This is a genomic window from Micromonospora sp. NPDC023966 (assembly GCF_040639095.1).
Lineage (GTDB): Bacteria > Actinomycetota > Actinomycetes > Mycobacteriales > Micromonosporaceae > Micromonospora.
The window spans coordinates 113,231-169,688 of record NZ_JBEZZJ010000006.1; the positions used below are offsets into that span (position 1 = coordinate 113,231).

General features: G+C 74.6%; 52 protein-coding genes and 1 other RNA gene (2 of these 53 cut by a window edge). 20 read left to right on the top strand and 33 right to left on the bottom strand.

Going from position 1 to position 56,458, the window contains the following annotated elements; all coding sequences use genetic code 11:
* The 3 genes from AB0F68_RS12065 to AB0F68_RS12075 form a co-directional block, all read left to right on the top strand.
* Window positions 1-385 carry the 3' portion of an LLM class flavin-dependent oxidoreductase gene (locus AB0F68_RS12065; RefSeq protein ID WP_357335639.1) on the top strand. Its footprint begins 533 nt before the window's first position, so only the last 385 of its 918 coding nucleotides appear in the window; its start codon lies beyond the left edge, outside the window; its stop codon occupies window positions 383-385.
* Between the two features lie 44 nt (window positions 386-429).
* Complete coding sequence (locus tag AB0F68_RS12070) at window positions 430-936, top strand: DinB family protein (RefSeq protein WP_357335642.1); 507 nt, start codon at window positions 430-432, stop codon at window positions 934-936.
* 124 nt (window positions 937-1,060) lie between these two features.
* A complete protein-coding gene (locus AB0F68_RS12075) occupies window positions 1,061-1,960 on the top strand; it encodes a TIGR01777 family oxidoreductase (RefSeq protein ID WP_357335645.1) in 900 nt (299 codons plus the stop codon).
* 26 nt (window positions 1,961-1,986) lie between these two features.
* Here the strand turns inward: AB0F68_RS12075 and AB0F68_RS12080 are convergent, their stop codons facing one another.
* Window positions 1,987-3,201 (bottom strand): PHB depolymerase family esterase, encoded by a 1,215-nt coding sequence (locus AB0F68_RS12080; RefSeq protein WP_357335647.1) that lies wholly within the window; start codon window positions 3,199-3,201, stop codon window positions 1,987-1,989.
* A gap of 187 nt (window positions 3,202-3,388) precedes the next feature.
* Between AB0F68_RS12080 and AB0F68_RS12085 the strand changes: the two genes are divergently transcribed.
* The 4 genes from AB0F68_RS12085 (at window position 3,389) to nadE (ending at window position 7,227) form a co-directional block, all read left to right on the top strand.
* Window positions 3,389-5,206 (top strand): DUF2079 domain-containing protein, encoded by a 1,818-nt coding sequence (locus tag AB0F68_RS12085; protein WP_357335650.1) that lies wholly within the window; start codon window positions 3,389-3,391, stop codon window positions 5,204-5,206.
* A gap of 134 nt (window positions 5,207-5,340) precedes the next feature.
* Complete coding sequence (gene lipB / locus AB0F68_RS12090; protein ID WP_357335652.1) at window positions 5,341-5,988, top strand: lipoyl(octanoyl) transferase LipB; 648 nt, start codon at window positions 5,341-5,343, stop codon at window positions 5,986-5,988.
* A gap of 4 nt (window positions 5,989-5,992) precedes the next feature.
* Complete coding sequence (locus tag AB0F68_RS12095) at window positions 5,993-6,385, top strand: VOC family protein (RefSeq protein ID WP_357335655.1); 393 nt, start codon at window positions 5,993-5,995, stop codon at window positions 6,383-6,385.
* A gap of 17 nt (window positions 6,386-6,402) precedes the next feature.
* On the top strand, window positions 6,403-7,227 hold the full coding sequence (nadE, locus tag AB0F68_RS12100) for an ammonia-dependent NAD(+) synthetase (protein WP_357335657.1): 825 nt from the start codon (window positions 6,403-6,405) through the stop codon (window positions 7,225-7,227).
* 49 nt (window positions 7,228-7,276) lie between these two features.
* Here nadE and aspS read toward each other — a convergent pair whose 3' ends face one another.
* On the bottom strand, window positions 7,277-8,563 hold the full coding sequence (aspS, locus tag AB0F68_RS12105; RefSeq protein WP_357335660.1) for an aspartate--tRNA(Asn) ligase: 1,287 nt from the start codon (window positions 8,561-8,563) through the stop codon (window positions 7,277-7,279).
* Between the two features lie 357 nt (window positions 8,564-8,920).
* Here aspS and lipA point away from each other — a divergent pair, with 357 nt between their 5' ends.
* Together lipA and AB0F68_RS12115 are read left to right on the top strand one after the other, a co-directional pair.
* Complete coding sequence (lipA, locus tag AB0F68_RS12110) at window positions 8,921-9,967, top strand: lipoyl synthase (RefSeq protein WP_357335662.1); 1,047 nt, start codon at window positions 8,921-8,923, stop codon at window positions 9,965-9,967.
* Window positions 9,968-10,027: 60 nt separating this feature from the next.
* Window positions 10,028-11,707, top strand: coding sequence for a DUF423 domain-containing protein (locus AB0F68_RS12115; RefSeq protein WP_357335664.1), 1,680 nt, complete (start codon window positions 10,028-10,030; stop codon window positions 11,705-11,707).
* A gap of 54 nt (window positions 11,708-11,761) precedes the next feature.
* Here AB0F68_RS12115 and AB0F68_RS12120 read toward each other — a convergent pair whose 3' ends face one another.
* Together AB0F68_RS12120 and AB0F68_RS12125 are read right to left on the bottom strand one after the other, a co-directional pair.
* On the bottom strand, window positions 11,762-14,935 hold the full coding sequence (locus tag AB0F68_RS12120; protein ID WP_357335667.1) for an AAA family ATPase: 3,174 nt from the start codon (window positions 14,933-14,935) through the stop codon (window positions 11,762-11,764).
* Window positions 14,932-15,102 (bottom strand): hypothetical protein, encoded by a 171-nt coding sequence (locus tag AB0F68_RS12125; protein WP_357335669.1) that lies wholly within the window; start codon window positions 15,100-15,102, stop codon window positions 14,932-14,934. Before AB0F68_RS12125 ends, AB0F68_RS12120 begins: the two co-directional genes overlap by 4 nt.
* A 212-nt stretch (window positions 15,103-15,314) precedes the next feature.
* Here AB0F68_RS12125 and AB0F68_RS12130 point away from each other — a divergent pair, with 212 nt between their 5' ends.
* Entirely contained in the window at window positions 15,315-16,004 is a 690-nt protein-coding gene (locus tag AB0F68_RS12130) for a DUF4191 domain-containing protein (RefSeq protein ID WP_357335671.1), read from the top strand.
* Between the two features lie 62 nt (window positions 16,005-16,066).
* On the opposite strand, the gene AB0F68_RS12135 is transcribed toward AB0F68_RS12130, so the two are convergent.
* Window positions 16,067-16,459: an RDD family protein gene (locus AB0F68_RS12135; RefSeq protein ID WP_357335925.1), complete on the bottom strand. Its 393-nt coding sequence runs from the start codon at window positions 16,457-16,459 to the stop codon at window positions 16,067-16,069.
* 318 nt (window positions 16,460-16,777) lie between these two features.
* Here AB0F68_RS12135 and glnA (AB0F68_RS12140) point away from each other — a divergent pair, with 318 nt between their 5' ends.
* Entirely contained in the window at window positions 16,778-18,202 is a 1,425-nt protein-coding gene (gene glnA, locus AB0F68_RS12140; RefSeq protein ID WP_357335673.1) for a type I glutamate--ammonia ligase, read from the top strand.
* An 86-nt stretch (window positions 18,203-18,288) separates the two neighbouring features.
* On the opposite strand, the gene mptB (AB0F68_RS12145) is transcribed toward glnA (AB0F68_RS12140), so the two are convergent.
* Window positions 18,289-19,779 carry a polyprenol phosphomannose-dependent alpha 1,6 mannosyltransferase MptB gene (mptB, locus tag AB0F68_RS12145; RefSeq protein WP_357335675.1) on the bottom strand — a complete coding sequence of 497 codons (1,491 nt, stop codon included), beginning with the start codon at window positions 19,777-19,779 and terminating at the stop codon, window positions 18,289-18,291.
* Between the two features lie 12 nt (window positions 19,780-19,791).
* Entirely contained in the window at window positions 19,792-21,207 is a 1,416-nt protein-coding gene (gene mptB, locus AB0F68_RS12150; RefSeq protein WP_357335677.1) for a polyprenol phosphomannose-dependent alpha 1,6 mannosyltransferase MptB, read from the bottom strand.
* Between the two features lie 45 nt (window positions 21,208-21,252).
* Between mptB (AB0F68_RS12150) and AB0F68_RS12155 the strand changes: the two genes are divergently transcribed.
* Window positions 21,253-22,917, top strand: a complete 1,665-nt coding sequence (locus tag AB0F68_RS12155) for a hypothetical protein (RefSeq protein WP_357335680.1) — start codon at window positions 21,253-21,255, stop codon at window positions 22,915-22,917.
* Between the two features lie 185 nt (window positions 22,918-23,102).
* Here AB0F68_RS12155 and AB0F68_RS12160 read toward each other — a convergent pair whose 3' ends face one another.
* Window positions 23,103-26,126: a bifunctional [glutamine synthetase] adenylyltransferase/[glutamine synthetase]-adenylyl-L-tyrosine phosphorylase gene (locus AB0F68_RS12160; RefSeq protein ID WP_357335683.1), complete on the bottom strand. Its 3,024-nt coding sequence runs from the start codon at window positions 26,124-26,126 to the stop codon at window positions 23,103-23,105.
* 1 nt (window position 26,127) lies between these two features.
* Entirely contained in the window at window positions 26,128-26,895 is a 768-nt protein-coding gene (locus AB0F68_RS12165; RefSeq protein WP_357335685.1) for a type 1 glutamine amidotransferase, read from the bottom strand.
* 65 nt (window positions 26,896-26,960) lie between these two features.
* On the opposite strand from AB0F68_RS12165, the gene AB0F68_RS12170 reads away from it, so the two are divergent.
* On the top strand, window positions 26,961-27,890 hold the full coding sequence (locus AB0F68_RS12170; protein WP_357335687.1) for an LD-carboxypeptidase: 930 nt from the start codon (window positions 26,961-26,963) through the stop codon (window positions 27,888-27,890).
* 82 nt (window positions 27,891-27,972) lie between these two features.
* On the opposite strand, the gene AB0F68_RS12175 is transcribed toward AB0F68_RS12170, so the two are convergent.
* Window positions 27,973-28,857 (bottom strand): virginiamycin B lyase, encoded by an 885-nt coding sequence (locus tag AB0F68_RS12175; RefSeq protein WP_357335690.1) that lies wholly within the window; start codon window positions 28,855-28,857, stop codon window positions 27,973-27,975.
* A 183-nt stretch (window positions 28,858-29,040) separates the two neighbouring features.
* Between AB0F68_RS12175 and AB0F68_RS12180 the strand changes: the two genes are divergently transcribed.
* A complete protein-coding gene (locus AB0F68_RS12180; protein WP_357335692.1) occupies window positions 29,041-29,514 on the top strand; it encodes a hypothetical protein in 474 nt (157 codons plus the stop codon).
* Between the two features lie 135 nt (window positions 29,515-29,649).
* Here the strand turns inward: AB0F68_RS12180 and AB0F68_RS12185 are convergent, their stop codons facing one another.
* From AB0F68_RS12185 to glnA (AB0F68_RS12205), 5 genes are all read right to left on the bottom strand, one after another.
* Window positions 29,650-30,021: a VOC family protein gene (locus AB0F68_RS12185; RefSeq protein ID WP_357335694.1), complete on the bottom strand. Its 372-nt coding sequence runs from the start codon at window positions 30,019-30,021 to the stop codon at window positions 29,650-29,652.
* Between the two features lie 41 nt (window positions 30,022-30,062).
* Complete coding sequence (locus AB0F68_RS12190; protein WP_357335696.1) at window positions 30,063-33,413, bottom strand: hypothetical protein; 3,351 nt, start codon at window positions 33,411-33,413, stop codon at window positions 30,063-30,065.
* A gap of 70 nt (window positions 33,414-33,483) precedes the next feature.
* On the bottom strand, window positions 33,484-34,176 hold the full coding sequence (locus AB0F68_RS12195) for a WYL domain-containing protein (protein WP_357335699.1): 693 nt from the start codon (window positions 34,174-34,176) through the stop codon (window positions 33,484-33,486).
* A 31-nt stretch (window positions 34,177-34,207) separates the two neighbouring features.
* Window positions 34,208-34,633 carry a DUF350 domain-containing protein gene (locus tag AB0F68_RS12200; protein WP_357335701.1) on the bottom strand — a complete coding sequence of 142 codons (426 nt, stop codon included), beginning with the start codon at window positions 34,631-34,633 and terminating at the stop codon, window positions 34,208-34,210.
* Window positions 34,634-34,715: 82 nt separating this feature from the next.
* On the bottom strand, window positions 34,716-36,065 hold the full coding sequence (glnA, locus tag AB0F68_RS12205) for a type I glutamate--ammonia ligase (protein ID WP_357335703.1): 1,350 nt from the start codon (window positions 36,063-36,065) through the stop codon (window positions 34,716-34,718).
* A gap of 206 nt (window positions 36,066-36,271) precedes the next feature.
* Here glnA (AB0F68_RS12205) and AB0F68_RS12210 point away from each other — a divergent pair, with 206 nt between their 5' ends.
* Both AB0F68_RS12210 and panB read left to right on the top strand, forming a co-directional pair.
* Entirely contained in the window at window positions 36,272-38,032 is a 1,761-nt protein-coding gene (locus tag AB0F68_RS12210; protein WP_357335705.1) for an NAD+ synthase, read from the top strand.
* A gap of 130 nt (window positions 38,033-38,162) precedes the next feature.
* Window positions 38,163-39,008, top strand: coding sequence for a 3-methyl-2-oxobutanoate hydroxymethyltransferase (gene panB / locus AB0F68_RS12215; protein ID WP_357335707.1), 846 nt, complete (start codon window positions 38,163-38,165; stop codon window positions 39,006-39,008).
* A gap of 81 nt (window positions 39,009-39,089) precedes the next feature.
* On the opposite strand, the gene AB0F68_RS12220 is transcribed toward panB, so the two are convergent.
* The 5 genes from AB0F68_RS12220 to AB0F68_RS12240 form a co-directional block, all read right to left on the bottom strand.
* Window positions 39,090-39,533, bottom strand: coding sequence for a VOC family protein (locus tag AB0F68_RS12220; protein ID WP_357335709.1), 444 nt, complete (start codon window positions 39,531-39,533; stop codon window positions 39,090-39,092).
* A gap of 28 nt (window positions 39,534-39,561) precedes the next feature.
* Window positions 39,562-40,260: an NADPH-dependent F420 reductase gene (gene npdG, locus AB0F68_RS12225; RefSeq protein WP_357335711.1), complete on the bottom strand. Its 699-nt coding sequence runs from the start codon at window positions 40,258-40,260 to the stop codon at window positions 39,562-39,564.
* Window positions 40,261-40,332: 72 nt separating this feature from the next.
* Window positions 40,333-41,769 carry an RNB domain-containing ribonuclease gene (locus AB0F68_RS12230; RefSeq protein ID WP_357335713.1) on the bottom strand — a complete coding sequence of 479 codons (1,437 nt, stop codon included), beginning with the start codon at window positions 41,767-41,769 and terminating at the stop codon, window positions 40,333-40,335.
* 131 nt (window positions 41,770-41,900) lie between these two features.
* Complete coding sequence (locus AB0F68_RS12235) at window positions 41,901-42,899, bottom strand: hypothetical protein (protein ID WP_357335715.1); 999 nt, start codon at window positions 42,897-42,899, stop codon at window positions 41,901-41,903.
* Between the two features lie 77 nt (window positions 42,900-42,976).
* The gene (locus AB0F68_RS12240) at window positions 42,977-43,183 is read right to left on the bottom strand and encodes a hypothetical protein (protein WP_357335717.1); all 207 of its coding nucleotides are present in this window, start codon (window positions 43,181-43,183) and stop codon (window positions 42,977-42,979) included.
* Between the two features lie 178 nt (window positions 43,184-43,361).
* On the opposite strand from AB0F68_RS12240, the gene AB0F68_RS12245 reads away from it, so the two are divergent.
* Window positions 43,362-43,769 carry a hypothetical protein gene (locus tag AB0F68_RS12245; protein WP_357335719.1) on the top strand — a complete coding sequence of 136 codons (408 nt, stop codon included), beginning with the start codon at window positions 43,362-43,364 and terminating at the stop codon, window positions 43,767-43,769.
* A 76-nt stretch (window positions 43,770-43,845) separates the two neighbouring features.
* Here AB0F68_RS12245 and AB0F68_RS12250 read toward each other — a convergent pair whose 3' ends face one another.
* The 4 genes from AB0F68_RS12250 to AB0F68_RS12265 all read right to left on the bottom strand — a co-directional run bounded on the left by AB0F68_RS12250 (window position 43,846) and on the right by AB0F68_RS12265 (window position 45,958).
* Complete coding sequence (locus tag AB0F68_RS12250) at window positions 43,846-44,820, bottom strand: hypothetical protein (protein ID WP_357335722.1); 975 nt, start codon at window positions 44,818-44,820, stop codon at window positions 43,846-43,848.
* Window positions 44,814-45,146 (bottom strand): PadR family transcriptional regulator, encoded by a 333-nt coding sequence (locus tag AB0F68_RS12255; RefSeq protein ID WP_357335724.1) that lies wholly within the window; start codon window positions 45,144-45,146, stop codon window positions 44,814-44,816. The genes AB0F68_RS12250 and AB0F68_RS12255 overlap by 7 nt, the downstream gene beginning before the upstream one ends.
* A gap of 123 nt (window positions 45,147-45,269) precedes the next feature.
* Complete coding sequence (locus tag AB0F68_RS12260) at window positions 45,270-45,449, bottom strand: hypothetical protein (protein WP_357335726.1); 180 nt, start codon at window positions 45,447-45,449, stop codon at window positions 45,270-45,272.
* A gap of 23 nt (window positions 45,450-45,472) precedes the next feature.
* Window positions 45,473-45,958 (bottom strand): FBP domain-containing protein, encoded by a 486-nt coding sequence (locus AB0F68_RS12265; RefSeq protein ID WP_357335728.1) that lies wholly within the window; start codon window positions 45,956-45,958, stop codon window positions 45,473-45,475.
* Window positions 45,959-46,018: 60 nt separating this feature from the next.
* Here AB0F68_RS12265 and AB0F68_RS12270 point away from each other — a divergent pair, with 60 nt between their 5' ends.
* Window positions 46,019-46,588: a WHG domain-containing protein gene (locus AB0F68_RS12270; protein WP_357335730.1), complete on the top strand. Its 570-nt coding sequence runs from the start codon at window positions 46,019-46,021 to the stop codon at window positions 46,586-46,588.
* A gap of 6 nt (window positions 46,589-46,594) precedes the next feature.
* On the opposite strand, the gene AB0F68_RS12275 is transcribed toward AB0F68_RS12270, so the two are convergent.
* Together AB0F68_RS12275 and rnpB are read right to left on the bottom strand one after the other, a co-directional pair.
* Window positions 46,595-47,809 carry a GAF domain-containing SpoIIE family protein phosphatase gene (locus AB0F68_RS12275; protein WP_357335732.1) on the bottom strand — a complete coding sequence of 405 codons (1,215 nt, stop codon included), beginning with the start codon at window positions 47,807-47,809 and terminating at the stop codon, window positions 46,595-46,597.
* 100 nt (window positions 47,810-47,909) lie between these two features.
* An RNA gene (gene rnpB, locus AB0F68_RS12280) (RNase P RNA component class A) lies at window positions 47,910-48,320 on the bottom strand.
* Window positions 48,321-48,443: 123 nt separating this feature from the next.
* Between rnpB and AB0F68_RS12285 the strand changes: the two genes are divergently transcribed.
* Complete coding sequence (locus AB0F68_RS12285; protein ID WP_357335735.1) at window positions 48,444-49,205, top strand: sulfite exporter TauE/SafE family protein; 762 nt, start codon at window positions 48,444-48,446, stop codon at window positions 49,203-49,205.
* Window positions 49,206-49,265: 60 nt separating this feature from the next.
* Here the strand turns inward: AB0F68_RS12285 and AB0F68_RS12290 are convergent, their stop codons facing one another.
* Complete coding sequence (locus AB0F68_RS12290; protein WP_357335737.1) at window positions 49,266-50,498, bottom strand: MFS transporter; 1,233 nt, start codon at window positions 50,496-50,498, stop codon at window positions 49,266-49,268.
* A gap of 58 nt (window positions 50,499-50,556) precedes the next feature.
* On the opposite strand from AB0F68_RS12290, the gene AB0F68_RS12295 reads away from it, so the two are divergent.
* The gene (locus tag AB0F68_RS12295) at window positions 50,557-51,036 is read left to right on the top strand and encodes a MarR family transcriptional regulator (RefSeq protein ID WP_357335740.1); all 480 of its coding nucleotides are present in this window, start codon (window positions 50,557-50,559) and stop codon (window positions 51,034-51,036) included.
* A gap of 52 nt (window positions 51,037-51,088) precedes the next feature.
* On the opposite strand, the gene mctP is transcribed toward AB0F68_RS12295, so the two are convergent.
* The 6 genes from mctP to AB0F68_RS12325 form a co-directional block, all read right to left on the bottom strand.
* Entirely contained in the window at window positions 51,089-52,744 is a 1,656-nt protein-coding gene (gene mctP / locus AB0F68_RS12300) for a monocarboxylate uptake permease MctP (protein ID WP_357335743.1), read from the bottom strand.
* Window positions 52,744-52,986 (bottom strand): DUF3311 domain-containing protein, encoded by a 243-nt coding sequence (locus tag AB0F68_RS12305; RefSeq protein ID WP_357335746.1) that lies wholly within the window; start codon window positions 52,984-52,986, stop codon window positions 52,744-52,746. Before AB0F68_RS12305 ends, mctP begins: the two co-directional genes overlap by 1 nt.
* A 138-nt stretch (window positions 52,987-53,124) precedes the next feature.
* Window positions 53,125-54,345, bottom strand: coding sequence for a bifunctional RNase H/acid phosphatase (locus AB0F68_RS12310; protein ID WP_357335748.1), 1,221 nt, complete (start codon window positions 54,343-54,345; stop codon window positions 53,125-53,127).
* A gap of 5 nt (window positions 54,346-54,350) precedes the next feature.
* On the bottom strand, window positions 54,351-55,088 hold the full coding sequence (locus AB0F68_RS12315; RefSeq protein ID WP_357335751.1) for a C4-type zinc ribbon domain-containing protein: 738 nt from the start codon (window positions 55,086-55,088) through the stop codon (window positions 54,351-54,353).
* The gene (locus tag AB0F68_RS12320; RefSeq protein WP_357335927.1) at window positions 55,085-55,915 is read right to left on the bottom strand and encodes a Nif3-like dinuclear metal center hexameric protein; all 831 of its coding nucleotides are present in this window, start codon (window positions 55,913-55,915) and stop codon (window positions 55,085-55,087) included. Before AB0F68_RS12320 ends, AB0F68_RS12315 begins: the two co-directional genes overlap by 4 nt.
* Window positions 55,916-56,043: 128 nt before the next feature.
* A protein-coding gene (locus tag AB0F68_RS12325) for a flavoprotein (protein ID WP_357335753.1) crosses the window boundary here: on the bottom strand, window positions 56,044-56,458 show its 3' portion. It continues 167 nt past the right edge of the window; only the last 415 of its 582 coding nucleotides appear in the window; the start codon falls outside the window, past its right edge; its stop codon occupies window positions 56,044-56,046.

A 56,458-nucleotide genomic window follows, 5' to 3' on the forward strand; every position in this document is an offset into this window, starting at 1 on the left:
CGACGTGGTCGGGCTGACCGGCTTCGGGCGTACCCTCGCCGACGGCCACGCCCACGACGTGCGCTGGCGGGCCGACCAGATCGAGGCGCAGCTCGCGCACGTGGCGGCCGGGGCAGCCGGGCGGGACGAGCCGCCCGCGCTGGAGGCCCTGGTCCAGCAGGTGACCGTGACCGACAACGCGGAGGCGGCCGCCGCTGAGATCGCCGCCGACACCGGGCTGACCGTCGCCGAACTGCTCGCCACTCCGTTCGTGCTGATCGGCACGGCCGACGAGATCGTCGCGGCGGTCGCGGAGCACCGGCGCCGCTGGGGGGTTACCCGCTTCGTGGTACGCACCGACGCCGTCGACCAGCTGGCCCCGCTCCTCCCCCGCCTAAGCGCCTGACGGCGGGGCACCGCGGAGCATCGAACGCGCGTACGATCCGGGCGGTGATCGATGAACGGTTCGCGTTGCCGGCCACCGTGGACGAGCGGACGCTGCTCGAGACCTTCCTGGACTTCCAGCGGGACGCCCTGGTCCGCAAGTGCGCGGAGCTCACCGACGCCCAGCTTCGCCTGCGGCCGGTGCCGTCGTCCGGCCTGTCCCTGGTCGGCCTGGTCCGGCACCTGGCCACGGTGGAGCGGTGGTACTTCCAGGCGGTGCTCGCCGACGCCTTCCCCGGCGACCTCTTCGACCTCACCGACGACCCGGACGCCCCGTTCACCGACGTCGCCGAGGCCACCGGCGCGGAGACCTTCGCGCTCTGGCGGGCCGAGGTGACCGCCTCACGGCGGATCGCCGCCGAGCGCCCGCTGGACGCGGTCGGCCGCCACCCCGGAACCGGGTCCTCGCACTCGCTGCGCTGGATCCTCGCGCACATGGTCGACGAATACGCCCGCCACCTCGGGCACGCCGACATCCTGCGGGAGGCGATCGACGGCCGGACCGGGGAGTGAACCCCTCCTCACGCCACCACCCGGCGCGTAGCGCCGGGAAGGTCGACGGGCAGGAGCCGCGAACGACGAGTGAGTGATTTCGCTCAACGCAGCCGGCCCCGCGTCCGTACCCGAAGATATGGGCATGCGGATCCTCATGGCCGGTGTGTCCGGCTTCCTCGGCACCCGACTGGTCGACCGGCTCACCGCGGACGGGCACCAGGTCACCCGCCTGGTCCGCCGCGCGCCACGCACCCCCGACGAGCGGCAGTGGAACCCGTCGGCCGCGCAGCTCGACCCGCAGGTCGTCGCCGACGCCGACGCGGTGGTCAACCTGGCCGGCGCCGGGGTGGGCGACAAGCGCTGGAACGACGCCTACAAGGGCCTGATCCGGTCCAGCCGGGTTGACAGCACCACCACCCTGGCCATCACCATCGCCGGCCTGCCCGCCGCCGACCGGCCCGCGGCGCTGCTCAACGCCTCCGCCGTCGGCTGGTACGGCAACACCGGTGACCGGACGGTCGAGGAGGACTCGCCGGCCGGCGAGGGCTTCCTGGCCGACGTCTGCCGGGTCTGGGAGGCCGCCACCCGCCCGGCCGAGGACGCCGGCGCCCGGGTGGTACGGCTGCGCACCGGGCTGCCGCTGCACCGCGACGGCGGCATGCTCAAGCCGCAGCTGCTGCCGTTCCGGGTGGGCGTCGGCGGCAAGCTGGGCAACGGCCGGCAGTGGCTGCCGTGGATCTCGATGCGGGACTGGCTGGACGCGATGACCTTCCTGCTGGCCCGCGACGACCTCGCCGGTCCGGTCAACGTGGTGGGTCCGGCCCCGGCCACCAACGCCGAGTTCACCCGGGAGCTCGCCCGCCAACTGCACCGGCCGGCGATCATGCCGATCCCGACGCTTGCCCTGAAGGTTGCCCTCGGCGGCTTCGCCCACGAGGCGCTCACCAGCACCCGGGTCCTCCCCGGCGTGCTCGGCAAGGCCGGCTTCACCTGGACCCACCCGGAGCTGCCGGGCGCCCTGCACGCCGCCCTCACCGACTGAGCCGGCGAGGGCGACGTGCAGTGCGGTCAGCAGCCGATGACCCAGTAGGCGGGGCCGGTCTGCTTGAGGGTGCTCGTGTAGAAGGTGTTGTAGAGGCCCATCCGCTGGTTGCTGCCCAGCGCGTAGGCGTAGCCGCCGGACTGGTAGGCCCGGCCGGCCGTGACGTGCGCGTAGTTGCTGGCGGTGACGCAGACCGGCGCGGTCGTCGGGGTCGGCGAGGGCGTGGGCGACGCGGTCGCCGTCGGGGTCGGGTTCGGCGTGCCGCCCCCGTCGAGCCCGAAGAAGAGCGCGTCGCGGTAGGTCGAGCAGATGGTGTCCAGGAAGTACGCCCCGGCGGTGCCGCACTGGTCGGTGGCCGAGCCCGGGTCGACCGGGGTGCCGTGGCCCATGCCGGAGACGCGGTAGAGCCGCACCTGGTCGCTGCCGTAGACCTCCAGGCTGGTGCCGGCCGGCAGCGCGGCGGTGCTGGTCGGGGTCTGCGACACGCCCAGCACGTTGGTCCACTGGTCCCGCGACTCGACCGCGTTCATGGGCGCGACGGTGGTGTCCGAGGTGCCGTGCCAGATGGCCACCCGGGGACGCTTGCCGGTGTAGCCGGCGTAGGCGTTGCGGACCAGGTCGCCCCACTGCGCCGGGGTCTTGTCCACTCCGGGGTTCATGCAGGTGAAGGCGTTGGTCATGCTGGTGGCGCAGCGGTAGGGAAGGCCGGCGATCACCGACCCGGCGGCGAACACGTCCGGGTAGGTGGCGAGCATGACGGCGCTCATCGCCCCGCCGCCGGACAGGCCGCTGACGTAGACGCGGCTGCCGTCGACGGAGTAGTTGGTCCTGGCGTAGTCCACCATCTGCTTCACCGACAGCGCCTCGCCCTGGCCGCGGGCGGTGTCCCCGGTCTCGAACCAGTTGAAGCAGGAGTTGGCGTTGTTGGCCGACGGCTGCTGCGGCACGATCAGCGCGAACTTCCACTGGTCGGCGTACTTCTGCCAGCCCGAGTTGGTGAAGTAGGTCGAGGCGTTCTGGGTGCAGCCGTGCAGCAGCACCACCGCCGGGGCGTTGGCCGGCAGGCCGTCCGGGCGGTAGGCGTACATGGCCAGGTTGCCGGGGTTCGAGCCGAAGCCGGTGACCTGGGTGAGCGTGGCGGCCTGGGCGGGCAGGGCGGCGGCGAGGACGGCGGCGGCGGCCAGGACGACCCCGGCCGCCGCCCCGGCGAGGCGGGTGAGAAGGGATGAGGAGCGGCGCACGGCGGCCTCCTGACGGCGAATTGTGAACTGGGTCACCCCGAGTTGCCGCGACGTTACGTCCGTGTTTCACGCCCCGGGAATGGTCCCCGCTCACACATTCACGAACGCCGAAGTGTGCGGGTGGCGGTTCTGGGTCAAGGTCCGTGTCTGACCGGCGTGTCCAGGTCCGGTTGGTAACGTCCGCTGCGTGCCGTCCTCCCCGTCCGTGGCCACCGGCCCCTCGACCGCGCCCGCCACCCGGAACCGGCGCGCCGACCTGCTGCTCGTACTGGCCGCGGTGGCCCTGGCCTTCTGGGTGACCAGCGGGATGTGGCGGGACCCGAACACCCGCACGATCACCGTCAACTCCAGCGACCAGGCCCTCTTCGAGTGGCTGCTGGCCTTCGGCGGGCACGCGGTGACCCACGGGGAGAATCCGCTCTTCACCCACCTGATCAACGTCCCGGACGGGGTGAACCTCGCGGTCAACACCTCGATCACCGCGTACGCGGTGGTCTTCGCGCCGCTGACCTACCTGATCGGGCCGCCGGCGACGTTCCTGGTGATCCTCACCCTCAACCTCGCCGCCACCGCGGTCGCCTGGTACTGGCTGCTGAGCCGCCACCTGGTCACCAGCCGGCTGGCCGCCGGGGTGGGCGCGCTCTTCATCGCCTACTGCCCGGCCATGGTGTCGCACGCCAACGCCCACCTGAACTGGACCGCGGGCTGGCTGGTGCCGCTGCTCATCTGGGGCGTGCTGCGGCTGCGCCGCCCCGGGCGCGCGCTCGTCGGCGGGGTCGTGCTCGGCGTGCTGGTGGCGGTCGCCTTCTCGATCGCCGCCGAGGGGCTCTTCTTCACCGCCCTGGCGCTCGCCCTGTTCCTGCTGCTGTGGGCGCTGCACCCGGCCCGCCGGGCCGAGGCGCGGGCCGCCCTGCCGAACTTCCTGCGCGGGCTCGGGGTGACCGCGCTGGTGGCCGGGGTGCTGCTGGCGTACCCGCTGTGGCTGCACTTCGCCGGGCCGCAGCGGTACCACGGCACCGGCTTCGACCCGCTCATCCACTCCGAGGACATCGCCGCGTACGGGTCGTACCCGCGCCGGTCCCTGGCCGGGTGGGCCGGGCTGGGCACCTCGCTGGCGCCCAACCCCACCGAGGAGAACTCCTTCTTCGGCATCCCACTGCTGCTGCTCGCCGTCGCCTGCTTCGTCCTGCTATGGCGGCGCGCCGACCGGGCGTTCCGGGCCACGCTCACCGCGCTCGCCGTGACCGCCATCGTCTTCGCGGTGCTCTCCTGGGGCCCCACGGCCAAGTGGAACGGTCGGCTCACCGACCAGCTGCTGCCGTTCGGGGTACTGGACAACCTGCCGGTGATCAACGCGGCGCTGCCCGCCCGGCTCGCCCTGGTGGTGGCACCGGTGATCGGGCTGCTGCTGGCGTACGCGCTCGACGCGCTGCGCGCCCGGCCACCCCGGCACCGCTCCACCGAACTGGTCTGGGCGCTCGGCTTCGTCGCGGCGCTGCTGCCGCTGCTGCCCACCCCACTGCTGACCAGCGTCCGCGAGCCGGTCCCGGCGTTCATCACCAGCGGCGCCTGGCAGCGCTACGTCACCCCCGGCGGGGTGCTCACCCCGCTGCCGCTGACCGTGGACCTCTACCCGGACGGCCAGCGCTGGCAGGCGTACGCCCTGGCGCACCGGCAGGGCGAGTTCCGCATCCCGGCCGGCTTCTTCCTCGGCCCGGGCGGGCCGGACGGCCGGGGCCGGATCGGGCCGGTCCCGCGCAGCTTCAGCGCGCTGATGGACCAGGCCGGGCGGACCGGGCTGGCGCCGATCGTCACCGAGGGCAGCATCCGGGAGTGCCGGGCCGACCTGCGCTACTGGGGGGTGGAGACGGTGGTGCTGCCCGACCGGGTGCACGGCGCGAAGTTCGACGTCGACGAGGAGGCGGTGCGCCGCACCGCCACCGCCCTGCTCGGCCCCCCCGAGCGCGTCGAGGACGTCTGGCTCTGGCGGGTCCCGCCGTCCTGACGCGCGATCTTGCACGTGCCGCCCCGGCATCGGGTGCGAATGCCGCGAACCGGCGGCCGAGAGTGCAAGATCGGCGGGGAATGGCGACGAGGCTCACGCGGGCCGGGCGGGGGCGGCGGGATTAGGGTGGACGGGTGAGCGTGACGACTTCCGGGCTGACCGCCGTCCGTGCCGGCCTGCTCGACTACCAGGCCGCCTGGGACGAGCAGCGCCGGCTGCACGAGGCCGTGGTGGCGGGCGAGCAGGGCGACACCGTGCTGCTGCTGGAGCACCCCAGCGTCTACACCGCCGGCAAGCGGACCGAGCCGTGGGACCGGCCGATGGACGGCACCCCGGTGATCGACGTGGACCGCGGCGGCAAGATCACCTGGCACGGGCCGGGGCAGCTGGTCGGCTACCCGATCGTCAGGCTGCCCGACCCGGTCGACGTGGTGGCGTACGTCCGGCGCACCGAGCAGCTGCTGATCGACGTTTGCGCCGAGTTCGGGCTGGCCGCGGGCCGCGTCGAGGGGCGCAGCGGGGTCTGGGTGCCGGAGGACGACCGGGGGCCGGCCCGCAAGGTGGCCGCCATCGGCATCCGGGTGGCCCGGGGCGTGACCCTGCACGGCTTCGCGATCAACTGCGACTGCGACCTCGGCCACTACGACCGGATCGTGCCGTGCGGCATCCGCGACGCCGGCGTCACCTCGCTCACCGCCGAGCTGGGCCGCCCGATCACCATCGCCGACGTGCTGCCGGTGGTCGAGCGACACCTGCCCACCCTGGTCACGGTCCAGGGCTGAGCGGGTGCGGATCGATCTCGTCACCCTCGTCGTCGCCGACTACGACCCGGCGATCGCCTTCTTCACCGAGGTGCTCGGCTTCGAACTGGTGGAGGACAAGCCGTCGCTCACCAACGACGGGCGACCCAAGCGCTGGGTGGTGGTCCGCCCGCCGGGCGGCGGGACCGGGCTGCTGCTGGCCCGCGCCGACGGGGAGCGGCAGGCGGCGGCGGTGGGCGACCAGACCCACGGCCGGGTCGGCTTCTTCCTCCAGGTCGACGACTTCGACGCCACCTACCGGCGGATGGTCGAGGCGAAGGTCGAGTTCGTGAATCCCCCGCGCACCGAGCCGTACGGCCGGGTCGCCGTCTTCCGCGACCTCGCCGGCAACCCCTGGGACCTGCTCGGTCCCGCCTGACGAGGAGAAAACCCCCGATGACCGACGTGATGTCGACCCAGCAGCGGATCGCCGAGGAGCTCCAGGTGTCGGCGACCTTCGACGCCGCTGAGGAGATCGAGCGCCGGGTCGTCTTCCTCGCCGACCGCCTGGTCGACACCGGCCTGACCACGCTGATCCTGGGCATCAGCGGCGGGGTCGACTCGACCACCGCCGGCCGGCTCTGCCAGCTCGCCGTGGAACGGGCCCGCGCCGCCGGCCACCCGGCCGCCTTCGTCGCCATGCGCCTGCCGTACGGGGTGCAGGCCGACGAGCACCACGCCCAGGCGGCGCTGGAGTTCATCCGGCCGGACCGGGTGCTCACGGTCGACGTCAAGCCGGCCGCCGACGCCGCCCTGGACGCGCTGGTCGCCGCCGGGCTGACGTTCCGCGACGCGGCCCAGCAGGACTTCGTGCTCGGCAACGTCAAGGCCCGGCAGCGGATGATCGCCCAGTACGCGGTGGCCGGCGCGACGGACGGGCTGGTGGTCGGCACCGACCACGCCGCCGAGGCGGTCACCGGCTTCTTCACCAAGCACGGCGACGGGGCCGCGGACCTGGTGCCGCTGACCGGGCTGACCAAGCGGCGGGTGCGGGCGCTGGCCGAGGCGCTCGGCGCCCCCGCCGAGCTGGTCGGCAAGGCGCCCACCGCCGACCTGGAGAGCCTGGCCCCGGGCAAGCTCGACGAGGACGCGCTCGGCCTGGCCTACGAGCACATCGACGACTACCTGGAGGGGCGGCCGGTGCCGGCGGAGGTGGAGGCGGCGCTGGTGGCCCGTTACCGGGTCACCGACCACAAGCGCCAGCTCCCGATCGCACCCTGACGCGACGCCCGGTGGGAAGGGGCCCCGGTCGGCCGGGGCCCCTCCCTCCTCAGGGCGTGAGCCGGTGCAGGTCCCGGGGGAAGGCGGTCACCTCCCGGACGTTGGCCGCCCCGGTGAGCCGGGCGACGAAGCGTTCCAGCCCGATGGCGAAGCCCCCGTGCGGCGGCATGCCGTGCCGGAACGCGTCCACGTACCCGGCGTACGGCTCGACCGGCTCACCGCGGGCCGCTAGGGCGGCGACGTAGTCCTCGTACCGGTGCAGCCGCTGGCCGCCGGTGACCAGCTCCACCCCGCGGAACAGCAGGTCGAAGCCGTTGGAGTGGGCCGGCCGGGCCGGGTCCGGGTGGGTGTAGAACGGCCGCTTCGCCATCGGGTACCCGGTGACGAAGAGGAAGTCCGAGCCGTGCTCGCGGCTCGCCCACTCCCCCAGCGCGCGCTCGTGCGCCGGGGCGAGGTCCGGCTCGTCGGCCGGCGCCCCGGCGATCTTCAGCGCCTCGGTGAAGTGCACGGCCGGGATCTCGGCGGGCACCGTGGGCAGGGTCAGGCCGAGGGTGGCGAGCGACCCGCCGGCCCGCGCCGCGACCTCGGCCAGCATCCCGGCCAGGGTCTCCCGCAGCACCGCCATCACGTCCCGGTGGTCGGCCACGAAACCCAGCTCGACGTCGAGCGAGGTGTACTGGGCCAGGTGCCGGACGGTGTCGTGCGGCTCGGCGCGGAACACCGGCCCGACCTCGTAGACCCGCTCGAAGACGCCGACCATGAGCTGCTTGTAGAACTGCGGCGACTGGGCCAGGTACGCGGGCCGGCCGAACCAGTCCAGCGCGAAGACGTTCGCCCCGCTCTCGGTGGACGAGGCCACCACCTTCGGGGTGTGGATCTCCACGAACCCGCGGGCGTCCAGGGCCGCCCGGAAGCCGGCCACCGCCGCCGCCGAGATCCGCAGCGCGGCGGCGCGGGTCGGATGGCGCAGCGCGGTCGGCGCGTGGTCGAGCTGGGTGGGCAGGGTGGCGGCGAGCGCCGGCCGGTACAGGTCGAACGGCGGCGGGACGGCGGGCGGGCCGAGCGGGCGTACCGTCGGCTCGGCCAGCTCGACCCCGGCGGGCGCCGTGGCGTTCGCGACCACCGTGCCGGTGACCTCGACGACCGTCTCCTCGGGGAGCGACTCGACGGCCGCGCGCACGGCGGGGTCGGTGACCACCACCTGGGTCAGGCCGGCGGCGTCCCGCACGATCAGGAAGGCCACCGACTTGAGCAGCCGGCGGCGGTGCACCCAGCCGGCGACCCGCACGGTCGCGCCGACATGGTGGCTGAGCTGGGAGGACAGGATGCGTTGCACGGCGGTTACCTCCTCGATCAATCGCAACGCGATCCCCGGGAGGTGTGGGCGAGCGGGAGCCTCGCGGTGCCACCACACCTTCGCCCTCCGCCTCGGCGGAGGGCCTCGTTCGTCGCCTTTTCACCGGGGCCAGCCGGGCGGGTTCTACTAGGCGTGGGCGCCGTTCTTCCCGCAGCTCGGGAGGGTCTTCGCGGGGCCGGCGCCAGACCGCCTTGCAGCAAATGGCGGCTCTCTGGGCTGGCGGATCGGCCCGCTACTCGGCTCCGTCGCAGCTTTGGCGGAGAGGCTAGCACCCCGCGCCGGGCCGTGTGACGGCGTTTTTTCGCCGTTGGTGTCCGGTGTCACAACGATTGAGGCGTGACGGCCGTCGCCCGACGTTCATCGACGGCGGCCGACCGGCGTAGGCTCGGTTTTGTGACGATCGAGCACTCCGCGCCGAGGACCGAGCCGGCAGCGCGCACCGCGACGGTCGCCCCCGAGGGGCGGCGCATGCTGCGGATCGAGGCGCGCAACGCCGAGACGCCGATCGAGCGCAAGCCGCCGTGGATCAAGGTCAAGGCCAAGATGGGGCCGGAGTACACCCAGCTGCGCGGGCTCGTCTCGCGCGAGGGGCTGCACACCGTCTGCCAGGAGGCCGGCTGCCCCAACATCTACGAGTGCTGGGAGGACCGGGAGGCCACCTTCCTCATCGGTGGCGACCAGTGCACCCGGCGCTGCGACTTCTGCCAGATCGACACCGGCAAGCCCGCCGAGTTCGACGCCGACGAGCCCCGCCGGGTCGCCGAGTCCGTCGCCGCGATGGGCCTGCGCTACGCCACCATCACCGGCGTGGCCCGCGACGACCTGCCCGACGGCGGCGCCTGGCTCTACGCCGAGACGGTCCGGCAGATCCACGCCCTGCAGTCCGGCTGCGGCGTCGAGCTGCTGATCCCCGACTTCAACGCGGTGCCCGAGCAGCTCGCCGAGGTCTTCGGCGCCCGGCCCGAGGTGCTGGCGCACAACGTGGAGACCGTGCCGCGCATCTTCAAGCGGATCCGGCCGGCGTTCCGCTACGAGCGCTCCCTCGACGTGATCCGCCAGGCGCGCGCCGCCGGGCTGGTCACCAAGAGCAACCTGATCCTCGGCATGGGCGAGGAGCGGGCCGAGGTGTCCCAGGCGCTGCGCGACCTGCACGACGCCGGCTGCGAACTGATCACCATCACCCAGTACCTGCGCCCCTCCCCCCGGCACCACCCGGTCACCCGCTGGGTCAAGCCGGAGGAGTTCGTCGAGCTGCGCGAGGAGGCCGAGGAGATCGGCTTCGCCGGCGTCATGAGCGGCCCGCTGGTCCGCTCGTCGTACCGGGCCGGGCGGCTCTACCAGCAGGCGCTCGCCGCCCGCGACGAGGTCGTCGCCGCCGGCTGAGGCCGGCCGTCCACCGCGTCACCCACCGCCGGCCACCCGCCGGATGCCATGATCCCAGGGATGACAGCCCGGGTACGCCAGGAGCCACGCGGGGCCACGCACCCGCGTACGCCCCGGCGTACCCGGCTGCCGGCACTGCTCGCCCTGCTGGTCGGGCTGGCCGGGGTCGGCTACCGGCTGGTGCTGCTGCTCTCCGACGCGCCGCCCGCCAACAGCGACGAGGCGACCATGGGGCTGGCCGCCCTGCACATCGCCCACGGGGAGGGCTTCCCGGTCTGGTTCTACGGGCAGGCGTACATGGGCACGCTGGAGGCGTACCTGGCCGCGCCCCTGATCGCCCTGGCCGGGCCGTCGGTGCTCGCCCTGCGGCTGCCCACCCTGGCCCTGTACGCGCTCTTCCTCGCCCTGTCCTGGCGGCTCACCCGCAGGCTCGGCGGCGACGCCTGGTTCGCCCTGCTCGTGGTCGGCTTCCTCGCGCTCGGCTCCGACCGGGTGGTGAAGAACCAGCTCATCGCCGGGGGCGGCTACCCCGAGCTGAACCCGGCCGGGGTCGGCCTCGCCCTGCTCACGGTGGGGCTGTGCGCCGGCACGTCGGGCGCGCGGTTGCCCCGCTGGGCGGGCTGGGGACTCGTCTCCGGGTTGCTGCTCTGGGTGGACCCGCTGGTGCTGCCGTACGTCCTCGGGACCGGCGCGGTCCTGCTGGCCCGGCGACGCCGGGAGCTGGCCGGGCGGGCCGGGCTGGTCGTGGCGGCCACGCTGCTGCTGGGCGCCGCGCCGATGCTGCTGGACAGCCTCCGGCACGGCCGCAACCCGCTCGCCGCCGTGCTGGCCGCCAGCGGCGGGGAGGCGGCGGCGAGCTGGGGCGAGCGGCTGCACGGTGGCCTGGTGCTCGGCCCGCCCCTGGCCATGGGCTTCTGCTCCCCCGGCCACTGCGCCTGGTGGCAACTCTGGTGGGCCCCGGTCTTCCTCCTCCTGCTCGCCCTCGCCGCCGCCACCGCCTGGCGCACCCTCCGCCACCCACTGTCGTCTGCGGATCTTGGACAGTTGTCGTTCGCTGTGAACGGCGACTGTCCAAGATCCGGCGACGATCCCGGCGGCGCGGAGCGACGGCGGGTGTCCGCATCGGTGCGGCTGGCGCTGCTGGCCGGGGCGGCGGTGGTGCTGGCGGCGTACACGGCGAGCAGCGCGGCCGGGCGGACCCCGATCGAGAGCGCCCGCTACCTGTCCTGCGTCGCCGTCGCCACCCCGGCGCTGCTCTGGCCCCTCTGGGCCGCCGCCCGGCGGGCCGTCCTCGGAGGCGCCGCCCGCCGCGGCCGGATGACCGGGGTGGCGACGGTCGCCGTGCTGGCGGGGATCCTCGGCACGGGGGCCGTCGCGACCGCCGGCGCGGTCGGCGCCGTGCCGGCCGCCCACGCCGAGGCCGACCGGCACCGGGCGCTCGTCGACACGCTCGGCGCGCTGGGCGTGCGGCACGTGCGCGCCGGCTACTGGACCTGCAACCGGCTCGCGTTCGCCACCGGCGAGGACGTGCGCTGCGCGGTGGTCGACGACGACCTGCGCCCCGGGTTCGACCGGCTGCCGGCGTACCGGCGGGCGGTGGACGCGGACCCGGGCGCGGCCTGGGTGGCGCCGGCCGGGTCGCCGCTGGCCGCCCGCCTGGACGGGCGGCTCGAGCCCGGCCCGGGCGCGCTCGACCTGGTCACCGTCGCCGGCTGGCGGATCTACCTGCCCCGCCGCTGACCGCGGCCACACCGGCGTCGCCGTGAACAGAGCCGGACGGGCGAGCGACCCCGGCTATCTGCCCTGGCGCTGAGCGGGCGGTGTCGGGTCGAGCAGGCCGAGGCGGTGGGCCAGCGCGGCGGCCTCCACCCGGTTGGTCACGTCCAGCTTGGCGATGATCCGGGACACGTGCACGCTCGCCGTCTTCGGCGAGATGAAGAGCTGCTCGGCGATCCGGCTGTTGCTGTGCCCCTCGGCGACCAGCCGGAGCACCTCCTGCTCCCGGCTGGTGAGCAGGTCCGGGCCGGGCCGGCCGGTGCCGCGCAGCCCGACCCGGCGGGCCAGGGTGGCGGCCTGCTCGCCCAGCGGGGCGGCGCCGAGTCGGGTGGCGATGTCAGCGGCCTCGCGGACGGCGGCGGCGACCTCGTCCCGTGCGCCGGCCGCCGCGGCGGCCTCGGCCAGGGCGAGCAGCGCCCGACCCAGCGGGTACGGCTGCCCGACCGTCCGCCACCGCGCCACCGCCAACCGCCAGGCGGGCAGCGCCTCACCCGACCGCTCGGCCGAAGCGAGGGGCGCGTCGGCACCGTCGGCGGCGGGGGCGACGCCGGTGAGGACCGCGGTGACCTGGGCGGCGTGTGCCTGTTCCGCCGGATAGCGGGCGGGCAGCGCGGCGGCCACGGCGGACGCCTCGGCGGCCAGCTCGGCGTCGCCGACCAGCGCGGCGGCGCGGGCCACCGCGCTGAGCACCGGCCAGGCCTCCCGGGGCAGGCCGACCAGGCGCTCGTCGGCGAGGGCGGCCCGGCTCGCCGCGAGCGCGGCCACCTTGTCGTCCGCCGCCAGAGCGGCCTCGATGGCCAGCTCGCGCAGCGGCAGCCGGTGGTTCGGCCAGAGGTAGGGCCGGGCCAGGAAGGCCAGCGCCCGGCCGACCAGCTCGTCGGCGGCGGGGTGCGCCCGGGCCAGCCGCAGCCCGGCCCGGAGCTGGAGCCAGTGCAGCCCGGAGACGCCCGGCGGGTCGATCCGGGCCGCCTCGGCGCAGGCCGCGTCGGCCTCGTCCCAGCGGCCCAGCGCGATCAGCGCCTCGGCCCGGTTCGACAGCAGGTACGCGCCGGTGGAGCGGCTGATCCCGACCCGGCGCGCCTCGCTCACCCCGGCCGCGGCGGCCTCCTCGGACTCGGCGTAGCGGCCCAGCTCGTAGAGCACGTCGGAGAGGTGCACCAGGGCACTGACCAGCGCCGGCGCGTTGTCGGTGGCCCGGGCCAGCGCCTCGGCCCGGCGCAGCTCGGCCAGCCCCAGGTCGGGGGCCTTGTCGGTGCGGCAGAGTAGGGCGATGCGGGTGGGCAGCAGCGCGGCGTCCTCGCCGGTCGCCTCGGCCGCGGCCATCGCCTCGGCGGCCACCGAGGCGGCCTGCTCGGGGTCGATCTTGACGAGGTGCGCCGCGATGTCGGCGAGCAGCCGCACCCGCTCGGGCGCGTCCGCCACCCCGCCGGCCAGCCGGTACGCCTCGCGTACCTCGGGGATGCCGTCGCTCTTGCCGAGCAGGGCGAGCAGCCGGCCGCGCCAGTAGAGCAGGCGGCCGGCCCGCAGCGGCTCGGCGGCGGTGTCCACCTCGGCCAGCCCGGCCCGGGCCAGGGTGAGCGCCCGGCTGTAGTCGCCGGCCGTGGTGGCCGCGGCCAGGGTCTCCTCCAGCACCCGCAGGTGGTCCATGCCGAGCCGGTCGGCCGCGTCGGGCACCAGCTCCCACAGTTCGAGGACCCGTTCCAGCAGCCGGCTCTGCTCGGCGTACGCGTAACGGTCGGCGGCGGCGCAGGCGGCCACCCGGGCGGCGATCAGGGCGCGCGGGTGGTCGTGCGCCGCGTACCAGTGGTGGGCGATCTCGGCGGGGGCGCGACCGGCGGCCACCAGGTAGGGCTGCGCCTCGATCGCGGCGGCGTACCGGGCGTGCAGCCGGGCGTGCTCGCCGGGGAGCAGGTCGTCGTGGACGGCCTCGCGGACCAGTGCGTGCCGGAACTCGTAGTCGCCGTCCGGGTCGGCCACCACGAGCTGGGCGGCCACGGCGGCGCGCAGCGCGTCCTCCAGCTCGGCCTCGGGCAGGCCGGCCACCTCGGCGAGGAGCTGGTGGGCGAAGCGGGTGCCGCCGGCGGCGGCGATCCGCAGCACCCGTTGGGCCGGCTCGGGCAGCCGGTCCACCCGGGCCAGCAGCAGGTCGCGCAGCGTCTCCGGCAGCACGGCGCAGCCCACCGGGTCGCCGGCCGCGGCCAGCTCCTCGATGAAGAACGGGTTGCCCTGGGTGCGCCCGTGCACGTCGTCCACGGCGCGGGCGGCCGGCTCGACGCCGAGCAGGTCGGCCAGGATGGCGGCGGTGCCGTCGCGGTCCAGCCGGCCCAGCTCGACCCGGTCGACGCCCCGGGCCCGGTCCAGCTCGGCGAGGAAGGGGCGCAGCGGGTGGCCGCGGTGCAGCTCGTCGGTGCGGTAGGTGCAGACCAGCAGCAGGCGGGTGGCGCGGGCGGCCCGGACCAGGAAGCCGATCAGGTCGCGGGTGGACCGGTCGGCCCAGTGCAGGTCCTCGATCAGCAGGACCAGCGGGCGCTCCTCGGCGATCCGCCGGAACAGGTCGGCGACCAGGTCGAACAGGTAGCCGCGCGGGGTGTCGGAGACGGGCAGCCCGGTGGGCGCGGCGGCTCCGGCCGGCACCCGGGCCAGCTCGGGCAGCAGCCGGGCGAACTCCGCCTCGTAGCCGGCGAAGGCGGCCGGGCCGTCGTGGCGCAGCACGTCGCGCAGCGCGGCGGCGAACGGCGCGAAGGGCAGGCCGGCCTCGCCGAGTTCCAGGCACTGGCCGATCAGCAGCCGCGCGCCGGTCGCGGTGGCGTGCGCGCCGAACTCCTCCAGCAGCCGGGTCTTGCCGACCCCGGCCTCGCCGCCCACCAGGACGGTGGCCGGGTTCCCGGCCCGGGCCCGGGCCAGCGCCTCGCGCAGTCCCACCAGCTCGCGCTGGCGGCCGACGAGGACGGTGCTGGCGGCGCGTGCGGTCACGCCGTCGAGCATGCCACGGCGTACGCCCGCGCCGTCCCGGCCGACCGGCCGGTTCCCCGCCGGTCCGGCCGCCCCCGTGACGGCCGGACCGGCGAGGACGGCGGGACCGGCGGCCGTGACGGCCGGGCCGGCGTCCGCGCTGCCCGCCCCGGACGGACCGGTCCGGTCCGGGGCGGGCGCCACGGCGCTCGGGTGCGCCGGCAGCGCCGGGGCGGTCACCGGCGGGCGTCGGAGACGCGGGCGGTGTGCTGCCGGCGGCCCAGCCAGCTCCGCGGGTGGCGGCGGGGCAGGGACCGGGCGAGCCGGTCGCGGGCCGCGTCGGCCTGAAGCTCGGAGGCGTGGCTGCGGTGGATGCTGAGGAGCAGGTCTGCGTCGTTGCCGAACATCTCGGTTCTCCCGTCGTGGGGTGTTTCGCTGTCGACACCGACTTTCCGCGCGAAGGTGCCCCCCGGGCATGGGTGCGCCGCCTGATCTTCGACCGCTCCCCCTCCTTACCCGGGGGCCTCAGCGGCCCGACGGCGACGTAAGGTACTCAGCCCGGCGGCGGAGGGGCGGCCACGGATCAACGGGCCGCGCGGCGACCACTAGACTCTGCGGCATGGCAAAGCCCCAGGAGAAGGTCTCGTTCGGCCAGCGGCTGAAGCAGATCGGGATGGTGTTCCAGTTCACCGCCAAGCAGGACCGGTGGTTCGCGCCGCTGACCGCGGCGGCGGTGCTGATCCCGCTCGCGCTCACCGTGGTCGCGGTGCTCCTCTGGGGCTGGATCTGGCTGCCGATCGGCATCCTGCTCGCCCTGCTCGCCGTCCTGGTCGTGCTCAACCTGCGGTCCAACAAGGCGATGATGAACGCCGCCGAGGGGCAACCCGGCGCGGCGGCCCAGATCATGGAGAGCATGCGCGGCGACTGGCGGGTCACCCCGGCGGTCAGCTCCACCACCCAGATGGACATGGTGCACCTGGTGATCGGCCGGCCGGGCGTGATCCTGCTGGCCGAGGGCAACCCGCAGCGGGTACGCGGCCTGCTCGGCCAGGAGAAGCGCCGGCTGGCCAAGGTGATCGGCTCCGCCCCGCTGCACGACTACGTGATCGGTCAGGGCGAGGGTGAGCTGCCGATCCGCAAGCTGCGGGTGACGCTGATGCGGCTGCCCCGCAGCCTCGCCCCCAAGGACGTCAACGCCCTCGACAAGCGGCTCAAGGCGCTCACCGCCCGCCCGCAGATGCCCAAGGGCGCGATCCCGAAGAACATGCGGCCGCCGCGGGGCGCGTTCCGCCAGACCCGGGGTCGCTGACCCCCGTCGTACGCGAGAAGGAGCCGGACCCGCGCGGGGCCGGCTCCTTCGTCGTGGGGAGGTCAGCGGCGGGCGGGGCGGGGAGCGTCGGCGACCACCGACCCGGTGAGCCGGTCGTGCAGGCCGCGCCGGTGCCCGTCCATGATCAGGGCGGGCACCACGAGGGCCAGCAGCACGCCGCGCAGCAGCGCCCGGACCAGCCCGATCCGCCCGCCGTCGGCCCACGACAGGCAGCGGATCCGGGTGACGTACATGCCGGGGGTCTGGGCGAAGAGGCCCAGGAAGAAGCCGTACTCCAGGATCAGCACCAGGACCGGGGCCCAGCCGTCGCGGACCGGGTCGGCGAAGATGTTCGCGATCAGCAGGCAGAGCACCCAGTCGATGAGCAGGGCGCCGAAGCGGCGGCCGAGGCTCGGGGGCGTGAAGGCCGGGTCCGCGGCGGGCGGCACCGGCACGGCGGCGGTATCGGTCACAGCGGTCAGGGTAGCCAGCGACCGGTCCGGGGCCGGCGGCGCCGCGGCGGGCAGGGGCGCCGGTCACTGCCCGGGTACGCCGGTTGAGCGCCAGGCGGGGAACAGGACCAAAGCCATCAATCAGCGCCAGACCGGCGCAACGGGTATCGTCCCACTGGAGAGCCGGAGGCGGCTGAGCGGCCGGGATGACGCTCCGCGAGGGACGTAACACGGCGGAAACAGAGGAGACACGGCCGGGCAACCCCACGGCCATAGCGTCGCCAGGTAGCCAGCCCCGGAGTGGACCTGCCAGGAGGACGTGTGTTCGCCAATCCCGAGGAACTCCTGCGATACCTCAAGAACGAGGACGTGAAGTTCGTCGACGTACGTTTCTGTGACCTGCCCGGCGTGATGCAGCACTTCAACCTGCCGGTCGAGTCCTTCGACGACAGCGTCTTCACCGACGGCCTCGCGTTCGACGGTTCGTCGATCCGTGGCTTCCAGGCGATCCACGAGTCGGACATGCTCCTGCTCCCGGACGTCGCGACCGCCTTCATCGACCCGTTCCGCACGCAGAAGACCCTGGCGCTGAACTTCTTCATCCACGACCCGTTCACCCGCGAGGCCTACTCGCGTGACCCGCGGAACGTGGCGAAGAAGGCCGAGGCGTTCCTGGCCGCGAGCGGCATCGCCGACACCGCGTACTTCGGCGCCGAGGCGGAGTTCTACATCTTCGACTCGATCCGCCACGAGACCTCCGCCCACCAGTCGTACTACTACATCGACTCGATCGAGGGCGCCTGGAACTCCGGCCGTGAGGAGGAGGGCGGCAACCGCGGCTACAAGACCGCCTACAAGGGCGGCTACTTCCCGGTGCCGCCGGTGGACCACTACGCCGACCTGCGCGACAGCATGGTCCGCCGCCTGATCGACGCCGGCTTCACGGTCGAGCGCTCGCACCACGAGGTCGGCACCGCCGGGCAGTCGGAGATCAACTACAGGTTCTCCACCCTGCTGCAGTCCGCCGACCAGCTCCAGCTCTTCAAGTACCTGATCAAGAACGAGGCCTGGGCCGCCGGCAAGACCGCCACCTTCATGCCGAAACCGCTCTTCGGCGACAACGGCTCCGGCATGCACACCCACCAGAGCCTCTGGCTGAACGGCGAGCCGCTGTTCTACGACGAGACCGGCTACGCCGGCCTCTCCGACACCGCCCGCTGGTACATCGGCGGCCTGCTGCACCACGCGCCGTCGCTGCTGGCCTTCACCAACCCGACGATCAACTCCTACCGCCGGCTGGTGCCGGGCTTCGAGGCGCCGGTCAACCTGGTCTACTCGCAGCGCAACCGCTCCGCCTGCACCCGGATCCCGGTCACCGGCAGCAACCCGAAGGCCAAGCGCGTCGAGTTCCGGGTGCCGGACCCGTCCAGCAACCCGTACCTGGCCTTCTCCGCCATGATGATGGCCGGCCTGGACGGCATCAAGAACAAGATCGAGCCGCCGGCGCCGATCGACAAGGACCTGTACGACCTGCCCCCGGAGGAGTGGGGCGACGTCAAGCAGGTCCCGGGCTCCCTGCCCGCCGTGCTCGACGCCCTCGAGGCCGACCACGACTACCTGCTCGACGGCGGCGTCTTCACGCCGGACCTGATCTCCACCTGGGTGTCGTGGAAGCGGGCCAACGAGGTCGACCCGGTGCGCCTGCGCCCGACCCCGCACGAGTTCGCCATGTACTTCGACTGCTGAGCGCCTCGGCGCGACACACTCCACAGCACCGGCCGGGCCGGCTCTGCGACAGCGGGGCCGGCCCGGCCGGTTTCGCGCGCACGCCGTCAGCGGGCGCGGCGGGCCCGGATCGCGGCCACCCCGACCGCCACCACCAGCGCGGTCATCAGGATCGCCCCCGGCGCCTTGGTGAAGCGGGCCAGGTTGCTGCCGTCCGGCAGGGTGAGCACCGCGGCCACCGCGCAGGGCGCCACGAACCACACCGTCCGCGCCACCGCGACGGACGCCACCGCGAGCAGGGCCAGCGGCCAGGTCGCGTACCAGGAGTGGAAGACCGGGGCGAGCAGCACGGTGGCGGCCAGCGCCAGACCCGCCCCGGCCAGGGCCACCCGGGGCCCGGCGGCGGCCGGCCCGGCCGCGCGCTGCCGGACGTCGCCCAGCCGGCGCAGCGCCGCCCAGGCCCGCCACCAGAGCACCACCAGCAGCACCGCGAGCACGGCCAGCGCGACCGCCCGGACCACCGGCACGGCATCCGGCTCCCGGCCGGCCAGGGCGCCCGCGTAGTCGACCACCAGACCCACCGCGGTCGGCGGCGACGTCCACTGCTCCGAGTCGCCGCTGTGGGCCAGGCCACGCACCCAGCCCGGGCCCAGCCCGGTGGCCAGGCTGGCGACCACCAGCGTGGCCAGCACTCCCCCGGCCAGCCAACCGCCGTCGCGCAGCAGCGCACGCCAGGTGTGGCGGCCCGGCACCGCGACCAGGGCCGCGAACGGGAGCACCACCACGGCGACCGCCTTCACCGCCACCGCCAGCCCGAGCAGCACCCCGGCGAGGACCAGCGCCCGCGGCCGGCCGGGCCGGCGGACCAGCACCAGCAGGCCGGACAGCAGCAGCCCGAGGCCGACCGCGTCGTTGTGCGCGCCGGCCACCAGGTGCACCCCGACCAGCGGGCAGGCCAGCGCCAGCCAGGCCGCCCGCCGGGTCGGCACCCCGACGGCCCGGGCCAGCCCGGGCAGGCAGACCGCGGCCAGCAGCACCCCGGCCACGGCCACCACCCGCAGCAGCGCGATCACGCCGGCCAGGCCGCCGCCGAGCAGCACGGCCAGGCCGGCCAGCAGCACGAAGAACGGCCCGTACGGCGCCGGGGTGTCCCGCCAGATCGGCGGCACGCTCTCCGCCCACGGGCAGCCGGCCGCCACCACCCCGACCCGGTACGGATCGACCCCGTGCGACCAGGACCAGCCCTGGCAGGCGTACGAGTAGACGTCCCGGCTACCCAGCGGCGGCGCGGCCAGCAGCGGCAGCAGCCAGAGCCCGGCGGTCAGGTACGCCCACCGACCCGACGGGGCGCCCCAGCGCAGCGACCACCAGGCCCCGACCAGCAGCACCGTGCCGACCAGCCAGCAGCCGAGCACCACCGGCCCGTGCGGGGCCCGCCAGGCGTCGGCGAGGCTGGTCACGGCGGGGGTGTCGGGCAGCGCGCCACCGAGCCAGCCGGCGACGGTCAGCAGCACCGCGCCGGCGAGTCCGGCGTACCGGGCGAGCGCGGGGGCCACCGGGCGGACCGGTCCGTCGGGCACCGCGCCGGGCTCGCTCACCGGCACCTCTCCTCAGTCGGCTCCTCGCTCGGCGGGGACCGGCCGGCGGGCCGCCCGAGCCGAACGTACCAACCGGACCACCACCACGATCACCAACAGCGTCATGAGCGGCGCGCCCGGCATCTTGCTCCACCGGGGCAGGCCGGTGCCGTCGGCCAGGACCAGGAACGCCGACACCAGCGCCACCAGCGCGAACCACCCGGTCCGGCGGGCGGTGGCGGCGAGCACGGTGAGGGGCCACATCCAGTACCAGGGGTGGAACAGCGGCGAGAGCGCGACCGTCGCGGTCAGCGCCAGGCCGGCATGCCAGAAGGGCTCCCCGCGGCGCAGCGCCCGGAACCAGAGCCAGACCAGCAGCGCCACCAGCACCAGCACGGCGATCCCCCGGGTGACCGGCAGCGCGTCGACATGCGCCCCGAAGATCGCCGCGACGTACCCGGCGGTCTGCCCGACCGCGGTGGGCGGTGAGGTCCAGGCCACGACCAGTCCGCCCTGTTCGAGGCCGCTGATGAAGCCGAAGTTGAGGCCCGCGGCGAGGGTCACGGCGACCACGGTGGCCACCGCCGCGCCGACCACCCACGCGCCGTCGCGGACCAGCGACCGGATCCGGTACGGCCCGACGATCGCGGCCAGCGCGGCGAACGGCACCACGACCAGCGCGGTGACCTTGACGGCGGCGGCCAGGCCGAGCAGCAGCCCACCGGCGAGCAGCGGCAGCGGCCGGCCCGGCCGGGCCGCCACCACGGCCAGCCCGGCGACGAGCAGGCCCACCATGAGCGCGTCGTTGTGCGCCCCGGAGACCAGGTGCACGGGCACCAGCGGGCAGGCCAGCGCCAGCCAGAGCGCCCGCTGCGGCGGCACCCCGCAGCGGCGGGCCAGCACCGGCAGGGCCCAGGCGGTCAGCGCCAGACCGGCCACCGCGAGCAGCCGGAACAGCGCCACGCTGCCGGCCAGCGACCCGGCGACCGAGACGATCGCCCCGGAGAGCACCACGAAGAGCGGCCCGTACGGGGCCGGGGTGTCCCGCCAGATGTAGGAGATGGTGTCCAGCCAGGGGCAGGGCAGCGCGGACACGCCCTGCTCGTAGGGGTTGATCCCGGCCGACCAGCTGGCACCCTGGCAGGCGTAGGCGTAGGCGTCCCGGCTGCCCAGCGGCGGGGTGAACAGCATCGGCAGCAGCCAGAGCGCGACCGTGACGAGCACCCAGCGGGTCGACGGCGCCCGGTCGCGCAGCGACCACCAGGCCCCGGCCAGCAGGGCGGTGCCGACCAGCCAGAGACCGATGGTCAGGGGCCCGTTCGGGCCCTGCCAGATGCTGACCGGGGTGGGGCGCAGGTCTGCGTGCGGCAGCGCGCCGCCGACATAGGCGGCCACGGCGAGCAGCACCGAGCCCGCCAGGCCGATCCAGCGCGAGAGGTGGTGAGGCACGCCGGACATGCTGCCAGTACGGTGGGTCGCGATCAGGAGGTGGGCATGCGGGGCGGTCGGGTGGTGGCGGTGTCCGCCGCGTCCGCGCTGGTCCTCGCCGTGCTGTATCTCACCCTGCCGGCCACCGGCTCGGACCTGTCCGCCCAGGTGGCCCGGGCCGGCTTCTTCGCCGAACACGGGCCCGCCCTGGTCGACCTGCGCTGGTACGGCGGTGTCCACCCGTGGGGCTACAGCCTGGTGTCGCCGCCGCTGATGGCGCTGCTCGGGGTCCGTCCCACCGGCGCGCTCACGCTGCTCGCCTCGGCCACCGCGTTCGCCGCCCTGCTGGTCCGGACCCGGATGCCCCGGCCCCTGCTGGGCAGCCTGGTCGGGGTGCTGACGATCGCCGGCAACCTGGTCTCCGGCCGGGTGACATACGCCCTCGGGGTCGCCTTCGGCCTGGCCGCGCTGCTCGCCCTGGCCTGGCCGGGGGCGGCCGGCCGCGCCCGGTGGTCGCGCGCCGTGCTCGCCGGCCTGGCGGCCCTGCTCGCCTCGGCGGCCAGCCCGGTGGCCGGGCTCTTCGTCGGCCTGGCCGGCGTCGCCCTGCTGCTCACCCGCCGGTACGCCGACGGCCTGCTGCTCGCCGTGCCCGCCGCCGCGCCCCTCGCGGTGACCGGGTTGCTCTTCGGCGAGGGCGGCTGGATGAACATCAGCCACGCCGACGCCCTGCACGCGGTGGTGACCAGCCTGCTGGTGGCCGCGCTGGTCGCCTACCGGCCGGTGCGGGCCGGGGCGCTGCTGTCGGCGGCCGGGGTGCTCGCTGCGGCGCTGCTGCACACCCCGGTCGGCCTGAACGCCACCCGACTGGTGGTGATGTTCGCGCTGCCCGTGCTGGCCGCCGCCGCGACGCTCCCCCGCCGGCTGACCGACCGCCTGCCGAACCGCACGCCCGCCCGACCCCCCGCGGGCGAGCCCGCTCCGCCGTCCCTGACCGGCCCGGAGCCGCCGTCGGCGGGGAAGCCGGCTCGGCCGAGGGCGGTGCGGCGGCGGGTGGCCGGGGCGGTGGCCCTGGCGGCGGTCTGCTGGTGGCAGCCGCCGGTGGTCGTCGCCGACCTGGCCAGCGCGGACGATCCGACGGCCGAGGCGGCGTACTTCGCGCCGCTGGGCGCCGAACTGGACCGGCGCGGGCTCACCGGACGGGTGGAGGTGCCGCCGACCCGCAACTACTGGGAGGCCGCCCACCTCGGCGAGGTGCCGCTGGCCCGGGGCTGGCTGCGCCAGGCCGACATCGCCCGCAATCCGCTCTTCTTCGCCACCGTCCCGGGCGCGTCCGGCACCCGCGTCCCACTGACCGCGGACAGCTACCGCACCTGGCTGACCGAGAACGCGGTGCAGTACGTCGCCGTGCCCGACGTCGAGCTGTCCTGGGTGGGACGGCCGGAGGGCGACCTGGTCCGGGCCGGCCTGCCGTACCTCACCGAGGTCTGGTCGGACCGGCACTGGCGGCTCTACGCGGTCGCCGACCCGACCCCGCTGGTCGGCTCCCCCGGGGAGCTGGTCCGCCAGGACGCCGCCACGGTGACCTTCCGGGCCCCCGGCCCCGGCCCGGTGCCGCTGCGGGTCCGCCACGACCGCTGGCTGACCGTCACCGGCGGCGCCACCCTCGCCCCGGCCGGCGACTGGACGACGGTGACCGTCCCGCGCGCCGGCACCTACACCCTCGGCGGCTGACCCGGGCTGCCCCCCGTGAGCCGCTACGAACTTGATGACGTGGACGACTCGTCCGACCTTGATGGTGTGGACGACTCATCCGATCCGCGGCCCAAGGGTCGTGGATGAATCACCTGCGTCATCAAGTTCCTAGCCGTCGACGAGGAGGCGGGCGACCCGGCCGGCACCGGAAAATGCCTTCCGCACTAGGCCGGGGCGTCGAGGACTCGCTCCATGGCGGCCCGGGAGCGGCGGCCGGCGCGCAGGTACTCGTCGAGGAACTCGCCCGGATCGTCCCCGCCGAGCAGCCGCACCACGCCGGCCAGCTCCACCCCGTGTCGTGGCAGCTGGTCGCCGGCCCGGCCGCGGACCAGCATCAGCGCGTTGCGTACCTGCGCGGCGAGCGTCCAACCGGCCGCCATCTCGGCCGCGTCGTCGGGATCCACCAGCCCGGCGTCCCGGGCCGCCGCCAGGGCGGCGAGGGTGCCCGTGCCGCGCAGCGCGGCCAGCCGGCCGGCGTGCCGGAGCTGGAGCAGCTGCACCGCCCACTCCACGTCGGCGAGCCCGCCGCGCCCCAGCTTGGTGTGGGTGGCCGGGTCGGCGCCCCGGGGCAGCCGCTCGGTCTCCACCCGGGCCTTGATCCGGCGGATCTCCACCACCTGCTCGCGGGTCAGCCCGTCGGCCGGGTACCGCACCGGGTCGACCATCGCCTCGAACTCGGCGCCCAGATCGGCGTCGCCGCAGACGAACCGGGCCCGCAGCAGCGCCTGCGCCTCCCACACCTTCGACCAGCGGGCGTAGTACTGGGCGTACGCGGCGAGGCTGCGCACCAGGGGGCCCTGCCGGCCCTCGGGGCGCAGGTCGGCGTCGACCCCGAGCGGCGGGTCGGGGGCCGGCGCGGAGAGCAGCCGGCGCAGCTCCTCGGCGATGGCGTGCGCGGCGGCAGCGGTGGCCCCCTCGTCCGCGCCGGACGGCGGGTCGTAGACGAAGAGCACGTCGGCGTCGGAGAGGTAGTTGGACTCGCACCCGCCCAGCCGGCCCATGCCGATCACGGCGAAGCGCAGGCCAGGCGGGCCGGGCTGGGCGGCCCGGGCGGTACGCAACGCGGCGGCCAGGGTGGCGTCGGCGACGTCGGAGAGGGCGCGGCCGACCGCGCCCACGTCCGCCAGGGTGGGCACCCGCCCACCGCCGTCCGCCGTCCGCGGAGTGAGCGGGGCGAGCGCCCCGGCCCGGCTGAGCACGTCGGCGCAGGCGAGCCGGACCAGCTCGCGGCGGCGCAGCGCGCGGACCGCGCGGGTGGCCTCGACCGGGTCGTCGTGCCGGGCCGCGGCGGCGGTGAAGCCCTCGCCGAGCACCTCGCGCGGGCGCGGGGTCAGCTCAGTGTCCTCGGCCAGCAGCCGCAGCGCCTCCGGCTCGCGGGCCAGCAGGTCGGCGGCGTACCGGGAGGAGGAGAGCACCCGGGCCAGCCGGCGGGCCACCGGGCCGGAGTCGCGCAGCAGCCGCAGGTACCAGGGCGTGCTGCCGAGCTTCTCGGAGACCTGCCGATAGTTGAGCAGCCCCCGGTCCGGCTCGGGCGCGTCGGCGAACTCGCTGAGCAGCACCGGCAGCAGGGTGCGCTGGATGGCGGCGGTGCGGCTCACCCCGCCGGTGAGCGCCTGGAGGTGACGCAGCGCCCCGGCCGGGTCGGCGAAGCCGAGAATCTCCAGCCGGTGGCGGGCCGCCTCCGGGGTCAGCCGCAGCCCCTCGGCCGGCACCCGGGCCACCGACTCCAGCAGCGGCCGGTAGAGCAGCTTGGCGTGCAGCCGGCGTACCTCGGTGGCGTGGGTGACCCACTCGGCGCGGAACTCCTCGACGGCGCTGCGGCCCGGGGTGGCCGCGTAGCCGAGCGCGGCGGCCAGCCAGCGCAGCGCGGCCGGCTCGGTCGGCACGGTGTGGGTGCGGCGCAGGCCCTGGAGCTGGAGCCGGTGCTCGACGCCGCGCAGGAAGCGGTAGCCGCGCAGCAGCGCCTCCCCGTCGGCACGGCCGACGTAGCCGCCGGTGACCAGGGCGCGCAGCGCCGGGATGGTGCCCGGCGCCCGCAACGACTCGTCGCCCCGGCCGTGCACGAGCTGGAGCAGCTGGACGGCGAACTCGATGTCGCGCAGCCCGCCCGGGCCGCGCTTGATCTCGCGTTCCAGCTCCTTCGGCGGGATGTTGTCGATGATCTTCCGGCGCATCGCCCGGACGTCCTCGACCGCCTCCGGCCGCTCCGCGGCGGTCCAGACCAGCGGAGCCAGCTCGTCGATCCACTCCCCGGCGAGCGCCAGGTCGCCGGCCGCCGGCCGGGCCTTGAGCAGCGCCTGGAACTCCCAGGTGCGGGCCCAGCGGCGGTAGTAGGCCAGGTGGCTGGCGAGGGTGCGGACCAGCGGCCCCCGGTTGCCCTCCGGACGCAGCGCGGCGTCGACCGGCCAGGCGACCAGCCCGCAGACGTGGATCAGCCGGGTGGCGACCAGCGTGGCGGCGCCCAGGTCCTCGTCGCCGGCGGCGACGAAGATGACGTCCACGTCGGAGACGTAGTTGAGCTCGTCGCCACCGCACTTGCCCATCGCCACCACGGCCAGGCGCGGCCGGGGCGTGCCCTCCGGCAGCTCCTCGACAGCGATGTCGTAGGCGGCGGCCAGGGTGGCGTCGGCTAGCCCGGAGAGCGCCGCCATGGTCTGCTCCAGGCCGCGCCCGCCGGTCAGGTCGGCCGCCGCGATCCGCAGCAGCGCCAACCGGTACGCCTGCCGCAGCACCGGGACCGGGCCGGTGGCGGCGGTCAGCCGGGCGGCGGCGGCCAGGTCGAGCCGGCCGTCGGCGCGGGGCGCCAGCCCGTCCGCCTCGGTGGCCAGCACGGCCCACTGGTGGGGGTTGGCCACCAGGTGGTCGCCGAGCGCCGAGGAGGCGCCGAGGACGGCGACCAGGCGGCGGAGCAGCCCCGGGTCGGCGGCGAGCGCGTCCAGCACCACCGGCTTCTCCGCGGTCCGCCGTTCCGCCTCGACGAGGCGGTGCAGCTGGCGCAGCGCCAGGTCCGGGTTGGCGGCCCGGGACAGCGCGGCGAGCAGCTCGCCGGCCGCCTCGTCTGTGGGCTCCTGCTCGTCGAGACGCCACAACCCGAGCCCGTCCGGACCGAGCAGGTCGGCGGCGCGCGCCCCGCCGTCGGCCTCGGCGAAGCCGTAGCGGGCCAGGCGCCCCCGGGTCGGTCGGGTCATCTCAGTGCCCGAGCAGCGGCAGGCTGGGGCGGACGGTGGCGTCGTCCAGCTCGCCGAGGGCGAGGGCGGCGAACCGGATGGCGAACGGCTGCCAGACCTCCTCCACGTCCGCCATCACCCGGTCGCAGGCCGCCACCACCAGCTCCGGGTCGTAGCCCAGCTCGGCCAGCAGCTCGGAGTCGCGGGCCCAGTCGGCGATCATCGCGGTGTCGCACTCGATGTGGAACTGCAGCCCCCAGGCCCGGTCGCCGAGGCGGAACGCCTGGTTCGGGTAGCGGGTCGAGGCGGCCAGCAGGGTGGCGCCGTGCGGCAGCTCGGTGATCTCGTCGGAGTGCCACTGGAGCACGTCCGGCATCAGCGGCACGTAGCGGAAGAGCGGGTCGGTGTCGGCGGCGTCCCGCTTGCCCACCACGGCCGGCCCGACCTCCGGCCCGGACGGGCTGCGCTCGACCTGCCCGGCGTGGGCCGAGGCCAGCAGCTGCCCGCCGAGGCACACCCCGAGGGTGGGGATCCGCTGCCGGACCGCCTTGCGCAGCAGCCCCTCCAGCGCCGGGAACCAGGGCGCGCCGGGGCTCCCGTCGGCCAGCGGGTAGGCCTGCTGCTCGCCGCCGAGCACCACCAGGGCGACGTACCCGTCGAGGTCGGCGGGAAGCTCGTCCCCGGCGTGCGGGCGCAGGACCCACAGGTCCAGGCCGCCCTCGGTGAGCCACTCACCCAGGCGGCGGAGGTCGTCGGTCGGGTCGTTCTCGATCACCAGCGCGGTCGCCACGACGTCGAGGCTATCCGGTACGCCCGGCGGCACCCGGTCCGGCTCGGCCGCACTAGGCTCCCGTCGTGCTCACCGACGACTGCCTGCGCCCGCCGGTCCTGCGCCCCGGCGACCAGGTGATGCTGGTCTCCCCCTCCGGCCCGACCCGCCCGGAGCGGGTGGCCCGCGGCATCGAACTGCTCACCGGCTGGGGGCTGCGCCCGGTGCCCGCGCCCAACGCGTACGCCCGCCAGGGCTACCTGGCCGGCGCCGACGAGCTGCGGGCCGCCGACCTGAACGCCGCGTTCGCCGACCCGGAGATCCGCGGGGTGATCTGCACCCGGGGCGGCTACGGCGCGCAGCGGGTGGTGGACCTGATCGACATGGCGGCGGTCCGCCGCGACCCGAAGGTGGTGGCCGGCTTCTCCGACATCACCGCGTTGCAGTTCGCGCTCTGGCGGGGCGCCCGGCTGGCCGGCGTGCACGGCCCCGGCGCGGCATGGCGGGACGAGCGCACCCCGCTCCGCTCCGCGGAGTCGCTGCACGCCGCGCTGATGACCACCGAGCCGGTGACCGTCGAGGCGGTGAAGGAGGAGGAGACGTACCCGGTCCGGGTGCCCGGGCGGGCGGAGGGGCGGCTGCTCGGCGGCAACCTGTGCCTGATCACCGCGTCGATCGGCACCCCGGACATGCCCGACCTGACCGGGGCGGTGCTGCTGGTCGAGGAGGTACAGGAACCGCCGTACAAGATCGACCGGATGCTCACCCACCTGCGCCGCTGCGGCGCTCTGGACGGGATCGCCGGGGTGGCGGTGGGCCAGTTCACGGAGTGCGCCGACGGCTGGGACACCACCGTCACCGACGTGCTCACCGAGCGCCTCGGCGACCTGGGCGTCCCCGTCCTGGGCGGCCTCCCCATCGGCCACGGCCCGGACCAACTGACCATCCCGGTCGGTACCCCCGCCGTCCTCGACGCCACCACCGGCACCCTCACGGTCTCCCCCGCCGTCCGCTGACCCCTGCCGGACCCCCGTCGATCATGAGGTTGGCGGCAGTTTGAAGATCCACCACTGCCGCCAACCTCATGATCACCGAGGGCTATGGGGTGAGGTGGGCTACGGCGCCGGTCTCCAGCGCGATCCAGACGGTGCCGTCGGGGGTCACCGTGAGGCCGTGGGGTTCGGAGCCGGGGGTGGGCAGGTCGTGTCCCGTGATGCGGCCCGCCTTGTCGATGTGGCCGATCCGGTTGGCGCCCCATTCGGTGAACCAGCAGCCGCCCGCCGGATCGGCGACGATCGCGTGCGGGCGGGCCGCCCGGTCCGGCAGCGGGAACTCGTCGATCCGGCCGTCCGGGGTGATCCGGCCGAGCTGACCGGCGGCGATCTCGACGAACCAGAGCGCCCCGTCGCCGCCCAGGGTGATGCCCACCGGTCCGGCCTCCTCGGTCGGCAGGGCGTGCAGGGTCACCCGGCCGTCCAGGGCGACCCGGGCGATCGCGTTCGCCTGGTTGAGGGTGAGCCAGAGCGCGCCGTCCGGCCCGGCGGCCAGCATCGACGGGAAGCCCTTGTCGACCGGCAGCGGGAAGGTGGTGACCGCCCCGTCGACGGTGACCCGGCCGACCGTGTCGTCGCCCATGCCGGCGTACCAGAGGGCGCCGTCCGGGCCGACGGCGAGCCCGCACGGCCCGGTCCCCGGCGGGAGCGCGACGGAACCGGTCTGCCCGTCCACGGTGATCCGGCCCAGCCGGTGGTCGCCGGAGCGGGTGTACCAGAGCGCGCCGTCCGGGCCGGCGGTGATGATCAGCGGCCGGCTCTCCGCCGGATCCGCGAGAAAGGTGCGCACCTCGCCGTCCGGCCCGACCCGGGCGACGCCACCCGTCCCGGCCAGCGTCAGCCAGAGCGCGCCGTCCGGGCCGGCGGTGATGCCGTACGGCCCCGAGCGTGGTTCCGGCAGCTCGATCTCGCGAATGGAGGGGTTCGTCATGCGGCTTCGCCTTCCGTCGGGTGACCGTCCCACCCTCCCGGCCACCGCGAGCCCTTCGCAACTGGTTTGTCCCGGTTCATGGATGCGATTGCCAGCGCGCTGACAGGTTCGCCACGGGTTGCACCCAGCTTTGCCGGTCACTGTCGGTGACGTCAACGCACCACCACCGAACAGGAGAACAGCATGATCCGCAGGATGTCGAGGAAGCACCTGCTGGCCGGCCTGGCCGCCGCCGGAGTGCTCGGCGTCGGGATCGCCGCCCCGACGGTGGCGCTCGCCGACGACAAGAGCCCGAGCCCGGCCCCGAGCGCCAGCACGAGCACAGACCAGGGCACCGACCGGCAGCAGCAGCGGGCCGACCGGCAGGCCGAGTTCGCCGAGGCGCTCGCCAAGGAACTGGGCGTCCCGACCGACAAGGTCACCGCGGCGCTGGAGAAGCTGCGCGAGCAGCGCCAGGCCGACCGGCCCGACCGGCCCGAGCGGCCGTCGACCGAGGACCGGCAGGCCGCGCTGAAGGAGCGGCTGGACCAGGCCGTCAAGGACGGCAAGCTCACCCAGGAGCAGGCCGACGCGGTGCTGAAGGCCGCCGAGGCCGGTGTCTTCCCGGGCCCGGGCGGTCACGGCCACCGCGGCGGCGGCGACCGGCCCGGCAACTGACCCGGGTGGCCCCGCCGACTCCTCACCGGCCGCACCTCCCTCCCGGCCGCGATCCGCTCCCCGGCGGGGCCACCCACTGACGCGCGTTCGGGTGCGTTTGTTGTCGTCCGGGCGACAACAAACGCACCCGAACGCTCATCCGGCGGCCGGTGGGGTGAAGACGCCGAGGTGATTGCCCGACGGGTCGAGCAGGCGGGCGAAGGTCAGCCCGCTCGGCGCGCTGCGGGGCGGGACCAGCACCTTGCCCCCGGCCGCCTCGGCCCGCCGGCAGGTCTCCGCCACGTCGGCGACCTCGGCGTAGAAGATCGCGTAGTTCGGGGAGTCGCCGTTGGTGGCGCGGATCGCGCCGCCGATCCCCCGCTCCCCGCCGGCCGCCGTCTGCCGGTACGACGCCCCCGGGCCGCCCTGCTCCTCGAAGGTCCAGCCGAACAGGTCGGCGTAGAAGCGCTCGACCTCCTCGGGGCGGTCGGAGCCGATCTCGAACCAGGTGACGGGCGTGCTGGACATGCTTCCTCCTGTGGCTCGCGCCGGCCGGTCGGCCGGCGTCGTCAGGAGTCAGCCTCGACGCCCTCCGCGACACCGTCCTGTCGGAGTTTCTCGGGCAGGTCGGCTGGATTCCTCACCAGCGGGCGCAGCCGCCGGGCGAGGTCCGGACGCCGGTCGCCGTAGCGCTCGTCGAACCCGGCGAACGCGGAGGCCCAGACCTGTGGCGCCAACATCCGCTGCTCGCGCAGGCGCAGCAGCACCTCCGCGGAGGCGTCGTCCAACCAGTCCGGGGCCAGCATCTGTGCGTCGTGGAGGTAATCGAGCACCTCGGCCAGGCGCAGGTCGGCCGCGTCCCCCGCGCCCAGCACCGCTCGCACGCACCGGAACAGGGCGGCGGACACCTCACGGTCCTCCAGCAGGTCGGTGTCGGCCGCCGACATCACCTCGGTGACCACGTCGGCGGACACCTCGCGGTCCCCTGCGATCCGGTCGAGCAGGAGCCGCAGGTACGCGGCCCGATCCCAGTCCGGTATCGGTCCCGCCAGGTCGTTCAGCAGGTGCACGCAGCGCAGGTACACGGCCATCCGCTCCTGCTGCGTCGCCGGGCGCAACGGCAGGAGCCAGGCCTCGACGAGCGCATGGGCCGCGGAGGGAAGGACGGCGTTTCCGACGTCGTGGAACGCGGCCAGCGCGGTCGGAAGCCGGTCGAACATCGGCTCCAGGGCATGCACGACCACGGCTGCGTCGGCGTCGCAGGTCAGGTGGGCGTTGCGCCGCAGTCTGGCGAGCATCTCCCGGGGCAGGCCGTAGGGTGTCCCCCGCAGCGACGACAGCCCCATGGACCAGAGCACGTCCAGGTCAGGTGGCGCGGCGAACTGGTCGTCCGTCCAGATCCGGACGTCCCGTCCCGCGCCCTCCCCGATGCGCTCGAGCGCCAGCAGGTCGGTCAGGCCCTGCCATTCCTCGGGGTCCAACTGGGCACGCCAGAGCCCGACCTGCGCCCGCCATTCGTCGACCACATCGGTCGCCTCCGGAAAGAGCATCCGCCCGGTCAACGGACCGCCGGCCACCAGGTTGAGCAGCAGCAGGTTGGCGCTGTAGACGGCGTAGCGGGCGGGAACCCGGAGGCGTCGGGGCGCGTAGCCGCCGAACCGGCGGGCAGCGGTGGCGTACGGAGCGGCCCGGAACAGCCGCAGCAGCAGCCGCGCCCAGCCGCTCCGGTAGGCATGGGCCCGGCCGGCCAGGCGCTCGTCGAGGAAGGCCAGCACGGTGGTCCGGGTGCTGAGCACGGTGTACGACAGCAGGGCGTGCAGCAGGTCGTCGTCGACCGGCTCGCCACCCCAGGACAGGCTGGCCGCGGAGTCCCGGGCCACCAGATCGTCCACCACCTCGGCGGTGAGCCGCGCGACCAGGTACTCGCCGAAGGTGGCGTGCAGGAACTCGTACGTCTCGCGACGCCGCTCCTCGTCGGCGGCGCGGGAGCGGTGGATGAAGAAGAACCGGCCTAGCACCACCTCGGCCGCCGCCAGCGGGGCGCGCAGCCCGTCCCGCTGACGCGTCGCCGATCCGCCGAGGGGCAGCGCGGCCAGGTCGGCGTCCAGCTCGGAGGCGCTGACCCACTGGGTGCCCCGGTTGAACATCGCGAACGCCACCACGGCGAGCCGGCGCAGCTCATCCTGGACCGCCCGGTCCAGCTCCGGCTCGGGCAGGCCGGCGCCCTGCTTGACCACCTCCCGCCACGCGAAGCGGCGCAGCAGCCGCTCGTACAGCTCGCCGCGGCGCAGCTCCCCGGCCTGGCGCAGGTCGTGCCCCTCGGCGTCGTAGAGGGCCAGCATCAACAGCAGCAGCGGCTGCTCCGCCAGCTCCCGATGGGACAGCACGGTGGCCGGGTCGAGCGGCCGGGCGCCCGGCGCCCGGAAGGCGGACGCGTTGACCCGGTTCCACGTCCGCACCCAGGCATCGACCCGCGCCTCGTCGAACGGTTCCAGCCGCACGGCCACCGTGCCGGGCGGCGGCTGCGCCCGGTCGGCCACGCTGGTCCGGCTGGTCACCACCACGGCCACCGGCCGGCCCTGGTCGGCCTCGCGGCGCTGGAAGCCGGCCACCCGGCGCAGGTAGTCGGTCTGGCTGACCCCGCTCGCCTGGAGCAGCTCGTCGAAGCCGTCCAGCAGCACCACCGGCAAGGCGTCGCCGGCCGATCGGGCCAGCGCCGGCCATTCGACGCGCTCGCCCGTGTCGTTGCGGACCGCCTGCTCGATCTGGTCCTGGAGGTCACCGGCCGCGTACACGTCGCGCAGCACCACTCGGACCACCAGGAAGTCGGCCGCCGGCAGCCGGGCGGCGACGATCCGGGTCAACACCGACTTGCCGGAGCCCGGCTGCCCCAGCACCAGCAGCGGCGCGCGGGTCGCGCCGGGCGTGGTGAGGTGCACGACGAGGGACTGCCAGAGGTCGTCCCGGACCGGCTGGTCGTCCCACCAGCTCTCGTCGGCCGGCCGGGCGTCCCGGTCCAGCTCGGCGATCCGGCAGAGCGGCGGCACGTACGCCTCGCCGAGCGTCGGGACGGTCAGCCCGGCCGGCACGTCGCCGGAGGTGATGATCGGCCGGCGCAGCTCGGCGGCGTACGCGGCGGCGAGACCGGCCCGCCGCCGGTCGGGCGCGCGCCCGGTGGAGAGGTCGGCCAGGGCCCGGTGCAGGTCGGCCAGGCCCAGCGACAGCCGGCGGACCTCCGCCCGGGTGGCCTCGTGCTCGTGCAGGCCGGCCCAGAAGGACACCTCGGGGAAGTCCACGGCGAGCCGGCCCAGCAGGTCCCGGTGCCGGTCGGCGGCGGCGGCCGGGAGGTCGGCCAGTGCCCGCTCGGTCGCCCGCCACCGCGCGTCGAAGAGCGTGTCGCCGACCGCCAGCCCACGGACGAAGGTGAGGAAGGCGGTGACCAGCCCCGCGTACCAGGCGACGAGAGCCGACCGCAGCGCGGGATAGGGCAGGTGCGGACCGGGCACCGGCGCCGCCGTGGCGAACAGGGCGGCGGTCAGGTCGTCGGCGGCGTGCCGGGCGCCGGCCAGGCCCAGCTGGTCGGACCGGCCGATGCGCAGATCGCCGACGGCGAACGGCAGCTCCAGCTCGCCCAGCGCCTCGAAGAAGGCGGTCACCGCGAGGACCCCGTGCGCCGCCTCCAGCCGCTGCGTACGCCCGTAGCGCGACAGCCCGGAGTGCTTCTCCGACAGGCCGCGCACCAGATCGTGGCCGAGCCGGACGAACTCCGCCCGCGCGTCGAAGATGCTCAGCAGCGCCGGCACCGGCACGGAGGCGGCCAGCAGCACGCCCCCGGTGAGCTTGTCGAACCAGTCGACGAACCGGCTCTTCTCCCCGCCGAGCAGGCGGACCGCGTCGGCGTAGCTGAGCGTGTCGGACACCCGCGCTCCTCCCCCAGGCACGGCCGGACCCGTCAGCATCCCGCATCCGCCCGGTGAACGCTGTCGGGTATCAGACCAGACTCAGTGGACGGACCCGCCCGGCCGGAATGTCCAGGTCCTCGGGGCGCAGCTCCCGGGTCACCGGCTCGGCCAGCGGACACACCGCGACGATCCGGTCGGTGCGAAAGCAGCGGAGCCCGTCGCGCAGCCGGCACCAGGCGACCAGGTACCAGTGCGTCGCGTTGCCCAGGTAGGCCAGCGGCTCCACATCCCGGGCCGAGGCGGCGCCGCCCCGGTCCGCGTAGCGCAGGCGGAGCACCCGGCGGGCGGCCACCGCGTCGGCGACGGCGGCCGGGACGGGGGTGTCCGGCCCGCCGCCGATCAGGTGCACCCGGCCGGCCAGCCGGTGCGCCTCGGCGGCGTCGGCGGGCGGCATCACCGCGACCAGCTTGCGCAGCGCCGCGCCGGCGGCCGGGGCGAACGGCGTGCCGCCCAGCCGGTGCAGCGCGACGGCCATCGCCACCGCCTCGCCCGGGGTCAGGTTGACCGGGGGCAGGGTGCGCGCCCGGTCGACCACGTAGCCACCGGTGCGGCCCGGCTCGGCCCAGATCGGCACCCCGGCGTCCTGCAACGCGGTGATGTCCCGCTCGATGGTGCGGGTGCTGACCTCGAAGCGCCCGGCCAGCCAGCGGGCGCTGCGCGGCCGCGGCGACACCGCCCGCAGCTCCTCCACCAGCGCGTAGAGACGGTCGGTGCGGTTCACGCCCGGAGGCTATGCCCCGGGTACGACAGGCTCAGGCGATGCAGGCGCAGACGATCAGCGCGGCGCCGAAGTGAGTGGCGGCGCTGACCCGGGCCGCCGGGTGCGGCTCGTCGGAGCAGATGATCTCGCCGAGTCTGCCCGGGGTGAGCAGGTCCAGCACGAGGAAGGCCAGCGCCATCACGAGCAGGCCGACCAGACCGAAGACCACCGTCGAGGCCAGCCCCTTGCCGAAGGAGCTGTAGCTGGTGAGGATCGCGGTGAAGACGATGCCGGCGATGCCGAGCTGGTTGGCGGCGAGCAGCAGCGCGGCGTTGCCGTTGCGGCGCACCCAGATCAGCTCCCGCAGCCGGCCCGGGGTGAGCAGGTCGACCAGCAGGAAGCCGGCGGCCATCAGCGCCACCCCGACGACCCCGAACACGATGCTCTGCCAGGCCCCGCTGAGCAGCTCCTCCAGCACCGAACGCCTCCCCGGGCTCCGCGCCGCCCGACGCGATGCCGGGGCGGTGCCGCAGACGATAGCGGCACCGCACCACCGTGATCTAGAGCGACAGGTAACGCTGCCGCTCGTAGGGGGTGACCTCGCGGCGGTACTGCTCCCACTCGGCCCGCTTGTTGCGCAGGAAGAAGTCGAAGACGTGCTCGCCGAGCACCTCGGCGACCAGCTCGGAGCCGGCCATCACGTCGATCGCCTCGGCCAGGTTCTCCGGGAGCGCCTCGTAGCCCATGGCGCGGCGCTCGGCGCTGCTCAGCGACCACACGTCGTCCTCGGCGCCCGGCGGCAGCTCGTAGCCCTCCTCGATGCCCTTGAGGCCGGCGCCGAGCATGACCGCGAAGGCCAGGTAGGGGTTGGTCGCCGAGTCCAGCGAGCGCACCTCGACCCGGGCCGAGTTGGGCTTGCCGTAGGCGGGCACCCGGACCAGCGCCGACCGGTTCAGGTGACCCCAGCAGACGTACGCCGGGCTCTCGGTGATCCGGTCCGGCAGCGCCAGCGGGAAGAGCCGCTTGTAGGAGTTGACCCACTGGTTGGTGACGGCCGTGTACTCGCGGGCGTGGGTGAGCAGCCCGGCGATGAACGACTTGGCCACCTTGGAGAGCTTCATCGGGTCGCCGGCGTCGTGGAACGCGTTGCGCTCCCCCTCGAACAGGGACAGGTGGGTGTGCATGCCGCTGCCCGGCTGGTCGGTGAAGGGCTTCGGCATGAAGCTGGCCTGCACCCCGGTGGAGAGGGCGACCTCCTTCACCACGTGCCGGAAGGTCATGATGTTGTCGGCGGTGGTCAGCGCGTCGGCGTAGCGCAGGTCGATCTCCTGCTGGCCGGGGGCCACCTCGTGGTGGCTGAACTCCACCGAGATGCCGATCCGCTCCAGCGCCAGCACCGCCTGCCGGCGGAAGTCGCGGGCCACCGCGTGGGTGGTGTGCTCGAAGTAGCCGCCGGTGTCCACCGGGGTGGGCAGCGAGCCGTCCTGCGGGCCATTCTCCAGCAGGAAGAACTCGATCTCCGGGTGGGTGTAGAAGGTGAAGCCCTTCTCGGCCGCCCGGGAGAGCGCCCGGCGCAGCACGTGCCGCGGGTCGGCCCAGGACGGGCTGCCGTCGGGAAGCAGGATGTCGCAGAACATCCGGGCGCTCTCGCCGCTGACCCCGCCCTCGAAGGGGAAGACCTGGAAGGTGGTCGGATCGGGCATGGCCACCATGTCCGACTCGAAGACGCGGGCGAAGCCCTCGATGGCGGAGCCGTCGAAGCCGATGCCCTCCTCGAAGGCCGCCTCCAGCTCTGCGGGAGCGACCGACACGCTCTTGAGCGTGCCGAGCACGTCGGTGAACCACAGCCGGACGAACCGGATGTCCCGCTCTTCCAGCGTACGGAGGACGAACTCCTGCTGACGGTCCACTTCCACCCCTCGTGACACGTACTCTCCGCACCGGTCGGGCCGGCCCGGCCTGACCGCCCAGTCTCCACCGGTCTCGTTACGCCGACGTTACGCCCCCACCCACCGGGTGTCCTGCCGTGTCCCGCCCGGGGAGACGGCCGGAACGAGGTCCGGTGTCTCCCGCGTCCGGTCCGATTCGGCCCCTCCGGCTGGGGCAAGATGAGGGCATGCCCACCCTGCGTCTCGCCCTGTGCCAGGTCGACCCGACGGTCGGCGACATCGCCGGCAACGCCGACCTGGTCCGCACCTGGGCCCGCAAGGCCGCCGACGCCGGCGCCCAGCTCGCCCTCTTCCCGGAGCTGATGCTGACCGGTTACCCGGTCGAGGACCTGGTCTTCCGCCGGTCCTTCGTCGCCGCCTCGCGGGCCGCCCTGCACCGGCTCGCCGCCGACCTGGCCGCCGACGGCCTCGGTGACCTGCCGATCCTGGTGGGCTACCTGGACGCGGACGGCCCGCCGCAGGTCAGCGCCGACGCCGAGCCGGGCAAGGGGGCCCGCAACGCGGCCGCGCTGCTGCACGGCGGGGCGGTGGTGGCCACCTACTTCAAGCACCACCTGCCCAACTACGGCGTCTTCGACGAGGATCGCTACTTCGTCTCCGGTGACACGCTGACCGTGGTCCGGATCGGCGGGGTGGACGTCGCGCTGACCATCTGCGAGGACCTCTGGCAGGCCGGCGGCCCGTTCGCGGTGGCCCGCCACGCGGGCGTCGGGCTGGTGCTCAACATCAACGGCTCGCCGTACGAGCTGAACAAGGACGACATCCGCCTGCCGCTGGTCCGCCGCCGGGCGGCCGAGGCCGACGCCGCCATCGCGTACGTGAACATGGTCGGTGGCCAGGACGAGCTGGTCTACGACGGCGACTCGATGATCGTCGACGCGAACGGCACGCTGCTCGCCCGGGCGCCCCAGTTCGTCGAGCACCTGCTGGTGCACGACCTGGACCTGCCGCCGGCCAAGGAGCCGGTCGACGTCGAGGAGCGGGCCGACGACATGCGGATCGTCCGGGCCAAGGTCAGCGACATCCTGCCGCCGGCTCCCGTGGGCGAGGTCGCGGTCGGCGGGATCATCGAGCCGGTCGCCGACGAGGCGGAGGTCTGGCAGGCGCTGGTGCTGGGCCTGCGCGACTACGTCAACAAGAACCGGTTCCCCTCGGTGGTGCTCGGCCTCTCCGGCGGCATCGACTCGGCGGTGGTGGCGGCGCTGGCCGTCGACGCGCTCGGCCCGGACCGGGTGGTCGGGGTGTCGCTGCCCAGCCAGCACTCCTCCGAGCACTCCCGGGCCGACGCCGAGGAGCTGGCCAAGCGCACCCGCCTCGACTTCCGGATCGAACCGATCCAGCCCATGGTGGACACCTTCCTGGCCAACATGTCGCTCGCCGGGGTGACCGTGGAGAACCTCCAGGCCCGGGTGCGCGGCGTGATCCTCATGGCGCTGTCGAACCAGGAGGGCCACCTGGTCCTCACCACCGGCAACAAGAGCGAGCTGGCGGTCGGCTACTCCACCCTGTACGGCGACTCGGTGGGCGGCTACAACCCGGTCAAGGACGTCTGGAAGACGCTGATCTGGCGGCTGGCCAAGTGGCGCAACGCCGAAGCGGAGCAGCGCGGCGAGACGCCGCCGATCCCGGAGAGCTCGATCGGCAAGCCGCCGTCGGCCGAGCTGAGCCCGGGCCAGCTCGACAGCGACAGCCTCCCGGAGTACGACGTGCTCGACCCGATCCTGATCGGCTACGTCGACGGCGACCTGGGCCGGGACGGCCTGGTCGAGTCGGGTCACGACCCGGCGATCGTGGACCGGGTGCTGCGGATGGTGGATACCGCCGAGTACAAGCGCCGGCAGTCCGCCCCCGGCACCAAGATCTCCATCAAGGCGTTCGGCCGGGACCGGCGGCTGCCGATCACCAACCGCTGGCGCGAGGACGGCTGACCCGCTCCCCGGCGGCCCGGCTGCCGGGAGTGAAATCCTCCACTCCGCCCTGCCCCCGGCCGCTGTCCCGGTGCGACGATCGCGGCGGAACCCGGGGACCGCGAACGCGGCCTCGAGGAAGGAGAGAGTCATGGTGGAGTCCACCCCGACCGAGGTGACCGCCCTCTACGGCGGGCCGGCCACCCGCCGGGTCCGCACCCGCGACCTGATCGCCGCCAAGGAGCGCGGCGAGCGCTGGGCGATGCTCACCTCGTACGACCAGTACACCGCCTCGATCTTCGACCGGGCGGGGATCCCGGTGCTGCTGGTCGGCGACTCGGCGGCGAACAACGTGTTCGGCTACGAGACCACCCTGCCGGTGACCGCCGAGGAGCTGCTTCCCTTGGTCCGCGCGGTGGTCCGGGCGACCCGGCAGGCGCTGATCGTCGGTGACCTGCCCTTCGGCTCCTACGAGGAGGGGCCGACGCAGGCGCTGCGGACCGCGGTGCGGTTCATGAAGGAGGGCGGCTGCCACGCGGTGAAGCTGGAGGGCGGCCGGCGCTGTGCCGCCCAGATCGAGGCGATCGTCGGGGCGGGCATCCCGGTGATGGCGCACATCGGCTTCACCCCGCAGAGCGAGCACACCCTGGGCGGCTACCGGGTGCAGGGCCGGGGCGACGCCGCCGAGGAGGTCATCGCCGACGCCCGGGCGGTGGCCGAGGCGGGCGCCTTCGCGGTGGTGCTGGAGATGGTGCCCGGTGAGGTGGCCAAGCGGATCACCGGCGAGCTGCGTATCCCCACGGTGGGCATCGGCGCCGGCCCGGACACCGACGGGCAGGTGCTGGTCTGGCAGGACATGGCCGGGCTGCGCACCGGCAAGGCCCCGCGCTTCGTCAAGCGCTACGCCGACCTGGCGGGCGCGCTGACCGACGCCACCCGCCGCTTCGCCGACGAGGTCCGTGGCGGCGACTTCCCCAGCGCCGAGCACACCTTCTGACGCACGCCGGGCGGCGGTGCGGCCGGCTGCCGGCCGCACCGCCGCGACGGGAGACCACACCCAGGTGGCCGGTGACCGGTGTCAGACCACGCAGAACTCGTTGCCCTCGGGGTCGGCCAGCTGGACCGAGTAGTAGCCGTCCGCCGGATCGTCCATCGACCCTAGGACCGTCGCGCCGAGCGCGGTCAGCCGGGCGACCTCGGCGTCCACCGTGACCCGGCGCTGCGCCACCGGCACCGCCCGGCCGCCACCGACCTTGAGGTCGAGGTGCAGCCGGTTCTTGAGGGACTTCGGCTCGGGCACCGGCTGGAACCAGATTTTCGGTCCCGCCCCGGTCGGATCCTCCAGCCGGTCCGCACCGTCGCCCTCGCCCAACTCCTCGGCCGGCACGCCGACGGAGAGATACCAGTCGCGCCAGGTCGAGAAACCCTCCGGCGGCGGCTGCGGCCGGTAGCGCAGCGCCTCGGCCCAGAACGCGACGAGCCGGGACGGCTCCCGACAGTCGATCACCAGTTGCCACTCCATGCGGCGATCCTGCGGCACGGGTACGACATCACAGGTCGGTGACGCGGATGCCGGCGTGCGCCTTGTAGCGCTTGTTGATCGCGATCAGGTTGGCGGTGAACGCCTCGATCTGGTGGGCGTTGCGCAGCCGGCCGGCGTAGATGCCCCGCATGCCGGGGATCCGCGCGGCGAGGGCGGCGACCACCCCGACCAGCTCCCGGTCCTCGGTGCAGATCAGCACGTCCAGGTCGATCCGATCGACCTCAGGGTCGGCCAGCAGCGGGGCGCTGACGTGGTTGAACGCGGCGCAGACCCGGGAGTCGGGCAGCAGACCGGCGGCCTGCTGCACGGCGCTGCCCTCGGGGACGGTCAGAGCGTACGGGCCCTGCTTGTCGAACCCGAGCGGGTTGACACAGTCGATGACGATCTTGCCGGCGAGCGGGCCCGCCAGCGCCGCGACGATGGCGGCGTGCCCGTCCCACGGCACCGCGATGATCACCACGTCGCTGCGGCGGGCGACCTCGTCGTTGTCCGCGCCGGAGACGGTGGCGCCCGCCGGCACGCCGGGCAGGGCGGCGATCTCGGCGGCGGCCTGGGCGGCGCGGTCGGCGGCGCGGGAGCCGATCAGCACGGTCTGCCCGGCGCGGGCGAACCGGTAGGCGAGACCCCGCCCCTGGTCGCCGGTGCCACCGATGATGCCGACGGTCAGCCGGGAGACGTCGGGCAGGGTGGTCGCGTCGTAAGCCATGCGGTCATCCTCGCAAAGGTCGCCGCACGGCAGCGCGGCCGGGCGCTGTGAGAATCACCGCGCCCGCCCGCCTCACGCCTGTTCGAAGGCGACCTTGCGCTGGACCGGGTCGGCGACGGTCAGGCGGACCCGGACGCGCTCGCCGAGCGGAAGCTCACCGGTGCAGCGGGCGCGGACCGGCGGCTCGTCCAGGGCGACGGTGCCGCCCGGCGGGCGCCCCGCGCGGCCGTTGCCCGCCGGCCGCGGCTCGTCCACGTCCAGCACCGCCGCCTCGAAGGTCTCCCCCACCCGGTGCGCCAGCAGCACCGCCTCGGCCAGTTCCACCGCGCCCCGGGCGGCCGCGGACGCGGTCCGGTCGGTCGTCGCCATCACCTCGGGCAGCTTCGGCAGCGCGGCCCGGACGTGCTCGGGCACCTCCCGGCCCTCGTGCAGGGCCAGGCAGACCTCGGTGGCGTACCGGTCGGCGAGCCGGCGCAGCGGCGCGGTCACGTGGGCGTACGCGGCGGCCACCCCGCCGTGCTCCGGCTGCTCGGGCCGGTCGCCGTCGAACGCCGTGTACGCGGCCCCGCGCATCAACTCGGCGGCCTGGTCGACGAAGGCCGCCGCCCGGGGCTGCGAGGCGTCCAGCCCGGCGAGCACCTCGCCGACCGGGGCGCCGGCCGGCCACGGCACGCCCAGCGGCCCGGCGGCCAGCCGCAACCGGTCGACCGCCTCCCGCCGGGGCGGCGGCATCGTGCGCAGCAGGCCCACCCGGCCGGCCAGCATGAGGTCGGCGGCGGCCATCCCGGTGAGCAGGGAGATCTGCGCGTTGTGCTCCTCCATGGGGCCGGGCCCGCGCAGCACCAGCCGCCAGCCGTCGCCGTCCGGCTCGACGTCCTGCTCCGGCAGCGGCAGGTTGATCGCGCCCCGGCGCAGGCCGCGAGCGGTGAGCAGGGCACCGATCTCGGGTAGCAGGGCGATCGGCTCGGGCAGCCGGCCGGCGTCGGCGTCGCGCTGCACCCCGGAGTAGTCGAGCTTGGCCCGGCTGCGCACCCGGGCCCGCTCCAGCGTGACGGCGACCGTGTCGCCGTCACTGTCGAGGGCGATGGTCCAGAGCACCGCCGCCCGGTCGGCGTCGGGCAGCAGACTGGCCGCCCCCTCGCTGAGCGTGTGCGGGTGCAGCGGCACGTTGCCGTCCGGGAGGTAGACGGTCTGTCCCCGCCGCCAGGTCTCCGCCTCGAGCGCACCGCCGGGACGGACGTGGGTGAAGACGTCGGCGATGGCGTACCGGATGCGGAAGCCGCCACCGGGACGGCGGGTGAGGTGCATGGCCTGGTCGAGGTCGCGCGAGGTCGCCGGGTCGACGGTGACGAACGGGATGTCGGTCCGGTCGGCGACGGCCGGCAGCGGGGCGGCGGCGGCCGCGTCGGCCTCGCGCTGCGCCGCGGCCGGGAAGTCTTCGGGGAGTCCCAGCTCGCGGCGCAGCGCGCCGAAGTCGATGCGGGGCGCCAGTACGCGTCGGATCACCACGGGGTCAATCCTGACAGCGCCCCGCGTGATCCGCTCACCGGCACCGACGACGCCGCGTCGCCGCGCAATCTCAGACGCGCCGAGCCGGTGTTGTCGCCGGCGGGACGCCGGTCAACGGTGGACGCCCGACGTCAGCCGGCGGTCCGCCGGGTGCTCCCCGGCTTGGCCGTGGACCGGCCGGCCACGACCCGCGTGCCGGCCGGCTTCCGGGCCGCGGTGAGCCGCTTGTGGGTTCCCGTCGAAGTGCTCGTCCGTGCTTCGACCGGGCCGACCGACGACGCCGCGGAGGTGGCCTTGCGGCCCACCGACTTGCGGGCGGTGGCGGACGAGGTGCCGGTGGCCTTCCGGGCCGGCGCCTTCTGCGCCGCCGCCTTGCGGGCGCCGCCGCTCGGTCGGGTCGCGGTGGCCTTGGCGGCGGTGGTCTTCTTCGCCGGGGCCTTCTTCGCCGCCGGCGCCTTCTTCGCGGTGGTCTTCTTGGCCGCCGCGCCGGTCTTCTTCACCGCGGCGGTCGCCTTCTGCCCGGTGGAGGTGACCTTGCGGGCGGCGGTGGTCTTCTTCGCCGGGGCCTTCTTCGCCGCGGGCGCCTTCTTGGCTGGGGCCTTCTTCGCTGGGGCCTTCTTCGCGGCCGTGGTCTTCTTCGCCGGCGCCGTGGTGGTCTTGCGCGCCGGGGCCTTCTTCGCAGCCGGGGCCTTCTTCGCGGCCGCAGTGGTCTTCCTGGCCGGGGCCTTCGTCGCGGCGGTGGTGGTCTTCCTGGCCGGCGCCTTCTTCGCCGCCGTCGTCTTCTTGGCGGCGGTGGTCTTCTTGGCGACGGTGGTCTTCTTGGCGACGGTGGTCTTCGTGGCGGCCGTGGTCTTCTTCGCCGCGGCGGTCTTCCTGGTGGTGGCCTTCGTGGCGGGCGCCTTCTTGGCCGTGGTCTTCGTGGCCGGGGCCTTCGCCGGCGCCTTCCGGGCGGCCGACACGACCTTCTTGGCGGCGGCCTTCCGGGCGACCCCCGTCTTCGCCGGCGCCCGGCCGGCGCCGGCGCCCGAGGCGTTCGGGGACGCCTTGGTGACCGTCGCCGTCCGGCCGGCGGTGGTCTTCTTCGCGGTCGGTTTCGCGGCCGGGCGGGTGGCCTGCTGTGCTTCGGCCATCTCGGTTCCCTTTCCTGGGGACGTGCTCTCGCCCTCGCGGAGCACGGATCACCTCGACGCGGGCTCTCCCGCGCCGTCTACCTGCCCTCCCCGGCCCAACGGGCGTCCTCGGCGTCCCACGCTTCGTTGCGCTCCCGCACGTGCTGCAGGGCGTTCTCCGCGTCGGCGGCTGAGGCGTACGGTCCGAGAACGTGCTTCGCAGGGCACACGTCGGCATCGGTCTCGACCCGGTGGTGTCGGGTGCACCAGTAGTAGTGCCCACCACCACTTCCGTCGTCGCTCATGCGATCACTGTGCACCGCGAGCCGCCCGGCCGCCACCGGAACGCCGTAAATAGTCGCCAATGTCCTCCACATTAGACCTGGTCAGGGCGGTCCCGGGCCGGAACGGCGGAAGACGGGGCAGCCGGCTGCCGGGTCGGTGGCGCACAATCCCGGGGTGCGTTTCGGGGCAGGACGGTCGGTGCGCCGGCGACGCGGGCTGCTGGCCGGGATGGCGCTGGCGGCCCTCGTGGCGGTCGGGTTGGCGCTGGGGGTGCCGCTGCTGCGGGACCGGTCGCAGCACCGGTTGGAACGCCGGGCCGACCGGGAGGTGACGGCCACCGCCCAACGCACCCGGGCCGTCCTGCTGGCCGAACCGTCGGCGCGGGAGGCGGACCTGCGGCAGGCCGCCGACAGCGTGGACGACGTCGAGGTCCTCACGGTGGCGGCGGGCGCCGCCGAGGTCCGGCTGGTCTTCCGGGTACGCGTGGCGAAGACCGCCGCGTCGGTGTTCGGCTGGCAGCGGGCCGAGGCCGCCGCCTGCTTCGCCCAGGTGGTGCGCCGGGTGGCCACGCCCGCCCCACTGGAACGGCTGCCCTGCCCCCGCTGACCGGCACCTCCTTCGAACGGCCGCGGCACCCGTGGTGGTGCCCATTCGCGCCGAACCGTTCCCGCAGGACGGCGGGTCAGGCGGGCGACGGGAGGGGTTCCGGCACGGGCTCGGCGGCCGGCGCCGGCCGGGCCGCCGCGACGGCGTAGGCCACCGCGTACGGGGTGCAGGCCAGGTAGAAGACGGGCTCGACGAGCACCCGGTCGGTGATGAGGAACCGTTCCCAGGCGGTGGGCCGGGGTAGCCCGAGGGACGAGTCGGTCCAGCAGGTGAGCAGCCAGAGCGGGGCGGAGATCCGGTCCACGGTGTCCGGGGGCAGGCCGTCGCCGACCGGCCCGACGGGGGTCGCCGGGATGGCGGAGACCACCGCCAGGACGACCGCGGCGTCGGCCGCGACCAGCGCGCCGAGCAGTCCGACGGCCCAGGCCAGCCGGGTCCGTCCCCGGCGGGCCAGGAGCCCCGCACCCCAGAGGGCCGGCACCAGCAGGGCGAGCCAGAGCAGCAGCCCGGGAACGGTGCCCGGCAGGCCCCGCTCGCCCCGGCCGGCGAGCGCGGCGAGCACTACCGTGACGGTCAGCCCGATCGGCAGCACGACGCCGAGCGCGGTGGCCAACGGTCCGGTGCGTACGGTCCGCCGCGCGGCCCGGGTGACGAGGAGGGCGAGCAGCGCGGCCATCCCGGCGGTGAGCCCGGACCAGATCGGTAACTGCACCGCGGCCGCCCAGTCGAGGCGGACGTCGAGCGCCCCGAACGCCACCCGTAGCACTGCGGCGGCGAGCACGACGACCACGACGCAGGCCGGCGGGGCGAGCAGCAGCACCCCGGCGGTGTGCCGCAGGCGCCGGTGCAGCACGGCCCGGTCGACCACCGGCGTTCCGGCCCGGCTGGTGGCCAGGCTGGCTGCGAAGCGCAGCATCCGCCACCGCTCCCCGCGCCCGGCCAGGACGTGCAGCTCGGCGTCCCACTCCCGGACCAGGTCGTCGCGCAGCTCCGCGGGCCAGCGCCGCGCCGCCGCCCGCAGCAGGGAACCGGCCAGCCGCCGGGTCACCACGCCGGCGCTCCCGTCGGCTCGGTCCCGCCCCGGGACGTCCCGCCCTCCGGGGCGAGGGCGCGCAGCTCGGCCAGCGCCAGCCGGGCGGCGCGCACCCCGTCGCCGGTGAGCCGGTAGTAGCGGCGGGCGGGCCGGCCGGCGGTGACCGGGTCGACCTCCTCCCACTCGGCGGCGAGCCAACCGGCCGCCTGGAGCCGGTGCAGGACCGGATAGAGGGTGCCGCTGGGCAGGCCGGTGAGCTTCATCAGGTCGAGCCCGTAGCGCGGGGCCTCGGGGTCGGCGAGGAGCGCGGAGAGCACCTTCGCCACCGGGATCGTCAGCCGCATGGCCGTACTGTATCGGAAATCTACATAGAGGTGCGCCGGCGTCCGGGCCGGTGCTGTCCGTCGAGAGTGCAGGGTCAGCGGTCGGGGCCGAGCTGCTGCTCGATCCGCTCGGCCAGGCGGCTGTCACTTGTCTCCAGTAGCCAGTGCTTGGGCCATCAGCTGAGCACAGAGCCCGGCCAGGGCCGCGCCGAGCAGGGCGGCGACGGTCCGGGCCGGGCGGGTGCTGTCGGGCCCGAGGGCGATGGTGAGGAGGAACGCCTGCGCCGAGCCGGTCGGACGGTGGGCTCGACGCCATGCGGCCATCGTTTAGCCGTCCGCACGGTGGCCTAGCCGACGACCTGATGGAGGAAGGCGGCCAGGTTCGCCGTGGTCCGGTCGATCTTCTCGCCCAGCGTGATGGACTCGTCGAGGCGCCGTCCGGCGTTCTTCCTGCCCCGCAGGTAGAGCGAACAGGCGAGGTCGGTGCAGAGGTAGGTGCCGACCGAGTTGCCCGCCCGCCCGTCCCGCCCGGCCTTGCGGGCGGTCATCAGCGAGACGCCGTCCCCGGTGTGCGTGGTCAGGCAGAACGAGCACATGCTGCGCCGGACCCGCCCGGTCTGCGGCGCCACCCGCAGCGCCACCCCGAGCAGCCCGGTGCCGGACTCGGCGACCAGGTAGGCCCGCTCCGCCGCGGCGGGGTCGCGCCAGCCGAGGAAGTCGAGGTCCGCCCAGGGCCGCTCGGCCAGATCCCGGGGCAGGGCCAGGCGCTTCGCCTCGCCCTTGGTGCAATTGACGAAGGAGGCCCGGATGGCAGCCTCAGTCAGGGGTGTCATAGGCACTAGTCTAGAGCCCCTAGGTAAAGAACTAGAGCGACTAGATGTGGGGTGGGACACATGGCCCGTGCGGGGCTGACGGTCGAACGCCTGACCCTGGCGGCGGCCGAGATGGCCGACGAGGTCGGCTTCGAGAACGTGACCGTCACGGCGCTCGCCCGCCGCTTCGGGGTGAAGGACGCGAGCCTCTACTTCCACCTGAGGAACGCCCAGGAGCTGCGGGTCCGGGTGGCGATGCTGGCCCTGGCGGAGATGGCCGACCGGGCCGCCGACGCGCTCGCCGGCCGGGCCGGCAAGGACGCGCTGGTGGCCTTCGCCAACGCCTACCGGGACTACGCCACCCGGCATCCCGGCCGGTACGCCGCGGCGCAACTGCAACTGGACCGGGAGACGGCGGAGGCGAGCGCGGCGCGGCGGCACGCCGAGATGACCCGGGCGATCCTGCGCGGCTACCGGCTCGCCGAGCCCGACCAGACGGACGCGGTACGCCTGCTGCACAGCACCTTCCACGGCTACGTGTCGCTGGAGCGGGCGGGCGGCTTCCGGCACACGCCGCGTACGACGGACGCCACCTGGTCGCGCACCCTCGACGCGCTGGACGCGCTGCTGCGGAACTGGCCGCCGGGGTGACGCGGGTCAGCGGGGCGGCCGGCGGATGGCCAGCAGGGCGATGTCGTCGGCCGGGTGCTCGGTGTCCAGAGCCGCCATGACGGTGGCGGCCACGGTGTCGACGGAAGCCAGCGGGACGGCCGCGGTCAGCCGGGCCACGCCCGCGTCGAACAGCTCCCCGCGACGCTCGACGAGGCCGTCGGTGTAGGCGACCAGGACCGAGCCGGGCGGGAAGTCCACCGTCGTGGTGCGCCGCGCCTGATCCCGGCGGCCGGCGCCGAGCGGCGGATCGATGTGCGCGCCGAGCACGGTGTTCGGCCGGCCGAGCGCGGCCAGCACGGGGCGCGGATGGCCGGCCACGGAGATGCGCAGCGTCTCGCGGTCGGGGGAGATCATCGCGTACAGCGCGGTGGTCAGGCTGCCCGCCTCGAAGTGGACCACCTTCCGGTCGAGCAGGGTGAGCGCCTCCGCCGGGTCGTCGCAGACCAGCGCGTAGGCGCGCAGCGCACTGCGGACCCGGCCCATCACGACCGCGGACTGGAGCCCGTGCCCGGCGACGTCGCCGACCACCACGCCCAGCCAGCCGGACGGCAGGGTGAAGACGTCGTACCAGTCGCCGCCGACGCCGGAGGCGTGGCCCGGCACGTACCGGCCGGCCAGCTCCAGGCCGGGCAGGCGGGGCAGTTCGGCGGGGATCAGGCTGCGTTGCAGGGCCAGGGCGGCGGACTGGTCCAGGGTGTTCGCCCGGGCCCGGCTGGCCAGGCTGAGCCGGTCGGCGACCAGCTCGAGCAGCTGGACGTCGTCGAGGGTGAACCGCCGGGGCCTCAGGGTCCCCACGTGCAGGACGCCGACGAGTTCGCCCCGGGCCATGATCGGCACGCCCAGGAGGGACTGCACCCCGGTCTGGATCAGCACCGGGTTGACCACGTTGTCGGACGTGACGGTCTGGATGATCACCGGCTGCCGGGTGAGCGCGACCTGGCCGGCGAACCCGCGGCCGACGGAGACCCGGAAACCCTGCCGAACCTCCTCCTCCAGCCCCCGGGCGGCGGTGGCCACGAGTTGCTGGGCGCGGACGTCGAGCAGGAGGATCGCCGCCGTGTCGACCTGGAGCAGCTCACGCACCCGGTCGAGCATCTCGTCGAAGAGGTCGGCGACGTCGAGTCGGGACAGCGTGGCGTCGGTTACCGCCTCGATGCGGCGCAACCGCTGCTCGTCCTGTACGACCTCCGCCCGAACCACCCCACGATCCTAGTTGTGTCCCGGCAAGTTGTGCTCCTGGCGACTCGTGGGGCCGGTGTCTCACGAGTTCAGCGGACCGGACATTTGCGCCGTAGGGCGACGGACGAGTCGACCTGTACGCCGGATTCTGTGACCGGCACGCCCCGAAAGGCGCGCCGGCGGCGGCCATCCATCTCGGCCTACCGTCGCCGGCAGGCTCCAGCGGCCTACCCGCAGACATCGGGCGGGCCGCCCTCAAGCGTCTGCGCGGGTCGTCATCTTGCGGTGACGGCCCTTTCTTGGCCTTGCTCCGGGTGGGGTTTACCGAGCCATCCCGGTCACCCGGGATGCTGGTGGGCTCTTACCCCACCGTTTCACCCTTACCGTCCCGTGTCGGGCCGGCGGTCTGTTTTCTGTGGCACTGTCCCGCGGGTCACCCCGGGTTGCCGTTAGCAACCACCCTGCCCTGTGGAGTCCGGACGTTCCTCGGCGACGGGCCGCAGCCCGTCGACGCGACCGCCCGGTCGACTCGTCCGTCGCGCCCTCATCCTAACGACGGCGCCGCCCCAGCCATTTCCACCCCGCGACCCGCGCCCCCGGTCTGCGGTGAGGCCGGTCCTGCGCGGGCGTGGCGGTCGGGCTAGCCTGCGGGATCATGGACCTCTCCGACGCCGCGCTGCTGGTGGCCGCCGGGCTCGCCGCGGGCACGGTGAACGCGGTGGCCGGGGGTGGCTCCCTGATCACCTTCCCGGCCCTGATCGCGACCGGCCTGCTTCCGGTCCCCGCCAACGTCACCAACTCGGTGTCGGTCTTCCCCGGCTACGTGGCGAGCGTGGCGGGCAGCCGGACCGACCTGCCCCGCGGGCGGGTGCTCTGGCCGCTGCTGCCCACCGCCGTGGCGGGCACCGTGGTCGGCTGCGTGCTGCTGCTGGCCACCCCGGCGCGCGCGTTCGAACTGGTGGTGCCGTTCCTGGTGCTGGGCGCGACCGCCGTGCTGGCCTTCCAGGATCCGCTGCGCCGGCTGGTCGGCCATCCGGCCGACCTGAGCCCGCGCCGCCGTACCGTCACCGTGCAGGCCATGGTCGCGCTCGGCACCGTGTACGGCGGTTACTTCGGCGCGGCGCTCGGAGTGATGCTGGTGGCCGGCCTGGCCCTGGTGCTGGACACCACGCTGGCCCGGGTGTCGGCCATCAAGAACCTGCTCTCGGCCATGGTGGGGCTGACCACGCTCGTGGTGTTCGCGCTCTTCGGTCCGGTCGACTGGGCCGCGGTCGCGGTGGTCGCGCCGGCCACCCTGGTCGGCGGGTACGCGGGCGCCCGGCTGGTCCGCCGGCTCCCGCCGGTGGTGCTGCGGGCCCTCATCGTGGTCTTCGGCACGGTGATCGGCCTCTACCTGCTCTACCGCGCGCTGGGCTGACCGCCCCGGACACCGGACCGCCCCGACGGGACATCGGGGCGGTCCGGCCAGGACGGCAGCTCAGTACGCCTCGCCGACCGGCTCCTCCGGGCCGTGCTCGTTGCGCCGGGCGGCGGAGTTCCACCGGGACCAGAGCACCCGCTCGCCGTAGCCGGCGGCCATCACGTGCGCGAAGGCGAGGTAGACCAGCACGCCGACCGCGAGCACCCCGAAGCCGACCCAGAACGGCAGGGCCAGCCCGTGCTCGGCGAGCTTGCCGGCGATGATCGGGGCCGGCGCGGCGGCGCCCCAGCGGACCAGGTTGAACGCGCCGGTGGCGACCCGGCGGTCGCTGGAGCCGAGGCCGAGGGCAAGGTCGGTGAGGTTGGCGTTGGCCAGGCCCATGAACAGGCCGGCGAGGACCAGCACCACCAGCGACATGGCGGTGCCGGTGGAGGTGGCGAATCCGACCATGCAGACCAGCAGGCCGGCGATGGCGACGCCGACGGTCTGCACGGCGCCGATCCGGTGCGCCAGCCGGTGGCCGATCAACAGGATGCCGGCGGCCAGGCCGAGGCCCCAGCCGGTGAAGGCCAGGCCCAGCGGGATGACGTCGAGGCGCAGGTAGAGCGGCGTGTAGCCGAGCACCACGAAGAAGACGAAGTTGTAGGCGGCGGTGACCACGCAGAGGGTGACGAACGCCGGCTTGCGGTAGGTGGAGAAGATCGCGCCGAGGCGTACCGGGGGCTGCTTGTGGGCCGGTTCGCGGAGCTTGCGCGACGCGACGGCCAGCGCCAGCACCATGAACACACCGCAGACGAAGAAGGGCAGTCGCCAGCTCACCTCGCCGAGCAGGCCGCCGATCAGCGGGCCGACGGCGAAGCCGAGGCCGAGCGCGGTCTCGAAAAGGCCGACCACCCACTCCCGGTCGTTGGCGAGGTTGACCAGCACCACCATGGCGGTGGCGAAGAACATCGCGTTGCCCAGGCCCCAGACGCCACGCAGCACGGAGAGCTGGACGATGTCGTTGCTGAACGAGGCGAGGATGGCGGCCAGGCCGACCACCGAGACGCCGGTGATCAGCACCGGTTTGAAGCCGAACCGCCCGCTGGCCAGGGTCGCCGGGATCATGCCGAGCGCCATCACCGCGATGTACGCGGTGAAGAGCAGCTCGACCTGCCAGGCGGTGACCCCGATGGCCTCGCCGATGGCGGGCAGGATCGGGTCCACCACGGCGATGCCGGCGATGGCGAGGAAGGCCACCAGCGTGGTGGCGTAGATGGCACTGCGGTTGGGTTCGGATCGCCGATCCACTCCGCGCCTCCAGACATATAGCTGTATGTTACAGGTAAATCTGTTGTATCATACAGCTATGACGGACGACCACACGGCAGGAACCGGTCAGGACGAGGCCACCCTCGGTCGGATCGAGACCGAGGTCGCGATGCTCCTGCGGCTCGGCGAGGCGACCCGCCGGGCCACCGGCACGGCCGAGCACCGGGTGCTGGACCGGGCGGCGTACGTGATCCTGCGGCACCTGGCCGGCGCCGGCCCGCAGAACGTCTCCGCGCTGGCCACGAAGCTGAACCTGGACGGCTCCACGGTCACCCGGCAGGTCTCGGCCATGCAGCGGGACGGGCTGATCGCGCGTGCCCCGGATCCGGCCGACGGGCGCGGCACGGTGATCTCCCCCACCCCGGCCGGCCTCCAGCGGATGGCCGCGGTGCGGGCGGCCCGCACCCGGCTCTACGGCGACATCCTGGCCGCCTGGTCGCCGGACGACCGGGAGAGCCTCGCGCACCTGCTGCACCGGCTCAACGAGGCCCTCGAATCGCGTACCCGCCGCCGCTGAGCGCATGGCGAGGCCCCGGCCGCCAACCGTGGCGACCGGGGCCTCGGACAGCTCAGGCGACCGGCTCGGGAGCGGCGTCCGCGTCCCGCTCCGCCCCGGGGGTGACCCGCGGGTCGCCCTCGTCGGCGAAGTAGTCGTCCGGGGTGGTGCTGTCCACCCCGTCGGCCACCTTCGCGGCGCGCAGCACCAGGGTGAGCAGCGCGGCCACCGCCAGGTTGACCAGCACCGCCACGATGCCCACGTAGATCGTCTTCTGGGTGTCGAAGCCGAACTCGGAGAGCGGGAAGGCCGAACCGGCGAAGTGCTTCTTCCCGGTCGCCGGGTTCCCGATCTGGTAGAGCATCCACATGCCGAGCCCCATGCCGGCCACCCACCCGGCGATCAGCGCGCCCCGGTGGAACCAGCGGGTGTAGAGGCCCAGCGCCACCGCCGGCAGCGTCTGGAGGATGATCACGCCGCCGATGAGCTGGAGATCGATGGAGAACTGCGGGTCGAGGAAGACGATGCAGGCCACCGCCCCGACCTTCACCACCAGCGAGGTGATCTTCGAGACGTTCGCCTCCTGCGCCGGGCTGGCGTCCCGCTTCAGGTACTCCTTGTAGATGTTGCGGGTGAACAGGTTCGCCGCCGCGATCGACATGATCGCCGCCGGCACCAGCGCGCCGATGCCGATGGCCGCGTACGCCACGCCCGCGAACCAGTCCGGGAACTGGCTGTCGAAGAGCAGCGGCACCACCGTGTTGCCGTCCACGCTGCCGGCCTTGGCGCCGGGGAGCGGCTTCACGTTCGCCGCGATGGCCATGTAGCCGAGCAGCGCGATCAGCCCGAGCAGCAGGCTGTACGCCGGCAGCGCGGACATGTTCCGCTTGATCACGTCGCGGTTCCGGCTGGCCAGCACGCCGGTGATGCTGTGCGGGTAGAGGAACAGCGCCAGCGCCGAGCCGAACGCCAGGGTGACGTACTGAAGTTGGTTGTTGGCGTTGAGCAGAATGCCGTCCCCGGGGGCGGGTGACGCCTTGAACTTGGCGTCGGCCGCGTCGAAGATGTCGCCCCAGCCGCCCAGCTTGTAGGGCAGGTAGATGACCGCCACCAGGATCACGATGTAGATCAGCGAGTCCTTGACGAAGGCGATCAGCGCCGGCGCGCGCAGCCCGGACTGGTAGGTGTAGGCCGCCAGGATGGCGAAGGCGATGATGATCGGCAGGTGCCGGGCCAGCGCGCTGTCCCCGGTCACGCCCATCGTCTTGAGCACCGCCTCGATGCCGACCAGCTGCAGGGCGATGTACGGCATGGTTGCCACGATGCCGGTGATGGCGATCAGCAGCGCCAGGATCGGCGAGTCGAACCGGTTGCGGACGAAGTCCGCCGGGGTGACGAAGCCGTGCCGGTGCGAGACCGACCAGAGTCGGCAGAGCACCAGGAACACCAACGGGTAGATGACGATCGTGTACGGCACGGCGAAGAAGCCCGCCGCCCCGGCCCCGAAGATCAGCGCCGGCACCGCCACGAAGGTGTACGCGGTGTAGAGGTCACCGCCGACCAGGAACCAGGTGATCCAGCCGCCGAAGCTGCGCCCGCCCAGCCCCCACTCGTCCAGGTGCGCCATGTCGCGCGGCGCCCGCCACCGGGCCGCCACGAAACCCATGGCGCTGACCAGCAGGAAGAGGAGGCTGAAGACGATGATCTCGGTCAGGTGGTCGCGCCACATCAGCGATCACCCCGCCTCTTGGTCATCTGGTACACCAGCGTGGTGGTGGCCACGCCGAGGATGATCCAGGCCAGTTGCAGCCAGTAGAAACGCGGGAAACCGAACAGCCGGGGCGAGTCGGCGTTGAAGAAGGCCGGGATCAGCGGCACCACGATCGGTATGAAGAGCAACCAGTTCCAGGGGCTGTGGTCCTTCGCCCTGGATCGCGCCGTTGTCGGCGCCTCCGGTTCTGGTGCTGCCATGTGACACACCTCCGGGAAGTCGTAACTTGCCATGTGACGGCCGGAGGCTACGACCCTGTGAGCGCGGTCACGTTCTACCGGAGGACGCCGATGCGCCGAGCGGCCGCCGGCGTGCGCCGAACGGCGACGTCCAAAGGTTCAGAGGTCGGCGAGGTGGGCGGTGTCGTTGACCGAGCGGACCGCGACGCCGCCGTCCGGGTAGAGGTCGAGCACCGAGACCCCCGCCGTGTCCAGGTAGAGGCGGTGCAGGAACGCGTCGCCGGCCGCGAGGGCGTCGCGCAGCACCAGCTTGATCGGCGATACGTGCGAGACCACCACGACGGTCTCCCCCGGGTACGCCTTCCGCAGCCGGTCGACCGCCCGGCCGGTCCGCTCGGCGACCGCGGCGAACGACTCGCCCTCGGGCGGGGCGACCCTCGTGGAGGCGAGCCAGGCGTCCAGTTCCCCGGCCCAGCCGTCGCGCACCTCGGCGAAGGTGCACCCCTCCCAGACCCCGAAGTCACACTCGATCAGGTCGTCGTCGGGGCGTACCGGCGGGTTGCCGACCAGCGCGGCGATCGCCTCGGCGGTGGCCGTGCACCGGGACAGCGGGGAGCTGACCACGGCCGCGACCGACGGCGCGAGGGCGGCCACCCGGGCGGCGGTCGCGCGGGCCTGGGCCCGGCCCCGGTCGGTCAGCGGCACGTCACCGCGGCCCGAGTAGCGCTTCTGCACGGTCCGCTCGGTCTCGCCGTGCCGGACCAGGATCAGCCGGGTGGCCTCCTCGGTCGGGCGCGGCTCCCAGGAGGCCGGCGTGGTGGCCGGGTCCGTGCCGGTGGCCCGGCCGGTGGCGGCGCGGGCGGCCACCTCGCGGGCCGCGGCCCGGGCGGCCGAGTCGGGGGTGGCCACCTCGCGCGGCGGCTCGACGATCCGCGGCGACTCCACGACGGGCCGGGTCGGGGCCAGGCCGGCCGCCGCGTCCATCGCCGCGTTCGCCAGCGCGTCGGCGTGCTTGTTGCGCTCCCGGGGCACCCAACTGAACCGCACGCTGGCGAACCGGCCGACCAGCCCGGCGGCCTGTGCGGCGAGCGGCCGCAGCCCGGGGTTCTTGATCTGCCAGCGGCCGCACATCTGCTCGACCACCAGCTTGGAGTCCATCCGGGCCTCGACCTCGGCCGCGCCCAGCTCGGCGGCGGCCTCCAGCCCGGCGATCAGGCCCCGGTACTCGGCCACGTTGTTGGTGGCCGTGCCGATCGCCTCGGCGCGCTCGGCCAGCACCTCGCCGGTCGCCGGGTCGCGGACCACCGCGCCGTAGCCGGCCGGCCCCGGGTTGCCGCGGGACCCGCCGTCGGCCTCCACCACCACCGCGCGCACCGCCACGACGGCTACAGCCCCGACTCGTTGGTCCGGACCATGATCCGCCGGCACTCCTCGCAGCGGACCACCTCGTCCGGGTCGGCCTTGCGGATCCGGGCCAGGTCGGCGCCGGAGAGTTCCAGCCGGCAGCCCCCGCAGCGGGCGCCGGTGAGCAGCGCCGCGCCGAGCCCGGTGTCCGTGCGGATCCGGTCGTAGAGGGCGACCAGGTCGGCCGGGAGGTCGCCGGCGAGCGGCTGGCGCGCGCTCCGCTTGAACTCCTCCTCCTTGGCGATCTCGCCGAGGCTCTCGTCGCGGCGCTGCTCGGCCGCGACGCGCCGGTCGCGGGCCTCGGCGATCCGCCGCTCGACGCCGTCCAGCACGCCCTGCGCGGTCTCCCGCTGCTCCATCATCTCCAGCTCGGCGTCCTCCAGGTCGTTCTGCCGGCGGTTCAGCGAGGCCAGCTCGTGCTGGAGCGCCTCCAGCTCACGGGCCGGGCCGCTGCCCGCGGCCAGCCGGTCCTCGTCCTTGCTCTTGCGGGCCCGGACCTGGTCGACGTCCTTCTCCAGCCGGGCGATGTCCCGGTCCAGGTCGTCCACGGCCACCTGGGCGCGGACCCGCTCGTCCTCCAGCGCGGAGAGCTCGCGCGCCAAGGCCTCCAGCTCGGCCAGCTCGGGCAGCGTCCGGCGGCGGTGGGCGAGCTGGGCGAGCGCGGTGTCGATCGCCTGCAGGTCGAGCAGGCGGCGCTGCACCTTGGGGTCAGCCTTCACGGTCGGGGCTCCTTGTCGTCCGGTCGGGGTGCGGCGGCGTGCACGGTCCACGGGTCGGTGTCCAGGTCGGACACCACGGTCTCGAGGCCCAGCTCGTCCCGGAGGTGGGCGGCCAGGTCGTCCAGCCAGGGGCGCTCGGTCGCCCAGTGGGCGGCGTCCAGCAGGGCCGGCCCGCCGGCGGCGAGGTGCTCGCCGGCGGGGTGGTGGCGCAGGTCGGCGGTGAGGAACGCGTCCACCCCGGCCGCGGTCGCCTCGGCGAGGAAGCTGTCCCCCGAGCCGCCGCTGACGGCGAGGGTACGAACCATACGCCCGGGATCCCCGGCGGCGCGAACTCCCCAGGCGGTGACGGGGAGCACGGCGGCGGCCTGCCGGGTCAGCTCGGCCAGGGTCAGCGGGGCGGGCAGCTCCCCGATCCGGCCGATGCCCCGGCCGGGCCCGGCGGCGGGCGAGCCGGGGGGCGGGGGGTGCAGCGGGCGCAGCCCGGTCAGCCCGAACCGGGCGGCCAGGGCGTCGGACACCCCGGGGTCGGCCACGTCGGCGTTGGTGTGCGCCACGTACAGCGCCACGTCCGCCTTGATCAGCCGGTGCACGATCCGCCCCTTGTACGTGGTGGCGGCCACCGAGGAGACCCCACGCAGCAGCAGCGGGTGGTGCGCGACGATCATGTCGGCCCCGGCGGCGAGCGCCTCCGCCACCGTCTCCGGGACCACGTCGACCACGCAGGCGACCCGCCGGACCGGGGTGGCCGGCTCGCCGAGCACCAGGCCGACCCGGTCCCACTCCTCGGCCCAGGCGGGCGGGTAGCGGCGGTCCAGCGCGGCCACCACGTCAGCGACCGTGGGCGGCGATCCGGTTGTGCTCACGGCCGGCCAGCTTACCGGCGTCGGGGCCTCGTGCGGGCCGCCTGGCCCGGACCGGGCCGGCGGGCGGATCCCGCCGGCCGGTGCGGAGCCCGTCAGCCGACCGGGGCGACCGGGCGTGGCGCGCCGCGCAGCGCGGCCAGGCCGGCTCCCCACGGAAAGGCGTCCAGGTGCCGCTCGCCGGTGCCGGGCGGGTGCAGCGGCACGACGTGGTCGCCGAAGACCACCCGGACCCCCCACTCGCGCAACCGGACCAGGCTGGCCCGGAACGCCGGGTGCGCGGCCATCGCCACGTTCGTGTACGGCACGGCGGCGATCGGCACGCCCATCCCCTGCCCCTCGACCAGCAGCCCGAGGGCGAGCGTGTCGGCGATGCCGACCGCCCACTTGTTGACGGTGTTCACCGTCGCGGGGCAGACCAGCATGGCGTCCGCCGGGGGCAGCACGTCCGGGTCGCCCGGGTTCTTGTAGTAGGTACGGACCGGGTGGCCGCTCTGCCGGGCCAACGCC

What these genes read in the sequence shown, in the direction of transcription:
- AB0F68_RS12175 (WP_357335690.1), bottom strand. Translation starts at nt 28,857, where the DNA reads ATGACGAACCCCTCCATTCGCGAGATCGAGCTGCCGGAACCACGCTCG.
- AB0F68_RS12285 (WP_357335735.1), top strand. Translation starts at nt 48,444, where the DNA reads ATGGACCTCTCCGACGCCGCGCTGCTGGTGGCCGCCGGGCTCGCCGCG.
- AB0F68_RS12255 (WP_357335724.1), bottom strand. Translation starts at nt 45,146, where the DNA reads ATGCGGCTGACGATCCCGGTGGCGAAGGTGCTCTCCGCGCTCCTCGCC.
- nadE (WP_357335657.1), top strand. Translation starts at nt 6,403, where the DNA reads ATGACCGACGTGATGTCGACCCAGCAGCGGATCGCCGAGGAGCTCCAG.
- mctP (WP_357335743.1), bottom strand. Translation starts at nt 52,744, where the DNA reads ATGTGGCGCGACCACCTGACCGAGATCATCGTCTTCAGCCTCCTCTTC.
- AB0F68_RS12160 (WP_357335683.1), bottom strand. Translation starts at nt 26,126, where the DNA reads ATGACCCGACCGACCCGGGGGCGCCTGGCCCGCTACGGCTTCGCCGAG.
- AB0F68_RS12180 (WP_357335692.1), top strand. Translation starts at nt 29,041, where the DNA reads ATGATCCGCAGGATGTCGAGGAAGCACCTGCTGGCCGGCCTGGCCGCC.
- panB (WP_357335707.1), top strand. Translation starts at nt 38,163, where the DNA reads ATGGTGGAGTCCACCCCGACCGAGGTGACCGCCCTCTACGGCGGGCCG.
- AB0F68_RS12115 (WP_357335664.1), top strand. Translation starts at nt 10,028, where the DNA reads ATGACAGCCCGGGTACGCCAGGAGCCACGCGGGGCCACGCACCCGCGT.
- AB0F68_RS12125 (WP_357335669.1), bottom strand. Translation starts at nt 15,102, where the DNA reads ATGTTCGGCAACGACGCAGACCTGCTCCTCAGCATCCACCGCAGCCAC.
- AB0F68_RS12220 (WP_357335709.1), bottom strand. Translation starts at nt 39,533, where the DNA reads ATGGAGTGGCAACTGGTGATCGACTGTCGGGAGCCGTCCCGGCTCGTC.
- AB0F68_RS12075 (WP_357335645.1), top strand. Translation starts at nt 1,061, where the DNA reads ATGCGGATCCTCATGGCCGGTGTGTCCGGCTTCCTCGGCACCCGACTG.
- npdG (WP_357335711.1), bottom strand. Translation starts at nt 40,260, where the DNA reads ATGGCTTACGACGCGACCACCCTGCCCGACGTCTCCCGGCTGACCGTC.
- AB0F68_RS12265 (WP_357335728.1), bottom strand. Translation starts at nt 45,958, where the DNA reads ATGACACCCCTGACTGAGGCTGCCATCCGGGCCTCCTTCGTCAATTGC.
- AB0F68_RS12240 (WP_357335717.1), bottom strand. Translation starts at nt 43,183, where the DNA reads ATGAGCGACGACGGAAGTGGTGGTGGGCACTACTACTGGTGCACCCGA.
- AB0F68_RS12305 (WP_357335746.1), bottom strand. Translation starts at nt 52,986, where the DNA reads ATGGCAGCACCAGAACCGGAGGCGCCGACAACGGCGCGATCCAGGGCG.
- AB0F68_RS12235 (WP_357335715.1), bottom strand. Translation starts at nt 42,899, where the DNA reads ATGGCCGAAGCACAGCAGGCCACCCGCCCGGCCGCGAAACCGACCGCG.
- AB0F68_RS12260 (WP_357335726.1), bottom strand. Translation starts at nt 45,449, where the DNA reads ATGGCCGCATGGCGTCGAGCCCACCGTCCGACCGGCTCGGCGCAGGCG.
- AB0F68_RS12130 (WP_357335671.1), top strand. Translation starts at nt 15,315, where the DNA reads ATGGCAAAGCCCCAGGAGAAGGTCTCGTTCGGCCAGCGGCTGAAGCAG.
- AB0F68_RS12210 (WP_357335705.1), top strand. Translation starts at nt 36,272, where the DNA reads ATGCCCACCCTGCGTCTCGCCCTGTGCCAGGTCGACCCGACGGTCGGC.
- AB0F68_RS12155 (WP_357335680.1), top strand. Translation starts at nt 21,253, where the DNA reads ATGCGGGGCGGTCGGGTGGTGGCGGTGTCCGCCGCGTCCGCGCTGGTC.
- AB0F68_RS12295 (WP_357335740.1), top strand. Translation starts at nt 50,557, where the DNA reads ATGACGGACGACCACACGGCAGGAACCGGTCAGGACGAGGCCACCCTC.
- AB0F68_RS12185 (WP_357335694.1), bottom strand. Translation starts at nt 30,021, where the DNA reads ATGTCCAGCACGCCCGTCACCTGGTTCGAGATCGGCTCCGACCGCCCC.
- AB0F68_RS12270 (WP_357335730.1), top strand. Translation starts at nt 46,019, where the DNA reads ATGGCCCGTGCGGGGCTGACGGTCGAACGCCTGACCCTGGCGGCGGCC.